This is a genomic window from Streptomyces sp. NPDC031274, from assembly GCF_055570235.1.
Genome location: NZ_JBVIHP010000027.1, coordinates 56630 through 110037, shown reverse-complemented (window position 1 = coordinate 110037; position 53408 = coordinate 56630). Strand labels below are relative to the sequence as shown.

The window sequence follows — 53408 nt, the reverse complement described above, 5'->3', positions numbered from 1 at the left end:
GCCTTCTACGAGCGCGCCACCGGGGTAGCCGCCAGCTGGTCCAACGAGGACTTCGCCGAGCTGCGGGTCGCCTCGGCCACCCTCGCGATCGGCAGCACCCGCACGGTCCCGCTGTTCTCGCCCGGCTCCGCCCGCCCGGCCGACAACCACAGCGTCATCCTTGAGTTCCTGGTCGACGACGTGGACAGCGTCCACAAGAACCTGACCGCCTTCGTGGAGGACTTCGTCAACGAGCCCACCACGCTGCCCTGGGGCAACCGCTCGCTCCTGTTCCGCGACCCTGACGGCAACCTCGTCAACTTCTTCACGCCCGTCACCCCGGCCGCCATCGAGAAGTTCGGCCGCTGAGGACGGAAGGCCACTACGGCAACGGCCTGTGGGCCTCGAAGCCCAGATGTTCGGCCAAGAAGCGTTCCGCCGCGGTGTAGAGGGCGATCACGTTCTCCGGGTTCTCGATGGCGTGCCCCTCGTCCTCCATGACGGTGTACTCGACGGGGACGCCTCGTGCGCGGAGAGCCTCGACGAGCTGGTCGGACTCGGCGAGGACCACGCGGGCGTCGTTGGCTCCGTGCACCACCATCAGCGGTGTACGGATCTGGTCGACGCGGCTGATCGGGGAGCGGGCCAGCATGTCGGCCTCCTGCTCCGGGTCGGCCGGGTCTCCGACGTACGTGAACCAGTTGTAGGCGAGCATCGGCTTGACGAAGTCGGGCTGGCTGCGCATGAAGTTGGCCAGGTCCGAGACGCCGACGACGTCGATGGCGGCGGCGAAGACGTCCGGGGTGAAGGTGACACCGACCAGCGACGCGTAACCGCCGTAGGAGCCGCCCATGATCGCCACGCGCTCCGGGTCGGCGTACCCCTGGTCGACCGCCCACCGCACGCCGTCGATGAGGTCGTCGTGCATCTTGCCCGCGAACTCCCCGATACCGGCCCTGGTGAAGGCCTTGCCGTAGCCGGTCGAGCCCCGGAAGTTGACCTGGAGGACCGCACATCCCCGGTTGGCGAAGAGCTGCGCCGCGGGGTGGTACCCCCAGCTGTCCCGGGTCCAGGGACCGCCGTGGACGAACAGCACGAGGGGCAGCCGGGACGGCTCGACGCCGACCGGCAGCGTGAGGTGCGAGGGCAGGGTCAGACCGTCGCGGGAGGGGATCGACACCGGTCGCATCGGTGCGAGGGAATCGGGGTCGAGATGCGGCTTCGCCCGGTGGAGCAGGCGGCTCTCGCCGGTGGTGTGGTCGTAGAAGAAGGTGACCCCGGGGTCGCGGTCGTGGGTGAAGCCGACCACCCACCGCTGTCCGCTCTCGTCGGAGGACACTCCGGCGAGATCACCGTCGGACAGCTTCTCCAGGTTCTCCAGTACGGCGGCGAAGTGCGGGTCCAGGGCGTGGATCACCTGCCGCTCCCCCAGGTAACGGACCCCGAGCAGCTCACCTGTGCGCCGGCTGCGGATCAGCGGCGACGGCAGGGTGGGAAAGACCCGTGCGCGGGTGTCCAGGTCGTACTGCGGGTGGGAGTCGACCTCGTGCTCCTCGCCGGTCGCCAGGTCCAGCCGGGCCAGGCGGAGGCGGTCGCTCCCCCGGTGCGAGCCCACCCACACTCCGGCGCCGTCCGGTGTGACCTCCATGGGGTAGATCCCCAGCGGGGAGTCGCCGCCATCGAACCGCGCCACGGGGTCCAGCGCATCCGTCGCCCCGTCCCACCGCGACAGCTGGATGTCGCCCTCGGCCGTCGTCGCCATCGCGAACGGCTCGCGCTCGCTGTACAGCCACCCTTCGACTTTGCCGCCGGGGCTCTGGGCGAGGGTCGTGAGGTCGCCGGTGGCGATGTCCAGCTCGACCAGGTCGAACTGGGCCCGGTCGCGCACGTTCAGCTGAGTGACCACCTTGCCGGGCCGCCCGGCGGGCAGGTCGACGCCGATGGCCCGCGCCCCGGGGTACGGCGTGAGGTCCACCGCGGCGGCGTCCGGGTCCTCCAGGTCGACGCGGTAGAGGTGCACGTTCTCGTCGCCGCCCTGGTCCCGGGTGTAGAGCAGCCAGCGCGGGTCACGGGTCCAGTGGTAGCTCACCACCCCGCGGTCCTCGGCCGTCACGCACCGCGCGTCACCCGGAGCGTCGACGCTCTCGACCCATACGTTCATGCGGTTCTTCCACAGCGCCAGGTACGCCAACTTCGTACCGTCCGGCGAGAGCGTGACCGTCGCGCGGGGCGGCGGCCCGAAGAACTCTTCTACGGAGATGGTCTCCCGCTGTGTCATGTCGATCCTTTCCCTTTCCTCAGCCGTGCTCGTGTGTCACTTAGTGACACTGCCACGTTGTCACTAAGTGACAGATGGCGCAAGCGCCCGACCCCTCCGAGCGTGAGGGGGTAGCCAGATGCGTCACTTAGTGACACGATGTCATCAAGTGATGCACCACCGCATCGCCTCGCCCTCAGACGAATCGGGAGACGTGACCACCATGGACAGCAACAGCTTCCTGGAGACGGAGACCAAGTCCGACGCGCAGACGGAGCGGGTGGGACAGGCAGGACAGGCAGGACAGGCAGGACTGGTAGAGCAGGCGGGAGGACACGCAGGGCAGGCGGGAGGATACGCGGGTCAGGCGGCGCCCCGGCAGCAGCGGCCTTCCGTCCTGGATCAGGCGGGTGGCACCAAGGGCATGGTCTACTCGACGGTGCCCGCGCTGGCCTTCGTCGTCGCCCACAACTTCCTCGGGCTCACGGCGTCGATCGTCGCCGCCTTCGCCGTCGCCGTCGCCATCGGCGTCGCCCGGCTGGTGAGCGGGGAGTCGTTGCAGCCCGCGATCGGCGGCGTGTTCGGTGTCGCGGTCGCCGCGGGCGTCGTCTGGTTCACCGGCTCCGCCAAGGACTACTTCCTCATCGGCATCTGGGCGAGCCTCGCCGGCGCCGTCCTGTTCCTGCTCTCCGTCCTGGTGCGCTGGCCGCTGGCCGGCCTGATCTGGAACACGGCCACCGGCAAGGGCAACGTCTGGCGCGCGGACAAGCGCTCGCGCCTCTACTACGACATCGCCACCCTGGTCCTGGCCGCCGTCTTCGGCGCCCGGTTCGCCGTCCAGCAGTACTTCTACGCCACCGACCAGGTCGGCTCGCTGGGCGCCGCCAAGATCGCCATGGGCTTCCCGCTGCTCGCCCTGGCCCTCCTCGTGGTCGCCTGGGCCGCCCGCTGCTCCAACAAGCGACTGACCGCCATCGGCCTGCTCCCCGCCAAGAGCGCCTGACCTCCTCCCACCTGACCCGCCTGACTTCCTCCCACCTGACCTCCCCCGGTACGCACCGGTTGCGGACGTCACTTAATGTCAGTACGACACTCACGAAGAAACCCACTGAGACACCCCCGAAGACACCCCGAAGACACCCACGGCAGGAACGCGAGCGGAGGCGGGACATGAAGGAGCAGCGGCGCGACAAGCTGCGCCTGGAGATCTCCCGGGAGGCGGCACGCCTGTTCTGGGAACAGGGCGTGGACGCCACCAGCGGTGATCAGATCGCCGAAGCGGTGGGCCTGTCCACCCGCACCATCTGGCGCCACTTCCGCAACAAGGAGAGCTGCGCCGAGCCCATCGTGACGCGAGGCGTCGAATGGGAGATGCGCACGCTGCGCGGCTGGCCCGCGAACCTCTCGCTCGAAGAGCACTTCAGGGCGGAGGCGGGCCGGTTCCGCCGTGAGGCCGACCCCGTCGAGCTCGCCGACAACGCGCTCGCGATGCGGATGATCTGCCTTGCCGACACCGAACCGCCCCTGCGCACCGCCTGGTTGATGGCTTGCGACCAGGTGGAGCGCGAGATGGCCGGGATTGTCGCGAAGCGTCTCGGACTCCCGGCCGACGACCTCCAGGTGCGCCTGCACGCGGCAGCGGCCTCAGCCGCCTTCCGGGTCCTCAACGAGCACATCGGCGCGGCTCTCCTCGACGGCGCCGACCCCGCACAGTTCGCCGACGCCCCGGAACGCGTGGCGGACGCCATCCGCAGGGCCACGGGGGGCGCCGTGGGGGACCCGGTCGACCCGGTCGACCCGGTCGCCCCGGTCACCGACTGAGCCAGCCACCTCAGAGGCGATCGACTGGCTCAGTCGGTGACCGGCTCAGAGACGACCGACTCAGAGGCGACCGGCTCAGAGGCGACCGGCTCAGGGGCAATACCAACCGACTCAGAGGCGGATCACGAGCTTCCCCCGTGTGTGCCCACGCTCGGCGTCGGCATGGGCCTGTGCGATCTCTTCGAAGGCGTAGGTCCGCTCGATGCGGGGTGTGTAGCGGCCTTGCCCACCGAGCTCTGCGGCCTCAGCCAGCAGAGCGGAGTCGTTCACGGCGTTCACCACGCGTACGCCCAGGCGCTCCGCGTTGACGTGGTCGGCGACCGTGGACACGCGGGCAGGGTCGCCCACGATCGCGACGAGGTCGGCCAGGGACCCGGAGGCCGCGGTGTCGAGAGCGAGGTCGACACCGTGCGGGGCGAGGGCGGCGAGGCGCTCCGCGAGACCGGTGCCGTAGGTGGTGGGGACGGCGCCGAGAGAGGCGAGGAACTCGTGGTTGCGCTCGCTGGCCGTCCCGATCACGGTGGCGCCCTGGGCCACGGCGATCTCGACTGCGGCACTGCCCACTCCTCCGGCGGCGCCCTCGACGAGAAGGGTGCGCCCGTCAAGGGGGCCGAGCGCCTTCAGCCCGCCCATCGCGGTCACGGACGCCAGACCGGCGGCGGCTGACTCCTCGTCGCTCCACGTGGCGGGCGAGTGGGCCCAGGCCGAGAGCACGGCCAGCTCGGCTGTCGCGCCGGTGACACCGCCAAGACCGAAAACACGGTCGCCGACGCCGACCTCCCGCACCCCGTCACCGATCTCGTCGACCACACCGGCGGCGTCGCGCCCGGGGATCGCGGGCAGCTCCAGGGGGAGCATCTCGCGCGCCGCGCCGGAACGCACTTTCCAGTCGACGGGGTTGACGCCGGCAGCCGCGACACGGATGCGGATCTCCCCGGGCCCGGGGTGCGGTTCGGGTACCTGCTCGATCACCAGGGTCTTTACGTCGCCGTACTCATGGAAGCGGGCTGCGCGCATGAAGTCCTGCCTTCTCCGAGGGCCTGGACGGGCCCGTCGTAAGGGTTCAGTGCGCTCGGAAATGATCGCGAGCGCCGATGTCCACTAAGGTAGAACCTGACGTTGACGTCAGGTGCAAGTCTGACACGCCACCCATACGAAGGAGGACCGGTGCGGATGCGGATCGGAGAGGTCGCCGAGAAGGCGGGGGTGAGCGTCCGCGCGCTGCGCTACTACGAGGAACAGGAGCTGCTGCACGCCCACCGCAGTTCCGGCGGTCAGCGGCACTATCCCGACACCGCCGTCGGCCGGGTCAAGCTGATCCAGCAGCTCTATGCCGCGGGCCTGCCGAGCAGAACGGTCCGCGCGGTGCTGCCGTGTGTGGACTCGGGCGGCGCACCCTCGGCGGAACTCCTGGACCAACTGGCGGCGCAACGCGTCGACGTCGACCAGCGGATCACCGACCTGCTCGACGTGCGTGACCGGCTCGACGACGTGATCGCGATAGCGCGGAACCCTGACCACGGTTGCTCTCTCCCGCAGTAAAGGCCGGTCGGTCAGGGGCTGGTGCCCACATTCGAGAGCCCCTGCGAGACCTGGCTCACGGCGTCCACGATTTCGTGCCCGAAGGCGGTCGGTGCGATCAGCACCCCGAAGACCAGCACGACGGCCATGGTCATTCCCGTGTTGAACCGACTCCGGGCCAGAGGGCGTCTCCGCCACAGCAGAAAGATGATGACGGCCAGCAGTACCGCGAGATCGATGGTCAGCACCACTTGGCAAGTCCCCCCCATCAAGCACGAACGGCCAGTCCTCCTATGTAGCTCGAAGCGCGTGGGGCAGTCACGCGGCTATCCACGATTGGCGACATACCGCGCATCTTGGGCTGGATTGGCTTGTGCCAGGCGGGTATGCCGGGAAGCAGGGCGCGAGGGTGGCCCCCCGGGGCGTGCGTTCCGGGCTCCGGGCTCCGGGCTCCGGGCTCCGGGCTCCGGGCTCCGGGCTCCGGGCTCCGGGCTCCGGGCTCCGGGCTCCGGGGGCCACCCTCCCGTACTTACCTACTCGTTCAGTCGCAGCCCGCGGCTCTCCGCGACGCGAAGGGCGTCGTGCAGGGCCTCGGTCAGGCGTTGCGCGAGGAAGCGGAGTTCGTGTTCGGGGGTCTCGGGGAGCGTTTCACGGGCGTACGTCAGCAGCTGACGGCTCATGCCGAGCTGGACGGACTCCATCGCGTCGGCGACGCGGGACACGGGTCCGGTGTCGTCGCCGATGAGGTAGCAGGGTTTGCCTTCGGGCCCGGCCCAGGGCAGCAGGCGGGCAGGGCGGATTGGCTCCGACTGCGACTGCGACTGCGACATCAGGCGACCTCCATGCCGTGGATCCAGTAGGGGCCGGGGGCGTCCAACCCCAGGGTGGCGAGCACCAGTTCGCGTCGGCGTCCGCGCTGTTCGTGGGCTGTGAGGTAGGGGCGCACGAGGGGGCTTGCCTCGCCTGCGAGGGTGCCGGGGTCCAGTCCGTAAGGGCTTCGGCGGTCGGGGAGGGCGGGAGTGGTGGGGGCAGCGGGGGTAGCGGGCACAGGCGCGACCCGCGTCACGCCGAGCGGCGTACCGCTACTGCTGCCGCCGCGACGGTGCGCGCCGTGGGGTTGCAGCAGTAAGCGTGCCCATGCCGCGATGCGGTCGATAAGGTCGGTCATGTCGTCAGCTCCTTGTACTAGCTGGTGGCCATGCCCCCGGACGGTTGCGCCCGTCGCGGGGGTGCCATTTAACCGTGGTCTACCGCAGTCTACTGCGGTCGCACGGTAGACCGCAGTGTTTTAGCGTCCACTGCATGAGTTCGGATCTCGATCGAACACGCCCCGTCTGGCGCCAGGTCGCGGCAGCCGTCACCTCCCGCATCGCCGACGGCACCTACCCCGTAGGCGCGAGGGTGCCGTCCGTCGTCGAGCTGTCCTCCGAGTTCGGTATCGCCGCCTCGACAGCCCAGAAGGCCCTGACCCACCTCAAGACGGAGGGGCTCATCCGGGCCGAGGTGGGCCTCGGCTCCTTCGTGGCCAGGCGCCCCGAGAAGTCCGGCCAGCAGGACGACGCGTAGGCGCGACCGGGCCACCCCTGCGTCAGCCCACCCTGCTCGCGCCCGGCGGCTGACCCGTGACGCGTTTGAAGGCTCGGCTGAACGCGGCCTGCGAGGTGTAGCCGAGGCGTTGCGCCACGGTCTGGATCGGCAACGTGTCCTGGGCCAGCCACTGCCCGGCGAGGATCATCCGCAGCTCCGTGGCGTAGCGGAGGGGCGGCATGCCGATCGTGGCCTGGAACCGGTCCGCGAAGACGGACCGGGAGACATTGCATTCCCCTGCCAGCTCCGCCACGGTCCAGTGATGACCGGGCTGCCGGTGCAGGGCCAGGATGGCGCAGGCCAGACGGGGGTCGCGCAACGCGGCCACGAGGCCGGAGGCGCTGTCGCATCCGCACTCGATCCAGCCCCGCACGATCATGGCCGCCGCCACTTCGGCAAGACGGGCGAGGATTCCGGCGAAACCCACGCGCGCGGAGCAGACTTCGCGCCTCATGGACGTGAGGATCGGCAGGAGCCCGGGGTAACGCTCCCCTTCGGCGTCGACCAGCATGACGTCGGGCATCAGCTGACTGATGCCCTGCATTCCGCCGAGGTCGAACTCCATATAGCCGTTGAAGAAGATCGCGCTGGGATTCGGGTCGGTGCTCGGGCAGGCGTCCACGTCACAGACCGCGTCGCCGAGGGGAATCCCGTGGAAACTGTCCATGCCCAGGACCCGCACGTCCGGTCCGGAGAGCAGCTGATGGGACGCGCCGTGGGGCATGAATACGGCATTGCCCGCTGAGAGCTCGTGGACGGTTCCGTCCTCGGTGCGCAGGACGGCGGAGCCCACGGCGAGGAAGTGGAAATAGGCACGTCCGGGCTTCGCATCGAAGTTGAGGCCGAACCGCGGGCCGACATGGACGCGCCGATACTGCACGCCGCGCAGCCGCATGCTGGTCAGCAGTTCACTGATGAGGTCGGACGACAGGGCGAACTGCCCTGCCGCTCCAGCTGCCCCACCCGGACTCTCGGTCAAAGATTGCAGACTTTCCGTCATAGCTCATCCTGAAATTCGCGTGCAGCCTTGACTTGAACGTCTCATGCGATTCAGGAGAAGTAAAAGGTGAGCAGCGATACACGAGGCATCGGCTCCGGCACCGGCTCCGCCACCGGCACCGTTCCCGACGCCCAGCCTGACGAAGCCCCCGACAGGGGATCGATACCGCCCGAACCGGCCTCATCGTCCTGGGCCGCGGTGTTCTCACTGGCGGTGGGTGTTTTCGGGTTGCTGACGGCGGAGTATCTGCCGACGAGCTTGTTGACCCCGATGGCCGACGACCTGGGGATATCGAAAGCCCTGGCAGGACAGGCGGTGACTGTCACGGCGGTGGCGGCGATGCTGTCCGGACTGTTGACGGCAACGCTGACCAGGAGGATCGACCGAAGGGTCGTACTGCTCGGCTTCACCGTCCTGATGATCGTGTCCAATCTGCTGGTGGCCGTATCCACCAACATGCTGATGCTGATGCTCATGCGGATCCTGCTGGGTATCGCACTCGGTGGCTTCTGGAGCATGGCGGCGGCGGTGGCGATGCGGCTGGTGCCCGCGGCTCTGGTTCCGCGTGCGATATCGATCATTTTCAGTGGCATCGCGGTGGCGACCATCGTGGCGGTGCCGCTCGGCAGCTATTTCGGTGAGCTGTCCGGTTGGCGCAGCACTTTCGTGGCGGCGGCCGTACTCGGAGTACTGACGTTGGTGTTCCAGCTGCTGACACTGCCCCGGATGGCGCCGCACGGCACGGCACGCCTCGGCACGCTGTGGGAGGTGCTGCGACGCCCGGGATTCGGCGTGGGCATCGTAGGAATGCTGCTGATTCACATCGGGCACTACGCGCTGTTCACCTATATCCGGCCCGCTCTGGAGAACGTGGTGAAAGTCGACGTCGATGAGCTGGCGCTGCTGTTGTTCGTCTTTGGAGTGGCGAACTTCGTGGGCACGCTGGCGGCCGGATGGCTTTTGCAGATCAGCCTGCGCCTGACATTGACACTGACGCCTGCACTGATGGGCATCGCGGCACTGGGCTTGGCGCTGCTTCCCGCTGGGAAAATCGGATACGTGGCTCTGGTGGTCCTCTGGGGCCTGGCCTTTGGCGGCGTATCGGTGGCGTGGTCGAACTGGGCGACTCGCATGGTGCCCGACCAGGCTGAGAGCGCGGGCGGGCTCGTGGTGGTCGGCGTGCAGTCCGCCATCGCCGGAGGGGCTGCCGCAGGCGGCGTGATGTTCGGTATCGGCGGCGCCGTCACCGTCTTCACCATCTCCGGCGTCGTGCTGCTCGCCTCCGCGTTGCTGATCGTGCTGCGGGTCAAAGCACCCCGCCACCTCACCACCTCGCAGGAAACTGACTGAAGCTCAACTCTCAGGCTCTGGCCGGAAGGGCTTCGCGGAGTTCCTCGAGTCGGCGCACCGGCAGTCCGCGCGACCTGCCCTCGGTGATCCATTCGTCCAGCATTTCCCGGGTCTGCGGGCCCACTTTGGTCCAGTGCGCGCGGAGGTAGCGCGGCAGGTCGAACGGGGCGAGTACGGGAAGGGCCCGCATGGCCAGGCCGATGACCCAGGCGGGGACAACCGTCGCGGGTGGTTCGCTGCCGGTGAGAGCGGCAGCGACCACCGCCGCTTCCCGGGCGGCGGCGGTCGGCGCGCTCAGCTTCCTGCGCAGGGCGGGCAGCGACCAGTCGGCGACCTCCAGCGCGGCCATGTAGGGAATCATCAGGGCTTCGTTCTGCTCGGCGGCGCCTTCACGGTCCGCCTTTCGCGTGCGGACACCGCCCGCGCGGAGCGCCGCCACGGTGTCCCCGGCGCGGTCCTCGGCGCCGCTGACCGTGATCGCCGCGCCGGGCGGCATCCAATACGCGATGCCGGGCGACGGCACTTCGTCCGTCAGCGGCGCCTGGTAGGCAAGGACGGACGGCACCACTTGGACGATCTGCTCGGCCAGCCATATCCGGGCGAGGTCCGACAGGGTGTGCGGGGCCGCGATGACGGGGACGACGGTCGCGGAGCCGACACGGTCACGGAGGTCCTGAACCCAGGGTCCATGGAGATCCGTAGAGGAAACGCAGAGCCAGACCGCGTCCCAACCGCCCTCGCCGTTCAAGTCCTCCAGGTCGGCGACGACCGCAGCGGGTCGCAGGCGCTCGGCGACCGGTCCGCCAAGACGCCGCAACCGGAACAGCGTCCGGCCCTCCCGCTCCCACCCCTCCCGCCCCGGTCTGACCAGATAGGTCACCGAAGCGCCTCCTCTGGCCAGCCAGAGACCGAAGACCTGCCCCAACGCACCGGCACCGATCACCAGAACCTTCATCGGCCTCTTCATCGCCTCGCCCGACCCGCCCCTCAAAGAAACTCAACGCCACTACTGATACTGAGTATCACGATAGTAGCCAGGTGTTAGTTCTGCGAGTGAGTGCGCTCGGGAGGGGTAGGGTGCACGGATGAACGCCTCCCGGATGAGCACCCGCGACATTGGCCGTAGCGCGATTCGCGAGGAGCTGGCCCGGGTGGCTCTCGACCTGTTCTGCCGCAGGAGCTTCGAAAGCGTCACTTTCGAAGACCTCGCCGCCTCCGCCGGGGTCTCGCGCGCCACGTTCTTGCGCTACTTCGGAAGCAAGGAGGAAGTGGTCCTCTTCGCCTTCGACCCGCTCGGCGACCGGATGGCCGAGGCTCTGCGTGTCCGCCCGGCCGATGAGGACGACTGGGCCGCTCTGAGGCGAGCCGTCGATCCAGTCGTCGCGTTCGTCGCCCGTGAACTCCCCGACGGGCTCACGTTGCTCGACCTGGTGCATCGGAGTCCGGCGCTGTGCACCCGATTTCGCGAGAAGCAGGCCAATTGGCGGCCGCACCTGGTGCGGAGCCTGACGGAGCGCTCACGGACCGGGCAGTCGTCTCCTTTGATCCTCCACGCGCGCGTGGCCGCCGCTATGGAGTGCCTCATGGCCGCTGTTGAGCACTGGGTCGCCATCGAGGCACGCCTGGATCTCGGCAGTGTGGTCGATGACGCGTTCGGCGCACTCATGCCGACGGATCGATGACGGCTTCGGTGACGGCCTCTTAAGCGCCTTCGCCTTCGACTTCTCTCTGCGCCTCGTACAGATTCCGTGGCCGCACCACGCCAGTGGTCCCGTACAGCTCGATGCATGAACGCAGGTCTCCGGAGAAGTCCGGTACGTCGATCTGGCCGAACTCCCGGACCTCGTTGATGCCGACCGTCGCGCTGTACGGTGCCAGGCCGTCGATCTTCATCAGGCCCGACCGCTCGTTGGTGACGCGGATGTTCCAGTGGGTGAAGCGGGCGCCGAAGAGAGGGCCCGCGCTGGCGTCTCCCCCGTGGGTGCCGTTGTTGTTGACCGTGATGTCCGTGCGGACGTTCGCGAACGGCATGCCTCTGTGGCTGTCGAAGGTGCCCATCTCCATCACGCCCCGGGACCAGACGTTGTAGGAGGACAGGCCCTCCACGTTGATGCCGTGGAGTTGGGTGCCGGAGGGCGCCGGGACCGTACGTTCGTCGATCCTGAAATCCTCTATGAGGTTGTCGTGCGAGCCCTCCCGGCAGAAGTACGGGTGGTGCGCTCCCCTGCCCGTCACCCGCGTGCGGCGCAGCGTGCAGGCCGACGCGCTCACCAGGCCGAACCCGTTGTCGACGTGGCGGACCACGATGTCGTCCGCCCAGCAGTCGTACGCACACTGGAACGTGACCCCGTTGTAGCCCTTGTCCAGGAGATGCGGGGACTGAGGAGTCTCCACCGCTTCCAGCGTCAGGGCCTCGACGCCCGCTCCCGTCAGCGCCTTCACGTGCGTCGTCAGGCGCGGGTCCCACTCCTCGCGTACGTCCAGGGGAAGCGGGCGTTCCAGGGTGACCGTGCTCTTCTTTACTGAAGTGATCCGTACCGGCCACTCGTAGGGGACGTATGACGTGAGTTTTGTCTTGTCGTCCCACACGTATCCCACTGGGCCCTCTCCCCCGCCCGCCATGTGCTCCAAGAGCGTGTGGTCCGCGTCGTCCGCCAGGCGCAGGAGCACCAGGTCGCCCTTGTGGAGGCGGGAGGTGTCCGTGACCCTCAGGGTGCGGTCGCCTCGTCTCGCGGGGGCGACGGCGCTCAGCGTCTCCCACTCGTCGCGCTTGTTGCCCGTCCAGCCCTCGAAGGGCCACGCCTTCGCCGTGATGGCCGTCGTAAGGGACTCCCAACGGGGCTGCGGGCAGAGCCAGATGAGGCCGCCCGCCCAGGACCAGCTCGACTTGTCCCCTCCGTAGCGGGAGCCGTACGGGCCGATCAGTTCCGTGAGGCTCTTCGTCGCGTGGAGGGTGGTGCGGGTGCTGCCCGCGCCCCTCAGGACCACGTTGTCGTGGGCGATGCGGATGATGCCGTCGATGCGGTACTCGCCGGGCGGGACGACGACCGTGCCGCCGCCTCTCCTTCCCGCGTCGGCCAGCGCCCGGTTGATCGCGGGGGCCGCGTCCGACGTGCCGTCCGGCCTCGCTCCGTAGTCCCTTACGTTCGCGACCACCTTGGGCCGGGGGAAGCGACGTACGCCGGAGTGGGCGCCCGCGCGGGCTATGTAAGGGATCTGGGGGTGCGTGTACGGAGTCGCCTCGAACTCCCGCCAGAGGGTGGGGATTTCGCCGGACTTCGCAGCCGCCGTCCCGCCGGTCGCGCCGGTCGCGGCCACCGCCGCCACGGCCATCGCCCCGCCGAGTACGCCACGTCTGCTGGGGTGCATCTTGCCCGTGCCCGCACTCATGCCCATGCCCATGCCCATGCCCGCCGCCACCTTATCCATGGATGTGAACACCATTCATGTCTGCGATGAGCGTGAGCATGCCATTAGCACCTCGTACGCGGAAGATGTCGTACGGGGTCTCTTAATTGATCTCTTACGGGGTCTCTTAGCCCTCTTAATGCAGCGAACCCAGCCAGTGCGGCGACCTCAGCCCTGCGGCCGAGTCAAGTGAGTGAACGCGTCCAGGTTCCGCGTGGACTCCCCGCGCGACACCCGCCACGCGTACTCCTTGCGGATCGCCGACGCGAAACCCAGCTCCAGGAGCGTGTTGAAGGAGCCGTCCGCGTTCTCCAGGACCGAGCCGAGCAGACGGTCGAGCTCGTCCGGGGTGACCGCCGCGAGCGGGAGCTTGGCGGTGAGGTAGATGTCACCGAGGGAGTCGATCGCGTAACTGACGCCGTACAGGCGCAGGTTGCGCTCCAGGAGCCAGCGGTGGACCGCGGCGTCGTTCTCGTCGGGGTGGCGGATCACGAACGCCGTCAGTGACAGGGCGTGCTTGCCGACCTTGAGCGAGAGCGTCGTCGACAGCTTGCGGGTGCCGGGGAGCGTCACCACGTAGGAGCCGCTCTCCGGGCTCTCCCACTCCAGTTCCGCCTCGTCCAGCGTCCGCTCGACGATCGTGGTCGGCGCGGTGTCAGCCTGATCAGCCATGATGCGAGCGTACGCGACGCCTGTGTTCGTGCACCGCCGCCGTGTACACGTCCGCGGTGGCGGACGCGGCCGTGTCCCAGCCGAAGGATTGAGCGTGCCGCGCCGCCGCCTCGCCCATGCGGTCCACAAGGTGTGGATTGTCGGCGAAATCGCGCAGCACGCGCGCGTAGTGGGCCGGTTCGTGGCCGTCGACCAAGAAGCCCGTCACCCCGTCGCGCACGGCGACCGGCAGACCGCCCACCGACGCCGCGAGGACCGGGGTGCCCGCCGCCTGCGCCTCTATGGCCACCAGACCGAACGACTCGCTGTACGAGGGCATCACCAGGACCGAGGCCGCCCTGAACCAGTCCGCGAGCTGTTCCTGGCCCACCGGCGGCTGGAAGCGGACGACGTCCGCGATGCCCAGCCTCGCGGCCAGCTTCTGCAGACCCTCCGGCTTCGCCAAGCCGCTACCGCTCGGGCCGCCCACCACGGGGACGACGATGTTCGAGCGGAGCTCGGGGCGCTGGTCCAGGAGGACCGCGACCGAGCGGAGCAGCACGTCCGGCGCCTTCAGGGGCTGGATGCGGCCCGCGAAGAGCGGGACGAGGGCGTTCTGCGGGAGGCCCAGGCGGTGTCGGGCCGCCGCGCGGCCGTCGGCGGGGCGGAAGCGGTCGAGGTTCACGCCGGGGTGGACGACGGCGACCTTGCCCGCGTCCGCTTCGTAGTGGCGTACGAGCTCGTCGGCCTCTTCGGAGGTGTTGGCGATAAGACGGTCGGCCGCCCGCACGATCTGCGTCTCGCCGATCACGCGCGCCGCGGGCTCCGGGGTGTCGCCCTCCGCGAGGGCGGCGTTCTTGACCTTCGCCATCGTGTGCATGGCGTGCACGAGCGGCACGCCCCAGCGTTCGGCGGCCAGCCAGCCGACGTGGCCGCTGAGCCAGTAGTGCGAGTGGACGAGGTCGTAGTAGCCGGGGCGGTGGCCCGCCCACGCCTGCATCACGCCGTGCGTGAAGGCACAGAGCTGCGCGGGCAGCTCCTCCTTCGCCAGGCCTTCGTACGGTCCCGCGTCCACATGGCGTACGAGGACACCAGGGGAGAGTTCGACGGCGGGCGGCAGCGCACCGGTCGTCGAGCGCGTGAAGATCTCGACCTCGATGTTGATCGCCGCAAGGCGCTTGGCAAGCTCCACGATGTAGACGTTCATGCCGCCCGCGTCGCCCGTGCCGGGCTGGTGCAGCGGGGAGGTGTGCACGCTGAGCATGGCCACCCTGCGCGGGCGCCGGTGTGCCCCGGGGAGCCGGAGCCCCCTGGGGGCCGCCGGCGAGCGACGGCCGAGCCTGGACACGTACTGGCTCACGTGGCGGTCCTCCTGGTGCGCGCGGGTATGACTGAGCGGGCTTGGCTCAAGCGGGCATGGCTTAAGGGAGGGCGTGCACGGTCCTCCAGAGGGTGAACATCGGAGGGGACAGCTCCATTTCCGCTTTACCAAACAATTACCGGTTGCGGCTCAACCGATGGCCTCACCGGTGATCACTCCATGACCCCGCCGGTGATCACTCCATGAGCTCACCGGGGGTCGCCCCATGGCCCCGCCGGGCTAGACGAGTGCCCTTGCCGGGCTCGACGAGTACCCCCGCCGAACTCGGCGAGTACCCCTGCCGGGCTAGACGAGTACCCCCGCCGGGCTCGGCGAGTACCCCCGCCGCCAGGGCGCATACCCTTTCCACCATGGCCTCCCGCACTCCTTCCCGCCCCGTGGGAACGGTGACGCGCGGGACCACCAACCCCAACCGCCTGCGCCGCATGGACCGCTGGATCGCCGCCACGCACGGCGCGGAATTGCGGCGCTCCGACGACCCCGTCGCCGTCGACCTCGGCTACGGAGCCGCCCCCTGGACGGCCCTGGAACTACTCGTCCGGCTGCGGACCGCCGCCCCCCGCGTGCGCGTGGTCGGCGTCGAGATCGATCCGGCGCGGGTCGCGGGCGCGAAGCCGTACGAGAGGGAAGGGCTCTCCTTCAGGCACGGCGGCTTCGAGGTCCCGCTGCCGGGCAGGCCCCTGCTGATCCGCGCGGCGAACGTGCTCCGGCAGTACGACGAGGAGCAGGTCGCCGCCGTATGGGAACGGCTGTGCGGGCGGCTCGCGCCGGGCGGGCTGCTCGTCGAGGGGACGTGCGACGAGATCGGGCGGCGGCACGTCTGGGTCGCGCTCGGACCTGAGGGGCCGCGCACGGTGACCTTCGCGACCCGCCTCGGATCGCTCGACCGGCCGTCCGACCTCGCCGAGCGCCTGCCCAAGGCGCTGATCCACCGGAACACGCCGGGCGAGCCGGTGTACGCGTTCCTGCGCGACTTCGACCGGGCCTGGGCCACCGCCGCGCCCTACGCCTCGTACGGCGCCCGGCAGCGGTGGATCAGGGCGGTGCGGGACCTGGCCGCGGACTGGCCCGTGGTCGACCGGGATTCGCGGTGGCGGCAGGGCGAAGTGACCGTGCGGTGGGAGGCCCTTGCCCCTCGTCAGGGGTGAACTCGCGGGGTGCCTAGGTGCCTAGGTGCCTACAGGTGAACCCGTGGGGTGCCTGCGGATGAGTTCGCGAGGTGGCGGCGGGTGAAATCCGCGTGCGACACGCCGCGAGGGGAACGATCTCCGCGTGCCGCTCGTCACATGGGTCGAGTAGCGGGTGGGGATCGGACTTGCTGCGGTCGGGCTTGCTGCGGTCGGGTTTACCGCGATCGGACTTGTCTCGATCGGACTTGCTGTCGCGCTCTGTCGTATTGCGCGTCGGCATGGCACCATCCGCGGGGCAACCGTAAGTTACTGACGGTAAATCAGCTTTGGGGGAGGCGGACGTGACCGGCAAGCGGAGTTCGACTATGGCTGGCCTGGCGCTGATCTGCGCCGCAGCGGTGCTGAGCACACCCGCCGCGGCCTACGCGAGCCCGGCGAAGCCAACGCCCGGCAACACCAAGTCCCTTGAGGACCTGCGCAAAGAGATCGAGAAGCTCTACCACGACGCGGGCGTCGCCACAGACGCGTACAACGCGGCGGAGGAGAAGAGCGAGAAGCAGTCCAAGCAGATCGTGAAGCTCGCCCGCTCCATCACCAAGGGTCAGCAGAAGCTGGACAAGCTCAAGTCCCGTGCGGGCGCCGCGGCCCGCGAGCAGTATCGAAGCGGCGGGGTGTCCTCCGAGGCCCGGCTGATGCTGAGCGACGACCCCCAGGAGTTCCTGGAGAGCGCCGGACGGATGCGCCAGGGTCACAAGGCCACCAAGGGCATGCTGACGGAGATGGAGCGGACGCAGGAAGACCTGCGGATCTACGCCAAGGACGCCACCGCCCAGTGGAAGAAGCTCGAAACCAACCGCAAGGCCAAGGCCGAGTCGAAGAAGAAGATCAAGAAGAAGATCGCGGCCGCCGAGGAGATGGAGTCGAAGCTCGAGAAGAAGGAGCTGGAGCGGCTCCGGAAGCTTGAGGAAGAGGCCCAGCTCAAGAAGCAGTCGGCGTGGGTGAGTTCGGGTGTCCTGAAGGGCATCAAGGGCAAGGCGACAGGGCCCGGCAAAAAGGCCGTCGAGTTCGCCACCGCACAGCTCGGCAAGCCGTACGTCTGGGGCGCGGAAGGCCCGTCCTCGTACGACTGCTCCGGACTCACGTCCAAGGCCTGGGCCGCCGCGGGCAAGGGAATTCCGCGTACGTCACAGGAGCAGTGGAAGCAGCTGCCGCACGTCGACATCAAGAACATGCGCCCCGGCGACCTGATCATTTATCACGCGGACGCCAGCCATGTCGGGATGTACGTGGGCGACGGCGCGATCGTGCACGCGCCGCGGCCCGGCCGCGATGTCACCGTCGCGGGCGCGGGATCGATGCAGATCCTCGGGGTCGTGCGGCCCGACAAGTAGGAAGCAGGAAGCAGGAAGCAGGAAGCAGGAAGTAGGGGCATCGGGGGCTCCACGAACAGCGTTACGGCACGCCTTCGGCAGAGGTGCGGCACGCGTACAGCAGAGGTGCGGCACGCGTACGGCAGAGGTGCGGCACAAGGCGGGTCGCCCTGTGCCGTACGTCATGTGACCCACCGCACCCTCACCCCGCCCCTCAACCCTTCAGGCGTGATGTTCGTCATTCCGGTCAGGACCTGTCGTGCCCAATTGCGGTCCTTGTTCCGGCATATGACGGTGGCTGTTTGCCGCGCGCCATTCCAATCGGGGCGCGGCTAACGCTATGGTCCCCGTCGGTGAATCGTTCGACCGTCGATCCACCGTGCCCTCGGGGGGAGGGAAGGAAACCGAAGCCATGCCCGTACCCATACCGCGGCAGAGGGCGATCCCGGCCGCGGAAGGCGGTCAGGCTCACGCTCTGCCGACGCCGACGCCCGCACCCGAGCCGGCGCCCGAATCCGTACCCACGCCCGTGGAGCCCGCACCCACGTCCCTTGAGCCCGTACCCGCGCCCAGGGACATGGACCAGCAGGCCAGCGGACCGGGACTCAGCCTCCTGGTGATCGAGGACGACCCGGCGGGCTCCCTGAGCCTGCCCCGGATGCTCGACGCCATGGGCAAGCCCATCCGTATCCGCACCGCCCGCAACCTCACCGAGGCCGAGCGGCTGCTCACCGACGACGTGCACTGCATCCTGCTCGACCTCGCCATGACGGCCCCCGCGACTCCCGCCTCCTCTGCCGCGTCCGCCGCAGCCGCGCTCTCCGCGGCCCCCGAGGAGCACGAGGACGAGCTGGCCACGCTCAAGCACGTCCTGCGCCTCGCGCCTCGGCACGCCGTCCTCGCGCTCACCGCGAACGGCGACTCCGAGCGCGGCGCGGAGGCCGTGCGGGTCGGCGCCCAGGACTATCTCTTCCGTGACGAGCTGGACGGGCGTCTCCTCAGCCGCGCCATCCGGTACGCCGTGGAGCGCAAGCGCGCGGACGCCGCCCAGCGCCAGCTGACGGAGTCGCGGCTGCGCGCCCAGGAGAACGCCCGCCTGGAGCGCGGCCTGCTGCCGACGCCGCTCCTCGACGGCTCACCGCTGCGGTTCGCCGCGCGCTACCGCCCCGGACGTTCACGGGCGCTGCTCGGCGGCGACTTCTACGACACGGTGCGCACCCCCGACGGCTCCGTGCACGTCATGATCGGCGACGTCTGCGGCCACGGTCCGGACGAGGCCGCGCTCGGCGTGGAGCTGCGCATCGCCTGGCGGACGCTGACCTTCGCGGGCCTGTGCGGCGACGAGCTGCTCAGCACGTTGCAGAAGGTCCTGGAGCACGAGCGCGCCGACGACGAGATCTTCGCGACGCTCTGCACGGTCGACATCGCCCCGGACGGACGCAGGGCCGGGCTCTGCCTCGCGGGCCACCCGGCACCGCTGATCGCCCGCGACGGGCACCTCGCCGAGCTGCTTCCGTACGAGAACAACGGCCCCGCGCTTGGACTCCTGCCGAACGCCCGCTGGCCGCGCAGCCAGGTGGAGCTGGGCGGCAAGTGGAGCCTGATGCTCTACACGGACGGCCTGATAGAGGGCCGCATCGGCCAGGGCAACCAGCGTCTGGGACAGGACGGCATGGTGGAGATGCTCCGCCGCCAGATCGCCGCGGGCCTGCGGGGCGACGAGCTCCTCGAGGCCGCGGTCAACGAGGCACGGGAGCTGAACGGGGGCGACCTGACGGACGATGTCGCCGTGCTGCTCCTTGACCGCGACCGCTGACCCGAGACCCTCTCGGGTAACCGGTCACCGGTCACCGTCACGGAGCTTCTAGCGGCCGCCGTTGTACGGCCCGTACGGACCGTCGCTGCTGGAGCCGCGGCGTCCGCCGCCGCCTCCGCCACCGGTGATCTGCCGCAGCGCGGGCCGTACGTCGACCATGTAGACGATGGTCGCGACGAGCCCGATGATCGGCAGGAACGACAGGATGTTGAAGATCAGGTTCACGATGAAGGCGAGCCCGAGGATGATCAGCCAGAACGGCTTGGTCTTCTTGTCCGCCGCGCGATAGGCGTCCTCACGCCGCACCGCCGCGTCGACGAGCGCGAAGCCGCTGAAGACGATCAGCGCCAACGACAGCAGCCACATGAAGTTTGCGAACCCCTGCATCAGCACAACGTCCACCACCAGTCCCGGCTCTTTAAGCCTCTTGAAGCCATACAAATCATCGAATCGTCGAGTACGCGGACACCGTACCCGCTACCGGGTGAACGGGCCGGGCACTCCGTGAGTGCCCGGCCCGTTCACCCGGTGAATGCCGTACGCGGGCCTACTTGGCGGGCGGCGTGGTCTTCTTCGCCGCGGGCTTGCGGGCGGCCGGGGCCTTCTTGGCGGCGGGCTTCTTCGCCGAGGCCGCGGCAGCGGTCTTCGACTCGGCGGACTCCGACGTGCCCGGCTGCGACTCGGCGGAGCCCGACTTCTCGTCGGCGTCCGGCTCGACGGCCACGGCCAGCTCGTTGATCTCCTCGGCGGCCTCGCCGCGCCAGGTCTTCACGGCCTGCTCGCCGTGCTCGGCGACCTCTTCGTACTTCTCGCGCGCCTTGACGGCGTACTCGGCGGCCACGCCGACCGAGCTGAGGGCGAAGCCCTGAGCGCTCTCGCTCAGCTTCTTCAGGTCGGTGTCGAGCGTGCCGAGCAGCTCGGAGACCCTGGTCTGGATGGTCTCCTGCGCCTCCTTGGCACGGGCGACGGCCTTGTCCTGGACGGCCTTGGTGTCGGTGTTGCGCACGGCGTCGATACGGGCCGGCGCCTCGGCGATCAGCTGCTCGATGGCGCTCGGCACCCGCTTCGCCTGCTGGAACGCCAGGTCGGCGGTGCCGACGACGAAGTAAGCGGGGGTGGTGTCGGTGAGGGTGTTGCGCAGGTCGTCCTTGATGGCCATGGTGATGGTCCTCCCGGATTCGCGTTCAGCTTGAGGGGTGGTCCTTGGGGCTGGCATCACTGCCGTCGGCCGTGCGGGGGCCGTCAGCGGTGGCGTCCACGTCGTCCGTGTCGTCCGCGTCGTCCGCGTACGACGACGCTTCATCCGCGTACCCCGAGACCTCGAAGCCGTTCTCTTTCCTGAACGACTCGTAGATCTGCAACAGGACCTGCTTCTGCCGCTCGTTGATGGAGGGGTCGGCGAGGATGACGGCGCGCGTCTCCAGCTCGTCCCGCTCCTTCTCGTCGAGGATCCCGGCCCGGACATACAGCGTCTCGGCGGAGATCCGCAGCGCCTTGGCCACCTGTTGCAGCACGTCGGCACTGGGCTTGCGCAGGCCGCGCTCGATCTGGCTCAGATACGGATTGGACACCCCGGCGGCGTCGGCGAGCTGCCTGAGCGAGAGCTGCGCGTTGCGCCGCTGCTCACGCAGATACTCACCGAGATTGCCGACGTTGAGTGATGCCATACGTCGATAGTGCCTGCCGCTTGCTAACTATTGCAAGCACCTGCTTGCAAAAGTGCGCTACGCCACTACTGGGCCGCTGTGACTCGCAGCGGTAACTGTCACTTCGCAGCGATATCTGTCACTAGTTGCACTGACCGGGGACGTTGATCAATCGCGTGAAGGGACCGGTAGGCCAGGAAACCTGGAGCCGAGCGACAACCTCGCTGATAGGCCACCCATCCTCGACGACGAGTCGTACGACCTTCAGGCGGTGGCGCGGAGTCAGTGCGGCGTTGCGGTGCGACATGGCAAGGCCCCTCCTCGGCCGTTCGGCCAGGAGGGGCACTGGGATGTGTTCAGGGTTCGAGCAGGAGCCCGAGGACGTGGGCGAACTCTGCCGGCTCGGCGCTTGCGCCGAGGTGGTTGCCGGGCGTGTCGATCAGAGGTAGCTCCAGAAGTTCAGCGAGTGCTTGGGTCGCCCGGCGCGCCATCTGGTGATGGCTCAGCGAGCCGGCGCACAGCGTCACCGAAACGCGACGGATGGCCTCGATGTCGGGAACGTAGAAGACCGTGGGGCCGGCCATCCGCCCCAGGAAGTAGCGGTTCTTGTCGAGTTCCTCGACCGGTAGCTCGGGTAGCGCCATATGGGCGGGAGGCGTCTGATCTGGTCCTGTGTGGTGGGCAGCGCCGCTGAGGTCAAAGAACTCTTGCACTGCCCACTGAGGATCAGCCTCTGCAGCTTTGAACGCTGCTGCGGCTCGGCCAGCCAGGTCTGCGTCCCCCAGGAGGGATACAAGGGGCGGCTCGTGCAAGACGGCCCGGCCGACCACGTCAGGATGCTGCTTGCCCAGCTCCAGCAGCGTCACGGCACCACCACTGGTACCGACGAACAGGGCGGGCCCTCCGGTGAACCTGTCGACAAGTGCAGCAAGGTCCTCGGCAAGGACCTCAGGCGTGGGCGCGGCCATCCCTGGGACCGCACGGCTGGCACCAATACCACGCGGATCGTGGGTGACGACGGTAAACCGGCCTGCAAGCTCATGCGCCAGCGCTGCGAAACCGGCCCGCCCAGCCGGCGCCCCGACGAGGAACAGCAGTGGCCCCTCACCCTGGACACCGAAGGCAATCGTGCAGTCTGGTCGGTCGAGAAGGTCCACCGAACTCGTGATCCGATCACTGAAGTCCGCGATCTTCCGAGTGATCACGTCGAGCGCACGGTCCAGCTCCTCGCGCCTATCGCGGACGCGACGGCGATGAGCCGTCAGCAACTCCACTCGGAGCCTGGCCGGATCAGCCACCTTGTCGTCAGCGCCTGTGAACTGCGCGATATCGGCCAGTGGCATCCCCGTCTCACGGAGATGAACCAGCATGCGGATCAGCTCGACGTCGGCCGTCGTGTATTGGCGGCGCCCCGCACTGTCGCGCCGTGGAGACGGTACGACCCCCTGACGTTCGAAGTACCGCAACGTGTCGGGCTCCAGACCGATCCACGCCGAGACTTCCGCGATACCAAACAGCTCATCTGCCTCACTCATGCCTCAAGCCTCACCCCTGGACCTCGGTTCAGGTCAAGCGATCATCAGCCGACCGCGGCTTCGACAAACTCAATCAACCTGTCCGGTCAGCACAACTAGTCGCCAAGCGGCGCAGGTCGCCACTCGCGGTCGCGTGCTGTCGCGTACTGGTGGATTTCCTCGATCGTGATGGGAGTCCTGTGGGTGAGGAGGAACCTCAGCATTGGTGACAACCCGACTGCGAACACAAACCTTGTGACAACTAGCCCGAGCATTTGGTGACAACCATCGCTGCGAACGTGACCGAGAAGGCCAGGTCAGATCTCTCGCTCGGTGACAGTTATCGCTGCGAGTCACACCGCTGTGACCGACTTCCCTGTCTCAGAAGCTGTCAGCTCTCGTACGATCCCACTTCAGGTGGGGGCCAAGAGGGGGGTGCGGCCAGTGCGCCGCTTTGTGATTGCTGTGCTCAGCGCGGTCCTGGCGATGACGGTCGGTGGGTGTGCGACGGACAAGGGCACGCGTCCGACGGCGCATCAGAGCGGGACGACCAGCTCCGGGCCGTGGCGGCCGGTGGGCCACACCGGCAACCCCGGAACCCTGTACGGCGTGGTGGCTACCGGCGCGCAAGAGGCATGGGCGGTGGGAGACGAGAACAACGAGCCGGTCGTCATGCGGTGGCGCAGCGGGACGTGGGCGGGTGTCCAGGTACCCGGGAAGCTCGGCCTGAATAGCCTGCGCGTCGTCGCAGCCTCGGGTCCGGGTGACGTGTGGGTCTTCGGTACCGGGGGGCTGACCGGCGGCCAGGAGTCCCGAGCGGCGCGGTGGAACGGCAGCCAGTGGACACCCGCCTGGCGTGAGCCCAACTCCTTGGTGGATGCGGCAACCGTCGCGGGGCCCGGCAACGTGTGGGTGGCGGCTCGGCGGCGGGGCGGTGACGGCACCTGTCGCTCGTTCCTCCGGCACCATACGGCTGCGGGCTGGTCGGCCGTCGCCCTGCCGTCGGTGATGTGCGTGCATGCCCTGCATGCCCTGTCGCCTCGGGATGTCTGGGCCGTGGGCGAGAGCCGGGGCCGACCGGTAACTGTGCACTGGGACGGGCGGCGGTGGCGCACGGTGCCGCTGCCGCCCGCGGTCGCGGGGTCAACCGGAGAGCTGCGCAGTCTCGCCGCACAGTCGCCGACGCAGCTCTGGGCGGTCGGCCGCACGGGTCGAACGGGGGGCGTCGTCGAGCCTGTCGCGGTGCGCTGGGACGGGCACAAGTGGGTGAGTGTGATCGGCTCCGGCATCGCCGGGAAGCTCGTCAATGCCGCCGCCGACGGGCATGGCGGGGTCTTTGCCTCCGCATTCTCCGCGAGCGGAGACGATCTGGTCTTCCACTACGACGGCCGGAACTGGTCGAGCGAACATGTCGCCTCCGACCACTCCATCACCGGGCTTGCTGTCATCCCCGGCACGTCCCGGGTCGTAGCCGTGGGCGTCTGCTGCGCAGGCTACGACGAGGACACCAGTGGCAAGATCTGGATGCGCCGCTGACGATCCACGGCTGGTCACCGCCCGAATCGGATGCATCAAGAGGTCACCAAAGGTCCGCGTCGTGGCAGCCCGCCACACTCGTCGCCCGCCCCTGGCTTCCCCGCCGCACACGCCCCGGAGCGGACCATGCCGCCACTGACTCCGGGCAACGATCTCCATCTCTCCATCAGAAAGGGCAGTGGTGTCTCAGGCCCAGGCCCCAGGCCCGGAAGCCATCCTTCCGCTACCAGCGATGAGAAGGAAACGACCGGGGCGGCGCACCGACTTGCCCGGCGCCGACCACATCACGGACAGCGGACCGTCCCGCAGTTGGCGCTGCGAGTCACCCGTCCCGCGCAGGGCGATGCGGTCGCGGTGCAGGACATCAAGAATGTCGAGGATGTCGAGGATGTCGAGGATGCGGACGCCGCGGCGCCATGCCGGTCAGGCGGTCAGGCGGTCAGGCGGTCAGGCGGTCAGGCGGTCAGGCGGTCAGGCGGTCAGGCATGGTGCCGGACTCAGGGGCGGCCAGGTTCGTCGCAGGCGGTCCAGATAAGGCGATGGGCGAGCTCATGGGTGCGCCGGGCGGGACCCTGGGGTCCGAGGACGGTGGCGGTGACGTAGACACCGTTGAGGACGAGGAGTAGTTCGTCGGCGAGCTGCTCGGGGTCGGGAGCGCAGGCCTCGGCCGCCAAGTCACGCATCCAGTCGCGGACCCGCTGCTCGTGGGTGACCGCCACTCGGTTCGCTGGGTGCTCCGGGTCGGGGAACTCGGTATGGGTGTTGAGCATGGGGCAGCCGCGGAAGGTGGGCAGCCCGGTCTCCTCGATGACGGCCGTGAAGATCGCGAGGAGCTTCTCGCGCGGGTCGTCGACCTGGTCGGTGACCCGGCACATGCGCGCGAACCAGGCGTCGGCGCGGTCCTGTGTGAAGGCGCTGGCAAGAGCGTCTTTGGTGGGGAACTGCCGATAGACAGTGGCGTTGCCGACCCCGCTCTCTTTGACCACCAGGTCCATACCGACAGCGCGGATGCCGCGCTGGTAGTACAGGCGGCTCGCCACGGCCAGGACGTGGCGCCGGTTCTCCTCCGCTGTCTTGCGGGCCATGGCGCGCTCCTTCTGCTTGTCATGCGTCGCGTCGAGCCGACGCGGCGCGCGGTGGGCGGCAGGCGGTGAGCCCTTCGGCCGCGCGCTGGGCACGTCTCAGTTTGACAGACGGATCGATCCGTCACAAACTCCGTAACGGATCGATCCGTCACAAAAGATCGAGGCACGAGACACCTGCTCCTCATACCCCTCACGCTCCTCAAGTGAGTCACCTGAGTCACCTGAGTCACCTGAGTCACCCATGTAACCCGCGTCACCGGCAGACGTGATCGACGTCCACGGTGGCGTACGGATCAGCTGCTCCGACCCTCCCGTAAGCCGACCACAGTCAAGGACCAACCGCGATGAACCATCCCAGCCCCCTCTCCGCAACCTCTACCGGCCCGGCCTCCTCGCGCACCCTGGTTGTCGTCGCCCACCCCGACCTCGCCTCCTCCCGGATCACCGCCCGCCTGACCGAGGCCGTGAGCGACCTCGCACACGTCACCGTCCATGAGATCGGTCCCGCCTATCCCGATGGCCGCTTCGACATCGCCCGTGAGCAGCAACTACTGCGCGACCACGACCGGATCGTGTGGCAGTTCCCCTGGTACTGGTACTCCGTCCCGGCAGTGCTCAAGGCATGGATCGACCAGGTCCTCACCCACGGCTTCGCCTACGGCAGCAGCGGCTCCGCACTGCGCGGCAAGACCCTCCAGTTGGTCACCTCCACAGGCGGGCCGGAAGAGTCGTACGCTCCTGTCGATCCCACCTCCCGTTTCACGCTGACCCAGCTGCTGGCACCCCTCGACGCCACCGCCCGCCTGATCGGCATGCGTCTTGCCGAGCCGCTGGTCCTGCACGGCGCCCGCACCGTCTCCGACGAGAACCTCGCCGTGCACGCCAAGCGCTACCGCGAGCTTCTCGACTCCACCCGACGGGCCGACTGAGCCTCGCGCACAAGGCGGTCCGGGCCGGAGCCGCCTCCTCTCTCGTGGGACCTCAGCCGGGACCTCAGCTCACTTCGCCGGAACCTGACGACGCTGACGACAGGCCGGAGACGTCGACGGCGTCAGGTTCGCGAACGAGGTCGGCCACGCGACGTCGTCGATGGCCAGCCACGGCGCAGCGGCCACGGCGGTGGGTGTCGCCCCGGTGAACGCCTTGACCTCGCGGTGGAGGTGGGCCTGGTCGGCGTAGCCGCTCGCGGCCGCCACCTGGGCGGTGGCGTTGCCCGCCGCGAGGAGATGGGCGGCGTGGTCGAAGCGCACCAGCCGGGCGGCGCGCTTGGGGGTGAGGCCGATCTGGGACCGGAAGCGGGACCACAGGCGCTTACGGCTCCATCCGACCTCGTTCGCCAGGCTGTCGACGCGTACCCGTCCCCGGCTGGTGCGCATCAGCCACCAGGCAGCAGTCACCTCTGGATCGAGCGACGGGCGGGCGCTCAGCCGTCGGCCAAGGGCATCCGCCGCGATCGTGAACCGCTCGTCCCACGACGCGGCGGCCCGCAGCCCGTCCTCGGTACGCCCGGCGTCGCGGCCCCAGACATCCTCCAGGGAGACCACCGTCCCGCTGAGGTCGGTCGACGCGCCGAGCACCGCGACCGCCAGGACCGGCGACAACCGGATCTGGAGGCACTCGATCCCCCCGGCCGCCCGGCCTCCGAGCCGAAGGTCGGGCGGTCCGAGTCCAACGACCGTGCTGCCGCATTCGCGCCGGCCGTGGGCGTCGTAGACAAGGCTGTCTCCCTCGCTCAGGTCCACGAACAGAGTGACCGAGGGGTGCGCGACCATGGCGATATCCACGCGCGCCGGGGCACGTTGGCGGAACCCGGCCATGCTGACCCCCGGTAGTCGGCCCCGCTGCCGGGGCACGGCGATCTCCACCGACGCCCAGTCATGTGGTGATTCGGTGGTCCTCACCACATCAGGCTAGGCGATGGGCTTCAGCGGCCCTCGCCGCGAAGCCCAGCAGCAACTCCCCTGTCTCCTGCGGTGCTTCGAGCATGGGGAAGTGTCCGACGTCGGGCAGCTGCTCGACTCGCGCGTTCGGCACCGTGTCGTATTGGTGTGCCGAAGACGGATCCCAACGACGGTCGGCAGCACCGAAGATGACCCGAACCGGGACGTCGAGTGCGATCAGGCGCGCGGGTACGCTCCTTTCGGCGATGTACGCGCTGTTCTGGCGCAGCACCGTCCTGAACCTGCGGTAGCCAATGGCCCGTGCCGCGGCGACCAGGTCGTCCGGGACGTCCACCGGGCGATTGCACACCGCGGTCACCCCCCGGCGGAGCATCGCGTCGGAACGGACCCTCCACAGAAGCGGGCCGAGCGGCGGGGCGAGCAGAACCCGAAGGAGGGCGGGCTGCGGAAGGAGCGCGTCGGGACTCGGGCCACTGCTGATCAGCGCGAGCGAACCCACCAGGTCCGGGCGCTGTTCGGCGAGGGCGGTGGCGATGTAACCACCGCTGGAGTGCCCGGCCACGGTGACCGGACGAAGGCCGAGCTCATCGAGCGCCGCGGCCAGGCGGGCTGCCTGCCCAGGCACGTCGTACGACGGCGCGGGCGGGGACTGGCCGTGGCCCGGGAGGTCGACCCGGATGACGTGATACCGGCTGGCCAGTGCCGGTACCACCGGGTCCCAGGAGCTGCCCGAGGCCCCCGATCCGTGGACGAGCACCAGCGGCGGTGCCTCTCGCGGGCCGTCGTGGACCAGATGCATCCCGTGCAAGTGCTCGCCGTCGTAGATACCCATGCACGGGAGGATGCCTGGGCTGCTGGCCTCGGTCTTGTACAAATGTCGTCAGTCAGCTGCGTCGCTCCCCGCCACTTCTACCGGGAACCGGACAGCCACTTCCAGCGCCGCCGCTCCGTGACGAGGGTGGTGACCGCCGCCAGGGACACGAGGACCGCCGCCCACGTCGGCCAGACCAGCCACGACGAAGTCACCGCCGCGGCGATCTGGAGAAGCACGAGAAGGATGGTGACCCAGCCCGGTACGGCGATGATCACGCTCGCCTTGTCACCCGGAGTGGAGAAACACGTGGGAAGGCCGATCAGAAGCACCACGGACAGGACGGCGAGCAGCCACGAATGACCGGCCAGCGCCCAGGGGGTCGCCACCCAGGCGACGAGTTCCACCGCGAAGCGCAGAGCGGATGCGACGCGGTCGTCGGGTCGATCATCGAGGCGGCCGTCGGAGCGGCCGTCGAGTCGATCATCGGAGCGGCCGTCCGACCGGCCATCGAGTTGGGCATCAGGTCGGTCGTCGGGCCGGTCATCAGGTCGGTCGTCGGGTCGCGCCGAAACCGATTCCCCCGCAGCGTCTGACATCCCAGGACGATCTCACGGTCCGCACTCAACTGCCAGACCGTGTACGGCCGTTCGCGCGGGGGCGAGATCGGGCCAATCCACACCGTTTCGGCCGCCGCTCGCGGAGAGTTGTCCGCGAACTCCCCCGGAATTGTCCTTGATCGGTAACGGGCGCATCCTTCCGTCACCGTGCCTCGTCCCCCCTGGTGGGTCGTAGTGACCAGGGGATCGGCGAGCACAGTACGCAAAGGGGCGGACATGGCACGGCACAGCAACACACGGGGCTGGTACGGCAAGGTGATCGGTGCGGCGCTCGGCGTGACACTGCTCGCCACCGGTGCCTCGGTGTGGACCGCGCAGGCCGGTACCGACTCGCCCAAGGCGGACGCCCCCGCCACGTCGAAGGTGAAGCCGGTCGCGGCGACCATCGCGCACGCCTCGGACAAGGGCGAGCGCGGCGTCAACATCACCATCGACGACGGCCCCGACCCCAAGTGGACTCCTGAAGTACTCGAACTGCTGCGGGAGTACAAGGTGAAGGCCACGTTCTGCATGGTGGGGACGCAGGCGCAGGCCTACCCCGACCTCGTGAAGAAGGTCGTCGCGGACGGGCACCGTCTCTGCGACCACACGGTGTCGCACAACACCGCCATGGACAAGGAATCCGAGGCCTACCAGTCGAAGCAGATAGTCGACGCCGAACGCATGATCACCAAGGCGTCCGGGGGCGTACGGCCCATGTACTACCGCGCGCCCGGCGGGGCCTTCACCCCCTACAGCCGCAAGCTCGCCGCATCCCACGGCATGCGCCCGCTCGGCTGGAACGTGGACACCAAGGACTTCGAGCACCCGGGTACGGACGCCATAGTGGCCACCGTCCGGCGCGAGCTGCCCAACGGCCCGACGCTCCTCTTCCACGACGCGGGCGGCGACCGCACCCAGACCGTCGAGGCCCTGCGCCAGGTCCTGCCCCAACTCAAGCAGGACGGCTACTCCTTCGGCTTCCCGGTGCGCTGAGCCCCGCCACGCCCTGGAGAAGGAGGGGCGGACCCGTGTCGCTACGGAGCCAGCGCGCCAGGCCGCTCCCCCAGGGCCTGACGCACGCGCCGCATTCCCGCGCAGTCGGTAACGTTCCCCGTGTGGCTGTGTCTCTCCCCGACCTCGTTCTCCTGCGCAAGGCCCGTGACCGGATGGACCGCGACTACGCGGAACCCCTGGACGTCCCGGCCCTGGCGCGGGCCGCCCTCATGTCGCCCGGGCACTTCTCGCGCAGCTTCCGCGCCGCCTACGGCGAGACGCCGTACAGCTATCTCATGACCCGCCGCATCGAGCGCGCCAAGGCGCTGCTGCGGCGCGGGGACCTGTCGGTGACGGAGGTCTGCATGGCCGTGGGCTGTACCTCGCTCGGCTCCTTCAGCACACGGTTCACCGAGCTGGTCGGCGAGAGCCCGAGCGCGTACCGGGCCCGCGACCACGACCACGGCGCCGCCATCCCTGCCTGCGTCGCCAAGACCCGCACCCGGCCGGTCAGAAACGGAGAAGCGAAACCCGACGCCGGTACGTAGCGTCGTACCCATGGAAATCAGCCTCTCCCAGTGTTTCATCGCCGTCGACGACCACGACAAGGCGCTCGCCTTCTACCGCGACGTACTCGGCCTCGAAGTACGCAACGACGTCGGTTTCGAGGGCATGCGCTGGGTGACCGTCGCCTCGCCTTCGCAGCCGGACGTGGAGATCGTCCTCGAACCGCCGCTCGCCGACCCGAACGCCTCCGCCGCCGACCGCCAGGCCGCGGCCGAACTGCTCGCCAAGGGCATGCTGCGGGGCGTCATCTTCCGGAGCAGCGACGTCGACGCCACCTTCGAGCGGATCCGTGCCGCGGGCGGCGAGGTGTTGCAGGAGCCGATGGACCAGCCGTACGGCGTCCGCGACTGCGCCTTCCGCGACCCGTCCGGGAACATGCTGCGGTTCAACCAGCCGCGCGAGAAGCGCGAGAAGTAGGAGCACCGCGGGCGCGGCTGCACCACCCACGCCCGCTGCCACCACCCCACCGCCCCGGCTGAGTGCCCGCCGGGGTGGTGGGTCAGGCCATGGCGAGCCGGTCCACAAGGAGTTCCACCCTCGGCTCGATGTACTCCGGCGGCAGCCGTCCCGCTCGGGTGAGGGTGGCCAGGCCGTGCAGGGCCGCCCAGAACGTCTCGGTGAACAGTCCCGGGTCGATGCCGTCCCCGGCGACCTCACCGAGGCTCTCAAGCAGCGAGGCGAAGGCGTCCTTGAGAGGTTCCGGCGTGTCCTCCTCCGCGAACGCCAGGCCGCCGTCGAGCTGGAACAGGGCGTCATAGACCGCCGGGTTGCGTGCGGCGAAGTCGAGGTAGGCACGGGCGAGGGCGTACACCCGGGCGCGCGGACCGTCCGCTGCGGCGGTCGCGGCCCGCACCGCCACGGCCATCTCGGCGGCGCCTTCGATGGCGACGGCGCCGATGATCTCGCGCTTGCCACGGAAGTGGCTGTAGAGGACGGGCTGGCTGTATTCGATGCGCTCGGCGAGCCGGCGGGTGGTGACCGCGTCCCAGCCCTGCTGCTCGGCGAGTTCGCGGGCCGTCGCCACGATGAGGCGCTCCCGCTCCGCCCGTTCGCGCTGCTTGCGTTCCTGTACCGACATGACTCGATCCTAGCACCGCTAGACAATCGAGCGGCAGTAGCACTAGCGTTGCCTCATCAGCTAGCAACGCTAGATGTCAGGACGGGAGAGGTCGTCATGCTCAACGCACTTGAGGTGTTCGCCACCGTGGTCTTCGGCGTGATGGTGGGGGTGGAGTTCTCCGTCGCCTTTGTCATGAACCCGATCCTCAACGCACTCCCCGAGGACAGCGGCCAACTCGGCCACGCCCACGGGGGCCGGATGCTCGGCGCCGTGATGCCGTTCTGGTACATCGGCTCGCTCATCCTCCTCGCGATCTGGGCCGTCGCCGGATGGCACCACCAAGGAACCGGCCTCGTCGTCACCGCCGGTGGGCTGCTGCTCGTCAGCGTGATCATGTCGCTTCTGCTGCTCGTCCCGATCAACAACCGGAACAAGACGTGGACCCCTGACAACCGGCCCGCCGACTGGAAGGAGCAGATGAACCGCTGGAACCGCTTCCACTACGTCCGTGTCGCGCTCCTCATCGCCGCCTTCGCCCTACTGGTCGCCGCCCTCGTCTGACCAAGCTGACCAAGCCGACCAAGCTGACCAAGACTCGCGAGGAGACGAACAATGCCGCTGAAGAAGATCAACACCGTCCTGGCCGCCGCCTTCATCCTCTTCATCCTCTGGTTCGGGACGGAGTTCATCGTGAGCCCGGAGACGACGGCGCCGGGCTTCGGGCTGCCGAGCTGGCCGTCCGGCGACGGCGGCGGCTTTCTGGTCATCAAGGGAATCCGCGACGTCGTCATGGCCCTGGTCCTGGCCATCCTGCTGGTGACGGGCCACCGCCGGGCGCTGGGCTGGGCGCTGCTCGTGGAGGCCTTCGCCGCGTACGGAGACATGACCACCGTGCTGGCCCACCACGGCTCCGTGGCCACCGCGCTCGGCGTCCACTGCCTGACCGCGACGCTGATGGTGGTCAACGGCCTGCTCCTCATGCGCGAGACCCGCAAGGTCGTACCCACTCCGGCAGCGCCCGCCCCGCAGCCCGCCTGACGCGCCACCTGACGGGGCGCGGAGGGGACCTCAGCCCTCCAACAGCCGTCCCGCCAACCGCTCGATGCGGGCGTGCCAGGCGGCGAGCGCCTCGTCCGTGGCCGCCGCGGTGTCGAAGGGGCAGGTCTGCGTCAGGACGAGCCGGGTGCCGTAGCCCGTGCCCTCGCCGAGTTCCCAGCGCACCTCACCCTTGGGATGCACGGCGTACGTGAGCGACACCGGGGCCCGCAGCGCGGTGACCGGGCCCGCGGAGACGCCGTCCGCCAAGAAGCCGTCGGGGGCCGTGTCGCCCTCCAACGGCTCCTCGCCGGAGCAGAGTTCGGCCCACACCGCGTCCGCCGACCGCACCAGCTGCCGCTCGAAGCGGATGCCGTTGCCGCCTCCACCTCCTTCGCCGTCGCCGTCGCCGTCGCCGTCGCCGTCGCCGGTCACCGTCCCGTGGCCCAGGTCGAACTGCTCCAGATACGCCTCGTGCAGCTCGCCCGCGTCCCGGCTCACCTCGGCCTTTCCACCGTCCAGGAACTGGCCGAGCGCCGAGATGCACAGCTGCCAGCCGGCGGCGAAGCTCGGGGCGCCGAAGCGGTCGCCGAAGGTGTGGACGAGGGTGAGCAGCGAGCCCCGGCCGTCGGGCCCTTCCGGGGTGATCTCCCAGCGCAGGTGGTCGTCGCCCCAGCTGAAGGCGAAGAGGCGCGGCTCGTCGGCGTCGGTGACCTCGCCGGTCATGCCGGGGCCCTCGTCGCCGGGAAAGTGGAAGCCCAACGCGCCGCCGGGCCGCAGCTCCAGGGTCACCTCGGAGGGGAACCACTGCGCGAGGTGCTCCGGCCGGGTGATCGCGGCCCAGACCTTGGCGGGCGGGTGCGCGAGGCGGCGCTCCATCCGCAGGACGCTGCGGCCGCCTTCCTCGTCGTGGCCGAGGGTGTCGGAGTGCGGGTTCATGAGGAGTCACCGTCCATGACGTCGAGGTGCCGTTCGAGGGCGTCGAGCCGACCCGCCCAGAGGTGCCGGTAGTGCGCGAGCCACGCGTCGAGCTCGGCGAGGGGCTCGGGCCGCAGCTCGTACCAGCGGCGCTGCCCGTCCCGCCGCACCTTCACGAGACCCGCGTCGCGCAGGACCCGCAGATGCTTGGACGTGCCGGGCTGGCTCAGACCGAGCCGGTCGGTGAGCTCACCGACCGGACGAGGGCGCTCGAGCAGCAGATCGAGGATCTTCCGGCGGCTGGGGTCGGCGAGTACGTCGAACGGTATGGGCACTCTCCGAACATAACGCCGCGGCTATATAACCGCAACGGCATGCACGCGTGCCTGTCGGCAACTCACCCCTCCCACGGAAGCGGCCTGCTGTGCAGCACGTCGAGCCGGGAGACCGCCCTGGTCAGGACCACGTACAGGCGGCTGGGCCCGCGTCGTTCCGCCTCCGCGATGGCGGCGGGCTCGACGGCCGCCACATGGTCGTACTCCAGACCCTTCGCGACGGACGCGGGCAGCACCGTCACACGCGCGCCCAGATCGTCCGGGCCCGCACTCTCGATGCCCGCCGCGGTGAGTGCCTCGCGCAGGCGGTCCGTGTCGGCGTCGGCGGCGATGACACCGACGGAGCCCTCGCGGGACAGCGCGTCGCGCACCACGTCGACGGTGGCGGCACCCAGATCCCGTACCTCCTTGATCCTCAACTCACCGTCCGCACGCAGCGATCGCGCGGGCGGTACGTCGACGTCGAGCGAGGCCAGTACGCGATTGGCGAGCCCCACGACCGCCTTCGGTACGCGAAATCCGGTGGTCAGCGGGGTGACGGAGGCGTCGGGCTTGCCGAGGTGGGCGAGGAGTTCGGGCCAGCCGCGGGCGGCCCACGGGGTGGTGCCCTGGGCGAGGTCGCCGAGGACGGTGAGCGAGCCGAAGTCCGCGCGGCGGGCGATCACGCGGGCCTCCATCGGGGAGAGGTCCTGGGCCTCGTCGACGACGATGTGGCCGTAGCCGTCGGGCCGTTCGAGCAGACCCGCGATCTCGTCGAGCAGGACGAGATCGGCGGCGGACCACTTCGCCGACTTGTACGAGCGCGGGGGCCTGGCCCAGCGGATCGCCCGCTGCTCGTCGGCGTCGAGGATGCCGTCGGCCGCGGCGGCGAGGGCTTCCGGGTCCGCGAGCAGGGCGGCGAGCACCTCCTCCGGCCTGACCCTGGGCCAGGCGGTTTCGACGAAGCCGGAGACGGAACGGGCTCGGGAGATCTTCTGCAGCCAGGCGTTGTTCACGGGACCCGCGCGGCGCTCGGCCTGCTCCTGGATGTACCGGACGGCACGGGTGCGCACGCGCTCGCGGCCGACGGCGTACGGGGGTTCCTCGGCGCGTACGTCCGCGATGATCCGCTCCAGATCGTCGAGCGCGATCCGCCAGGTGTACGAACCGTCCGGCACCGCGATGGAGTTGGCGGGCGGCGCGACGCGCGAGTAGAGCGCGCGGCGCAGGACGGCCGCCATCCGGGCGTCGTGCTTGACGCTCGCCGCGCTCTCGCCGTCCTGGGCCCGGACGGGGGCCTCGGGCCTGGCGATCTCGTCCGCGACGGTGGACTGGCGCACGCCGGTCTCGCCGAGCGAGGGGAGCACCTCGGCGATGTAGCGGAGGAAGGTGCGGTTGGGGCCGAGGATGAGGAGTCCGGCGCGCTGCACTCGCTGGGGATGGGTGTAGAGGAGGTACGCGGCGCGGTGCAGGCCGACGGCCGTCTTGCCGGTGCCGGGGGCGCCCTGGACGCAGACGGACGCGGTGAGTTCGCCGCGGACGAGGTCGTCCTGCTCGGGCTGGATGGTGGCGGCGATGTCACGCATGGGGCCGACGCGGGGGCGTTCGATCTCTCCGGCGAGGATGCGGCTGCTCTGCGCGGGCGCGGTGCTCGGGGCGGGGTGCGCGGGCGCGGTGCTCGGGGCGGGGTGCGCGGGCGCGGTGCTCGGGGCGGGGTGCGCGGCCAGGGGCTCGTCCTCCAGGCCCGTGAGGTCGGCGGAGTCGCCCTTGCTGCCGGGCGCCCAGCCGAAGCGGCGGCGGACGGAGACGCCCTGGGGGGCGCGGACCCCGGCCTGGTAGAAGGCGCGGGACACGGGGGCGCGCCAGTCCACCACGAGGGGCGGGGCCGAGGGGTGTTCGGTGATGCGGAGGCGGCCGATGTGGTAGCTCTGCCCGCGATGATCACCGGCTTCGGCGGCTTCCGGCCCTTCGGCGGCGAAGTCGAGGCGGCCGAAGAAGAGCGGAGCCTCGGGGAGTTCGCGCATCGCTTTGGCGTGGCTGCGGAACTGGTAGCCGAGGACTTCGGCGTCGGCGCCGGACGCGGAGACGTCCGCTCCGCTGACGACCTGCTCCTCGGCGCCGTCGACCATGCCGGTGAGGGCGGTGCGGCAGGTGTCGTGGTAGCGGCGTTCCTGGGTCAGGACTTCGTCGAGTCGCGTCATACCGTCGAGAATAATGTAACTCAGTTAAATTTGTTACCGAGAATCAGGAGTGAGGTAAGCTCCCGCCATGACGGACGAAGAGATGGGCAACGGCGGCGGCACGGACTCCGCCACCGGCGGCACCGGCGGCCCCGGCGGCACCGGCGGCACCGGCCTCCGCGAGCGCAAGAAGCAGCGGATGTACCAGGCGGTGTCCGACGCGGCGATCGCGCTCTTCCTGGAGAAGGGCTTCGATCAGGTGCCGGTCGCGGAGGTGGCGGCAGCCGCCGACATCTCCAAGCCGACCCTGTTCCGGTACTTCCCGGCCAAGGAGGACCTCGTACTCCACCGGTTCGCCGACCATCTGGACGAGGCGGCACGGGTCGTCACCGCGCGCTCCGCGAAGCGCTCCCCCCTGGACGCCCTGCACCGCCACTTCCTCGACGGCCTGGAGCGCCAGGACCCGGTGACGGGCCTGTGCGACAACGCCCACGTACTGGCTTTCCACCGGCTGCTGTACGGGACGCCGTCGCTGGTGGCGCGGCTGTACGGGTACCAGGAGCGGTCGGAGAAGGCGCTGGGGGACGCACTGAACGAGGCGTCGGGCGGCGGGACGCCGGGTGGAGCGCCGGGCGGAGCACCGGACGGAGCACCGGACGGAGCACCGGGTGGAGCACCGAACGGAGCACCGAACGGAGGTGACGGCGACAAGCTCGCCGCGCGCCTGGCCGCCGGCCAGATCATCGCCGTACAACGCATCCTCGCCCTGGACATCTGGCGCCGGGTCGACGCGGGCGAGAAGGCGGAAGCGGTCTGGCCGGACGCGGTGGTGGCGACGAACCGGGCGTTCGGGCAGCTGCGTTCGGGGTTGACGCGGTACGCGTGAGGGCGCGAGGCCGCACGCGTACATAAGAGAGCGCGAGGGCGCGAGGCCGCACGCCATGCACGTGAGAGCGCGAGGGCGCACCCCGTGCACGTGAGAGCGCGAGGCGCACGCGTACACGTGAGAGCGCGAGACCGCCTCGCCGCTACGCGCTCCCCGGCCCCTCCACCATCACGGCCACCCCGTCGAGCACCCGCCCGATCCCGAACTCGAACTCCGTGTCCTCGGCGTCGGCGATATCAAGGGCCCCCGACGCGAGGGTCCGTCGCAGCGCCGGAAAGCGCCCTGGGTCGATCGAGGTCAGCGCGTCGATGGTGCGCGCGTACCGTCGCATCACCTCATCGGGCTCCTGACCCCCCGCCCTCATGACGCCGTCGAGATCGGCCATGAGCATGACCTCATTCCGCACGAAGCCGCCCACCAGCATGAGCACGGAAAGCTTCCAGCCCTCCTGCAGAGCGCTGCCGTCGAACGCCGCGAGCCCCTGCTCCATCCACTCCAACTGGTGCGGCGACACGGGCGGCGAGGTGATGGGGAGCCGTACGAGCCACAGGTTGCCCCGGAAGACCTCGCGCTGCGCCCGCGCCCACCACTCCAGGCGCGCCCGCCATCCCGTGATCTCCGCGGGCATCTCGGGCGGGGCTCCCGTCGCCACGTCCTGCATCAAGATGTACAGCTCGTCCCTGGCGGAGACGTACCGGTAGAGGGACATCGTCGAGACGCCGAGCGACTTGGCGACCCGCCCCATGGAGACCGCACCGATCCCCTCCGCGGCGGCGATGGCGATGCCCGCGTCGACGATGCGATCGAGACTCAGGCCGGGCTTGGGCCCCTTCGACGGGCGCTCGCGCAGCCCCCATGCCATTTCGAGGGTCGCGGAAAGCTGCGTGCCACCCGCGCTCCCGCTCCCGCTCCCGCTCCCGCTCCCGCTCCCCCTCGCACCCTCACTCGCACTTCCACCGTCCGCCGCCATGATCCGTCGCTACCTCCTCCTGAGCTGCCGCGCTTGACGCACATCGTAGTTCTGCGTAACCCTTACACGGTATCGCGTAAGCCTTACGCAGTAGATCGAGGCGCGCCCAGAGCGCCACCCGACCGGGGGAGACACCCATGCCACCCGCCCCACCCACTCCAGCCCCAGCCATCGAGGCGAAAGCCCTCACCAAGTCCTACGGAACCGGGTCCGGGTCCGGGTCCGGGTCCGGACCCGGCGGCCGAGCCGTACCCGTCCTGCGCGGCATCGACCTCCACGTCCCCCCAGGCACCGTCTTCGCCCTCCTCGGCCCGAACGGCGCCGGCAAGACGACAGCCGTCCGCATCCTCACCACGCTCACCACGCCCGACGCGGGCACGGCACGGGTGGCGGGCCACGACATCCGCACCGGGCGGCGCGAGGTCCGCCGCGCGATCAGCCTCACCGGCCAGTTCGCGGCGGTCGACGAGACGCAGACCGGCGCGGAGAACCTCCGCATGATGGCGAGGCTCGCGGGCCTGCCCCGGCCCGACGCCCGCGCCAGAGCGGCCGAACTCCTGGACCGTTTCGGCCTCACGGAAGCGGGAGACCGCCTGGTTCGCACGTACTCCGGAGGCATGCGCCGCCGCGTCGACCTGGCGGCGGGCCTGGTGGGCGACCCGGAGGTCATCTTCCTCGACGAGCCGACGACGGGCCTGGATCCGCGCAGCCGCCAGGAGATGTGGCAGGTGGTACGCGACCTGACGGCACAAGGCACGACGGTCTTCCTGACCACCCAATACCTGGAGGAGGCAGACCAACTGGCGGACCACATCGCCGTGTTGCACGAGGGGAAGATCGCGGCAGAGGGATCGCCGTCGGCCCTCAAGTCCCTGGTGGCGGGCCACCGCCTGGACGCGACGGTCACCACCCAGGCCGCCTACCTCCGCCTCTCCCCCAAGGCCACGCACCACTCCCCCGAGACCCTGACGCTCGGCTTCCCGACGGACGGCACGGCAAGCGACGTACGACATCTGCTGGACGAACTGGACCCGGACCGCACCGAGCTGGCGAGCTTCACCACCCGCACAGCGACGCTGGACGACGTCTTCCTGACGCTCACCAACCCGCGTCCGACCGACCCGTCGCGACCGAAGGGCCTGACCCATGTCTGAAGCCCTGGTCATGACCGGCCGCGCGATCCGCATCAGCCGCCGCAACGTGGACGCCCTGATCACCTCCATGGCGCTCCCCGTGATGCTCCTCCTGATCTTCGTCTACTTCTTCGGCGGCGCGATCAAGACGGACACCAGGTCGTACGTCATGTACGTGGTCCCCGGCGTCCTCCTCCTCTGTGCCGGATTCGGCTCGTCGAACACGGCGATCGCGGTCACGGAGGATCTCAAGGGCGGCATCATCGACCGCTTCCGCTCGCTCGACATCGGCGGCACCCAGATCCTGACGGGCCACGTCATCGCCTCGGTGGCCCGCAACCTCATCGCCACGACCCTGGTCCTCGCCCTGGCCTTCGCGATCGGCTTCCGCCCGTCGGCGACCCCGGCGGCCTGGCTCGCGGCGACGGCCATCCTCCTGGCGTTCATCCTGGCCCTGTCCTGGCTCTCGGCGACGGTCGGCCTCCTGGCCAAGTCCCCGGAGGCGGCGGGCGGCTTCACGTTCTTCGTGAGCTTCCTCCCCTACCCGAGCAGCGCCTTCGTCCCGACATCCACCATGCCCGCCTGGCTCAGGCCCTTCGCGGACAACCAACCGGTGACCCAGGTCATCGAATCCCTCCGCGGCCTGCTCCTCGGCCAGCCGGTGGGCTCGACGCCCTGGGTGGCCCTGGCCTGGTGCGCGGGCATCCTGGCCGCCTCGGTGGGGGCATCGGGGGTGCTGTTCAGGAGGCGGACGGCGTGAGGGGCGTAAGGGTCATGGGAGACGCGGGAGACGCGGGAGCCGTGGGAGACGTGAGGGGTTCAGCGCTCCCGGCGCAGCCCCAGTGAGGCCTTCGCCGCGTCCAAGGTCATCGCGTACGAATCGACGGCGCGCCGCACGTTCGGGCTGTCCACGGCGTCGCCCTCCAGCCGGTCCAGATCCACGTAGGCGGACCGGACGAGCTCGATCCAGCGGTACACCCGCCAGTCCTGCTCCCACCCCTTGGTGTACTCGGGCGGGAGCACGCGGGCCCACCGCGCGAACAGACGCTGTCTGATCTCGACCCGCGTCGGGGTGAGATGCAGATGGCGCACCAGGTCGTAGAGCGGATCACCGATCATGGCCAACTCCCAGTCGATCATGGTGAGTCGGCCGCCGGACCCGGATCGCACGAGGTTCCACGGGTTGAGGTCGCCGTGGAGCAGTACCGAGGGGCGTGACGTGGTGTCGTACCTGCCGAGGATTTCCTGCAACCGCCACCCGTTCGGCAGTCCGCGGGAGCGGGCCTGGCGCTGGGTCTCCTTGGACAGCGAGTGCACGAACCGGACCAGTTCCGCGCTCAGCCTGCCGTAGAAGCCGGTCTGCGGTGCGGCCGGATCGAGCCCGCGGTGGTCGACCCGGGTCAGTGCGTGGAGCTGGTCCACGAGGTTGTCCGCCTCGTTGGGCAGCAGGCCGTGGACAGGGTGGTTCGGCGGCTGCTCGCCGACCAGCGGGCCTTCGTAGGAGTGGACGGCGAACAGGTCGCCCCGGCCGCTGCTCCCGAGGGCCAGGATCTTCGGCGCGCTGACCCCGGCCTGCGACTTCTCGATGGCGGCGAGCACGGCGTGTTCGCTGAGGAAGCCGCCCTCCTGACGCGGCGCGGCCCCTGCCTTGCGCCTCACCACGACGGGCCGCTCGACCCCGTCCACCCGCACCACCGTGTTGAGATGGGCCGTGCCCTTGAACACCCGGTGCTGCTGTGCGGCGCCCTCCGCGGCAAGGGCCTTCAGAACGGCGGTCCTGGGGAAGTCGGGGCGCTCCGGGACGCGTTCGTCGGGCTGCCAGGAGAGGGTGGACACGGGCGACGGGTCCTCGGCCGCCGCTGCCGCGTGCCGGCTCTCGATCCGGGCCGCCTGCCACCGGAAGAGCGCGCGCTCGACCACGCTCACCTCGGGCAGCCGTGCGAGACCGAGCGGCTTCTCCGCCGCGTGCAGGCACTGGCGTACGGATTCGGCGGCCGCGCCCAGACGTGTGCTGTCGAGCGTCTCCCCCAGGGAACCCGCCGCCCTCATCACGTCGAGATGGACGGCACGGACCTGTTCGAGGGCGATGTAGCTCCAGACGTCCGCCCTGACCCTCTTCACGGCCGCGGGTCTGCGCCCGCTCATGGCGCGGACCCAGGCGTCGATCACCTCCGGCCACTGGAACTCGGGATACCGCATGCGCACCAGATGGGACGCCAGGTCGTAGGCGGGGTCGCCGTAGAGCGCCCGGGACCAGTCGAGGCTCACCAGAAGATCCCGGTCGCTCGGCTTCTGGTCGCTCGGATTCCGGTCGTACGGCTTCCGGTCGCTTGGTTTCCGGTCGTACGGCTTCCGGTCGTACGGGCGAAGGACCGTGGACCGGCACAGGTCCGTGTTCAGGAGGCTGTACGGGCGCCGCACCATCGAGGGCGACCGCCCTGCGCACTGGATCAGGGCGTCAGGCCCGATGCCGAACGCGTCGAAGAGGCCGCCGAATTCGGCCCGCATCGGCTGCACGTCACGCTCGTGGGTGTGCCGGGCGAGGTCCCGCAGGAACCCTCCGCTGTCCCTCTCGTCGTGCGGCCAGCCGCCGACGGGGCTCAGGAGTGACTCCTTGCGCACTAGAGCCAGCTGGGCGAGCAGCTCGGCGATGGCCTTGATCAGCTGCGAGGCGACCGGCTTCCCGTCCTCGGGGGTGACCAGGTGCTCCGGCAGATCGGGGAGTTCGGGGAGCACGGGGCGGTGGACGTCACGGAAGACCAGGGATCCGTTCGCCCAGGCGCTGATCGACACGTGCTGCTCCTGATGCTCGCGCGCTTACACGAAATTGCCGCACAGCCTTGATTACGCACACTCTTCCACGCGGCATGAGGGCAGCACACGGGCGAGAGTAGCCAAGGATGTGACGCGCTATGTAACGCGCTCATCCACCGGGCGTTACTCGGCGAGCAGGACGAGAAGCATCCGCACAGGCGGTGTCGGACCCGCGTCGGACCACCGTGTCGGACCCATGTCGGATCACTGTGTCGGCCCCGCGTCGGACCCGCGTCAGCACCGCGTCAGCTCGGTGCGCGAAGGATCTTGAGAACGGGTTCGAGGGATCTGACGATGTGCTCGGGCCTGACCCCCGCTGCCCGCAACAGCTCTTCCTTGTGATCGGTACGCGCGTAGCCCAGGAAGCTCACTCCGGCCCGCCCCGCGGCTTCGTGGTCGGTGGGCGCGTCGCCGATCATCAGCGCCGTGGAGGGGGCGGCACCCATGGCGCTCAGGGCGCGGGTGATGCAGTGCGGGTGGGGTTTGAGCAGATCGAGGTTCTGGGTGCGGCCGTAGACGTGCGGGGCGAAGCAGTGCATGAGGTTGCGCGATTCGAGGTACCTCGTCACCGCACGCGCGGAATTGTTGGTGGTGACCGCGAGCCGGGCGTCGGCATTGACCCAGGTCTGGATCACGGGGTCGGCGTACGGAGTCGGATACGCGGTCGCTGTCGCCGTCAGCTCCTCCTGAGTGAGCTGCTCCTCGATCTCGGTGATCAGATCGCTGCCGGGGTGCCGGGCGGCGACGGCGCGCATGACGACCTGTGGGTCCGCCTCCGCCCGCATCTTCTCGGACAGCAGACCGTGCAGACCTCGCTCCTCCAACCCGCGCAACATGCCCGCCGCGATCCGCTCGGCCTTGTGCTGGGCGAACAGCTGGCAGATGGGCCCGTCGAAGTCGAAGAGGACGAAGCGGGCCCGAACGACCAGCTCTCGCAGATTCTTGATCTCTTCTGTCATCTGTTCGTCGGTCTGCGTCGTATCAGGAGTCACTAAGAGAGTGTCAGGTCCGTCGCGATGGTTGCCCAGAGTGCGTCGAACCATTTCTGGGACTCCTCCACGAAGGCGGCGTCCCGGGGGGCCGCACTCTTGTCGAAGGAGAACAGGGGCGACTTCAGCCCCGCGACGTCGAACGCCTCCAACTCCGCACTGCCGAAGTCCAGCATGCTGCGCTCGATCGTGTAGTAGGCGAGGAGCGCCTCCTTCTGATTGAGCAGATAGAGCTTGACCGGCGGTGTGAACGGCAGCGCGCGGAACGACACGTCGACGTCGATGCCGTGCGAGGCGCGCAGCACCCGCAGGTTGTGGCGCAGGACCTGCCCCTGGGTGTTGCGCAGTGCGAGCCAGCGCCGGTGGACCTTGCCGTCCTCGTCTCCCTGGCCGTCGACCGGCCTGGGGAACGCCAGGTCGATGTCGCTGCTGGGCAGCAGGATGCGGACGCTGATCGATTCCGGGTGGATGAGTCCCTCGTGGATGCGGCGCAGGGGGTCACCGAGCGCCAGGATCAGCGTCTCCGCCGTGTAGGACACCACGTCGATCCGCACCTGGGGCTCCGAGAACGCCGCCGCGAGCCGTGGCGCGAGGCCGACCATCGAGGCCTGCGGCTCCTCGGCCGCCGATGTCGAAACCGGCGGCTCCGCCGCGATCCGTGGCGGGCTGCCCTTGCTCACGTTGGCCAGGAGGCCGTCGCCCTGCAGCGTCTTCAGCGCCTGGCGCACCGTCCCCCGCTCCACGCCGAACTCTTTCGCGAGCACCGCCTGCGTGGGGAGCCGGTCGCCCGGCTTGAGGTCGCCGGAGCGGATGCGGTCGCGAAGGATGTCGGCGATGTCCTGGGGAGTGAGCTTTCTGCTGCCGTTCACTGCAACGTTCTCCTGGGTCACAACCAGACGATACAACTCCTCGCCATCTCAGGGCAGTTGTCCTGAAGTTGTTTATGTTGCGGGACCAATAGCGGAAAGATTGAGTGAAGTTGGTTGCCAACTCATTTGAGATGGCAGGGCGCGGTCGTGATCGCGCTGGTGATGACCGGGCCCGCGATCTAGTCACGAGCAGCCAGGATTCGGCCAGGAGTCCGTCAGGAGTCGGCCACGAGTCAGCCGCGCGCCAGGTCCGGCTCCAGGTCCAGGTCCTGACTGATCGTGCCCCAGAGCGCGTCGAACCAGAGGCGGGACTGCTCCACCAACATCGTGTCCCGCAGCCCGTCGCCCTGGTGGAAGGGGAAGAGCATCGACTGCGCGCCCTGGGCGTCGTACATCTCCAGGTACTCGTGGCCGATCTCCTCGCTCTGCTTGGCGAGGGTGTAGTACGCGAAGAGCGCTTCGGAACCGTTGAGGAGATACAGCTTCACCGGCGGCGTGAACGGCAGCGCACGGAACGAGACCTGCACGTCGACGTCGTGCGAGGCCCGCAGCGCGAGGAGGTTGTGGCGCAGGACCTGCCCCTGCGCGTTCCGCTGGTCGAGCCAGTGTCTGTGCACATGGCCGCCCTCGTCGTCCCCGCTGTCCACCGGCGTGGGAAAGGCGAGGTCGATGCTGCGGCTCGGCAGCAGTACGCGGACGGTGACCTTGGCCGGTTTCCGCTGTCCGGCGTGAATCTGGCGGAGCGGTTCACCGATCGCCATCGTGAGTGAGACGGAGGTCAGGCAGAGCGCGTCGATCTCCACATGCGGGGACTCGAACGCGGCGGCGATGCGCGGGGCGAGGCCGACCATGGTCGACTGCGGCTTGACGCCACAGGGCCCGGACAGCCCGCGCCCCGCGGGCTCGGCGACCGTGGCCGGGCTGCCCTTGGACACGTTCGCCAGCAGGTTCTCGCCCTGCAGGGTGCGCAGCGCCTCACGTATCGCGCCACGCTCTACGCCGAACTCGTCGGCCAACTCGGCCTGAGTGGGCATGCGTTGGCCGGGCCGCAGCGACCCGGACCTGATCCGGTCGCGAAGCTCGTCGGCCACCTCGTGGTGAGACCTGTGCGGCCTCTTCATCCCCTTGACAGGGGCAGGTTCCCCGCTCACAACCAAACGGTACAACTTCGGGCCAACTTTGGGGAGTTGCTGTGAAGTTGCTCAGAAGGTGGTTATTAATCGAGCCATCGCGGAGATAACTCAGGTGAAGTTGGCGGCCAACTTAGGCAGCCTGGCAGGAACCCTGAGGGGTTGGCTGCCGGGGGTTCGTCCTGCTGACGGTGGGCGTCGAGGCCAAGAACACCAAGATCAGCGGCGTGGGGGCTGCGCTCCTCGTCCTGCTGCTCGCCCAGTCGGGCTGACAAGTGCCGACTGACCGGGTTCTCCCATCCGGAGGGGAGCCGGGAGCCCGGTCAGTCACTGATCCGAGGGAGGGGGGAGGGGGAGCGGGGGGAGGTCTCGGGCGGCGGCTAGAACGCCGCCCGGATCTCCCCCACCTCGGTGGGGCCGCCGAGCAGGGGCGCATGGCCGACGCGGGTGAGTACGTCCGCCTCCACGCCCGCCAGACGCAGCGCACGGGCCAGGATGGGGCCCAGGGCCCGTATCCCGCCGTCATCCACCTTGAAGGCCAGTGCACGGCCGTCCGGCAGCGCGAACGCCTGGACCGCCTCGGCGCCCATCTTGGAGAGCGCACCGGGGATCTCCCGCATGAGCCACGTGTCGGGCCTGCGCGTCCCTGCCACGTACTCGGGGTGGGCCCGCATCGCGTCCGCGACCCGGCGCTCCGCCGTCCCCTCGGGGGCGAGGACGAAGTGGCGGAAGGCGCGGGCGAGGCCGGTCAGGGAGATCGCCATCAGCGGGGCGCCGCAGCCGTCCGTGCCGACGGCCGCCACCTTCTCCCCCGCCGCTTCCTCGACCACCTGGAGGATCAGCTGCTGGAGGGGGTGGCGCGGGTCCAGGTAGGAATCCGTGGGCCAGCCGTTCAGCTCGCACACCGCCAGCATCGACGCGTGCTTGCCGGAGCAGTTCATCGTGACCCGGTCACGAATGGCGCCCGCTGCCAGATATGTCTCGGCCTCGACCGCGTCGAGCGGGAGGTCGGGCGGGCACTGGAGGTCCGCCGCCGTCAGGCCGTGCTCGGCCAGCATCTTCTGTACGAGGTCCCGGTGGAACCCCTCCCCGGAGTGGCTCGCCGCCGTCAGCGCGAGCCGCTCGCCCGACAGGTCGAGCCCCGCCCGCAGCACACCGGCCGCCTGCATCGGCTTGTTGGCCGACCTCGGGAAGACGGGGGCGCTCACGTCCCCCATGGCCAGCTCCACGCTGCCGTCCGCCGCGAGCAGCACCAGGCTTCCCCTGTGACGGCCCTCGACGAAGCCGGAACGCACGACCTCGGCGAGGACCGGGGATATGACCGGGGGTATGGCGGGGGTGGCTGCGGACTCGGCGGACGTCGAGGTCATCTTCGGCCTTCCGGGGCGGGGGGTGGCGTGACGGCGCCGCCCGCGAAAGCCGGGGTCACCGGGTCAGGCGAGCAGGTCGTCCACTTGTGCTTCGCCTTCACGGTACCTGCGGGCGATCTCCGCGCTGCAATCGTCCGCCGTGCGCTGGAGCTGCTGGCGGCGCCGGGAAACCTGCTGTTCGTAGCGGGTGAGCCGCCCCATGGCCGTGTGCAGCTCGTCGTCCGTACGGGCGTCCAGGTCGGAGAGCTCGACCTCGGCCAGCATCTCCGTGGCCAGGAGGCCGTACTCCGCGCTGTGCGGCGTGCCGAGGGTCACATGCCGGGCCGACGAGCGGTGCCGGGCCGGGCCGTCCGTGAGGATCTCGGAGAGCCGCAGCACGAGCGGCCCCTCCGGACCCGGCGCCTTCGGGTCCCTGCGGCGCGCGACCTCGGCCCGCAGGATGTCGATCCGCCCCTGGAGGAGGCGCCGGACATAGCTCAGGTCCGCCTCGTTCTGCTGCGCGTCCCTGCGCAGCTCACGCAGCTCGCGCAGGAGCAGCGCGGCCAGGTCGTGCTCGGGCTGCCCGGAAAGGACCGCACCGCCCGTGCGCTGCATGGGCGGCCGCGGCACGTTCGCACGCCGTGCGGCGCTCATGCGGGTCAGCGACACGGATCCGGGCGGCTGCCCCGTACTTGGTGTGCTCATGTGGCTCTACCGTCCCCTCGACCGGCGCGGTACACCGCGTGTGAGCATGGTGCCACCCCGAGTGGCCGCTATGTGAGCGAGTGCCCCAATCAACCCCAGATGGGGGGTTCAGGGTACCCCCGCGGGCGGCGCATCCGGCGGCCACCTCGGCCGTACGGAGCAGGCATGATGGGCCATATGCGTGCTGTGGTGCAGAGGGTGGACGGAGCGAGCGTCGTCGTCGAGGGCGAGAACGGCCCCGAGACGGTCGGCGAGATCAGCGGCGAGGGCCTGTGCGTCCTGGTGGGGGTGACCCACGAGGACACCAAGGAGAAGGCGGCCCAACTGGCCCGCAAACTCTGGTCCGTTCGGATGCTGGCCGACGAGAGGTCCTGCTCGGACATCGACGCGCCGCTGCTGGTCATCAGCCAGTTCACACTGTACGGCGACGCGAGGAAGGGCCGTAGGCCCACGTGGAACGCCGCCGCCCCCGGCGATGTCGCCGAGCCCCTGGTGGACGAGGTCGTCGCCCAACTTCGTTCGCTGGGCGCGACGGTGGCGACGGGGCGCTTCGGAGCGCAGATGCGGGTGTCACTGACCAACGACGGGCCGTTCACCGTGCTGATCGAGATGTGACAGGCCCGAACTGATCCGCCGCTTGGGCGAGCGGGCTCCTTCCCGCCCGCCCACCTGATCACCCCGCATCCCCGACGCCCGGCCCCCGCCCCCTACGGTTCGACCACGACCTCCTGCGAGGCCGCCACCGTCCCCGCGAGCAGCCCCGCGTCGAGCGGCACGTTCCGCTTCACGAGCGCGAGCGCGATCGGGCCCAGCTCGTGGTGGCGTACCGCCGTCGTGATGAAGCCCAGCTTCCGGCCCTCCTCGCCCTCCGAGGCGAGACGCAGCTCGGTCCCGGCCACCGGCAGATGGACCTCGCTGCCGTCCAGGTGGAGGAAGACCAGGCGGCGCGGGGGCTTGCCCAGGTTCTGGACGCGGGCGACCGTCTCCTGGCCGCGGTAGCAGCCCTTCTGCAGATGCACCGCCGTGCCGATCCAGCCGAGCTCGTGCGGGATCGTGCGGTGGTCCGTCTCGAAGCCGAGCCGCGGCCGGTGCGTCTCCACGCGCAGCGCCTCGTAGGCCAGGAGGCCGATCGCGGGGCCGCTCTCGTCGGCGTACGACTCAAGAGACGTACGCGGCAGGAACAGATCGCGGCCGTGCGGCGTCTCGCGCACGACGACGCCTTCCGGGACCGGGGCGATCGAACCTGCGGGCAGGTACACGACCGCGAACTCGTCCGTGCGGTCGGCGACTTCGACCCGGTTGAAGAACTTCATGCTCTCCAGGTACGCGACAAGGGCGTCCTGGGTGCCGGGCTCGACGTGCGCCCACACCGTCTCGCCGTCGTCGACGAGATAGAGGGCGTGCTCGATGTGGCCGTTCGCGGAGAGGATCAGCGCCTCGGTGGCCTGCCCGACGGGCAGCTCGGTCACGTGCTGCGTGAGCAGCAGGTGCAGCCAGCTCAGCCGGTCGGGTCCTGAGACGGTGACGACGCCGCGGTGCGAGAGGTCGACGAAACCGGTGCCGTCGGCGAGGGCGCGCTGCTCACGGAACAGATCGCCGTAGTGGGCGGCGACGCCTTCGTCCACGCCCTCGGCGGGGACGGCGCCGGGCAGGGACAGGAGGGGGCTCTTCATGTTCACCCACACTACGACCTGGTAGCGGGCGTTCTTATTCCTTGCCGGGGCCGTTCTCCTCGGTGGAGCGGTTCTCCTCGCCGGGGCCGTTCTCCCCGGCGGAGCAGTTCTCGCAGCGGCCGAAGATCGCGAAGTGCTTCAGGTCCGTGTCGAAGCCGAACTCGTCCCGCAGCTTCGCGGTGAACTCGGCCGCCACGGAGACATCGGCCTCGATGACGTTCGTACAGTCCCGGCAGACCAGATGGATGTGGTGGTGTCGGTCCGCCAGGTGGTACGTCGGCGCACCGTGCCCCAGGTGCGCGTGGCTGACAAGACCCAGCTCCTCCAGGAGCTCAAGGGTCCGGTACACCGTGGAGATGTTGATCCCCGACGCCGTCTTCCGCACTTCGCAGAGGATGTCGTCGGGGGTCGCGTGCTCAAGGGCGTCGACGGCTTCGAGGACGAGCTGACGCTGCGGCGTCAGCCGGTAGCCGCGCTGTCGCAGGTCGCTCTTCCAGTCGAAGTCGGTGCTTGCCACACAGGCAGTCTAGGCCAGAGGGGCCCGCGGCCCGCTGGAAGAACCGGCCGCCCGCTGGAAGAACCAGGCCGCCTACTTGAAGAAGGCGATGCCGTCGTCCGGCAGATCGCCCAGGCCCCTGGCCATCTCGGCGACGTCCTCGGGCGAGACGACCTTCTTCAGCTGCGCCGACATGTACGGCCGCAGCGGCACCTCGGGGGTCTGCTTCTCGCCGACCCACATCAGGTCGCCCTTCACATACCCGTAAAGACGCTTGCCGCCGGTGTACGGGCCGGAGGCCGCCGTGCGGGCCACCGCGTCCGTGACGATGTCGATCTGCGGCTTCTGGTCGGCGAGCTCGCCGTACCAGACCTCGACGACGCCGTCGTCGCGGACCATCACGGTCTCGACCTTGCGGTCCTTGTCGATGCGCCAGAAGCCCGACTCGGACTCCAGCGGCTTGACCTTGTTGCCCTCGGCGTCGAGCACCCACGTGTGCGAGTGGTACTCGATGAAGTCCCGCCCGTCATGGGAGAAGGACACTTCCTGACCGAAGTTCGCCTTCTCGGCGCCGGGGAAGTCGGTGACACCCGCGCCGGCCCAGTTGCCGAGGAGCCAGACGAGGGGCACGAGGTCGGGGTGCAGGTCGGACGGAATCTCGATCATGGGAAGCTCAGGCGATCTCTAGGTGGCGTACGGGGTGTACGGGGCTCAGCGCTGACCCTGGTACAGCTTCTTCACGGACAGTCCGGCGAAGGCGAGAACGCCGACGCAGACCAGAACCAGCAGGGCGGAGAAGAAGGCCTCAAGCACGGGGTGCTCCTCGGTGAGCTATGGGGTGAGCTGGTGGGGCAGGCATCAGAGCCGCTCCCACTCTAGTCGTGCGCGCCCCGCACCTCTCTGCGAGGTGGGCCTTACGGGCACCCTTGCGGGTGGCCTTACGGGTGGTCCCCCCGTCGGCCTTACGATGCGGCCATGGCGAAGAAGCTCGTGATCAAGGTGACCGCCGGGGCCGACGCCCCCGAGCGCTGCTCGCAGGCGTTCACGGTGGCGGCCGTTGCCGTGGCCAGCGGAGTGGAGGTCTCGCTCTGGCTGACGGGCGAGTCGGCGTGGTTCGCGCTGCCGGGGCGCGCGGCGGAGTTCGAGCTGCCGCACGCGGCGCCGCTGCCCGATCTGATCGACTCGATCGTGGCCGCGGGACAGATCACGCTCTGCACACAGTGCGCGGCGCGCCGCGAGATCACCGAGAAGGACGTGATCGACGGGGTACGGATCGCGGGCGCACAGGTGTTCGTACAGGAAGCCATGACGGACGGCACGCAGGCACTCGTCTACTGACGGCACGCAGGCACTCGTCCGCTGACAGCACGCAAACGCTCGTCCACTGACGCTCGTCTCCTGGCCGACCCAGTCGTACGCTGGACTTATGTTCGCGCGACGTCGCCATGCGTACTTCGCCATGATGGGCACGTGCATCGCCCTCTTCGTCCTGGCGTGGGGCGTCGTGCGGCTCTGGTCCATTCCCGTCGCCGTCGGGATGTGCGTGGTGGCGATGGTGATCCCGCCCCTGGCCGCCATCGTGGCCAACCGGCGCGGCCCTGAGGACCGCTGGTGGGACGACCCCTCGGGGGACTCGAAGTCCGACGAGTGGTGGGACGAACTGGACGGCAAGCACCGGCGGTAGCCACAGACACGGCAGACAGCTGCCAGCTGACACCTGCCAGCTGAAGGACCGCATCCGGTGGCCCACCGCATTCTGGTGCTGCTGAACGGCGCGAAGGGCCGCGTCCCGGATACGGAAGCGTCCAACCCCCAGGGACACGGCCCTCGGCCGTTCATACGCGTCGGACCCCGCCCGCACAGAGTCGGCGGACGGAGTCCGACGCGGCGCCTCGAAGCCCGCGGAGCAGTGCGAGAGGCGCGTGAAGAGCTAGACCGCGATCGCGACCTCCGCGAGGCCGCCCGTCTGCGCCACGACCGTACGGTCGGCCGTGCCGCCCGGGATCAGGGCGCGCAGCGTCCACGTGCCCTCGGCCGCGTAGAAGCGGAACTGGCCGGTCGCCGAGGTCGGGACCTCGGCGGTGAACTCGCCGGTCGAGTCGAGCAGGCGCACGTAGCCGCTGACGGGTTCGCCGTCGCGGGTCACCTGGCCCTGGATGGTGGTCTCGCCGGGCTTGATCGTCGAGGCGTCGGGTCCGCCGGCCTTCGCTCCACACATATGCGTTCTTCCTTAGCTGGTCAGCTGGTCACTGCCGGGGGGGGCGGGAGGGTTACTTGTTGGCGCCGAGCTCGATCGGCACGCCGACGAGGGAGCCGTACTCGGTCCAGGAGCCGTCGTAGTTCTTGACGTTGGTCTGGCCGAGCAGCTCGTGCAGGACGAACCAGGTCAGGGCCGAACGCTCACCGATGCGGCAGTACGCGATGGTGTCCTTGGCCAGGTCGACCTGCTCGTCCTCGTAGAGGGCCTTGAGCTCGTCGTCCGACTTGAAGGTGCCGTCGTCGTTGGCGTTCTTCGACCACGGGATGTTGCGCGCGGACGGGACGTGGCCCGGACGCTGCGACTGCTCCTGCGGAAGGTGCGCCGGGGCGAGCAGCTTGCCGCTGAACTCGTCGGGCGAACGGACGTCGACCAGGTTCTGCGAACCGATGGCCGCCACGACGTCGTCGCGGAAGGCACGGATCGAGCTGTCCTGGGGCTTGGCCTTGTACGAGGTCGCGGCGCGCTGCGGCACCTGGTCGCCGTCGACGAGGTCGCGGGAGTCGAGCTCCCACTTCTTGCGGCCGCCGTCGAGGAGCTTCACGTCCTGGTGGCCGTAGAGCTTGAAGTACCAGAAGGCGTAGGACGCGAACCAGTTGTTGTTGCCGCCGTAGAGGACGACGGTGGTGTCGTTCGCGATGCCCTTGGCCGAGAGGAGCTTCTCGAAGCCCTCCTGGTCCACGAAGTCGCGGCGGACCGGGTCCTGGAGGTCGTCGGTCCAGTCGATGCGGACCGCGTTCTTGATGTGGTTCTTGTCGTACGCGGAGGTGTCTTCGTCGACCTCGACGATGACGACCTTCGGGTCGTCGATGTGGGCCTCGACCCAGTCGGCGTCTACCAGGACGTCGCTGCGGCTCATACTTTGTCTCCTCCGGGGCAGTTACGGCGGGGCTTTGATGCTGTGCGAGGGGGCGCCGGGTACGTGCTGTGACTGCGCGATGGCGCGGCGTACGCGGCACGGGGTGGCCCTGACGAGGTCAATGGGCCGGGGGATACGGGAGTCGGGGCTCCCGCTCAGAAGGTGCGACAGAGCATGGCGGCGACGCGGCACAGGTCCACTGCCCGCCGCTTCGTGAGGTCCGCCTGTCGGTGCATGCGTCCGATCGTAAGGACGCGAGGGCGGCCGTGTCACCGGCATGTCGAATGATGAGACGCGATCATCCACGATGTGGGATCGATCGACGAACAGAGCCGCCCGCGCGGGGGCGGGGGGAGGGCTTCACCCCTGCCGCATCCATGGCGCGGACGGCTCTGTCTCGTACTGCGGAACGCACTGCTGAACGTATTGCGGAACCTACTGCTGAACGTACGGCGGAACCTACTGCTGAACGGCCGCCTGAAAGGGCCTCAGCCCGCGAGCTTCACGTTCGTCCCCTTGACCGTGATGTCCACGCCGTCCTGCGCAGGCTCCACCTCGTCGATCTTGATGCCGCCCGGCAGCCCGCTGACCTTCTCCTCGAAGTCCGTCACATCGCGGACCATGCCCTCGGGGAGGGGAATCGATACGCCCATGACGTCGATCTTCTTGGGGATCTGGTCGGCGTCCACCTTGATCGTGTCGCCCTCGACCCGCACCGAGCTCATGACGTGCACCGGCTTGGGCAGCTTGGCGCCGCCCTTGCTCACCTCGACCTCGACCTTGACCTTGCCGTTGCCGCCGTCCGAGAGCCCGACGACCTTGCCGGTGGCACCGAGCGGCAGCTCGACCGGCTCGCCCTGTGCCTCCTTGAGCAGCTCGTCGTACGAGATCCGGGCCGTGCCGGTGGCCTTCTCGGCGGTGGCCGAGCTGTAGTCCCCCGAGAATTCGACGCCCTGCATCCGGGCGTTCAGATCGGCGATGCGGATCTTGTCGGAGCCGGAGGTGGCCTCGTAGTTCTGCATGCCGATCTCGACGTCGTCGAGCGTGCCGCCCGCGACCTGCGTCAGGAAGGGAAAGCCCTTGATGGAGACGTCGGGCGTCTCGCTGAGGCCCTCGCTCGAACGCAGCTTCTTCGCCACCTCGTCCTCGGCGAAACCCACCGCCAGGCGGTCGGCGCCCACGAACAGACCCCCCAGGATCACGACGACGGTCAGAAGTATTCGTACGGCGCGCTTGCTCATGTCCGGTGTTCCCCCACCTTGATCCCCCGACTCAACTGACGTTTGCCGCGAGCCTAAAGGACAGGCCCCCGGCGGGAGAGCCCGGCCGGGGACCTGTCGATCAGCTGTGACGATCAGCCTCTGTCCATCTCCGCCGGTCAGCCGATGGCCCTGCCGAGGAGATAGACGGCCGGGGCCGCCGCGGCGAGCGGCAGGGCGACGCCCGCCGTCATGTGCACGAAGCGGGACGGATAGTCGTAGCTGGCGACCCGGTGGCCGATCAGCGCGCAGACACCGGCGCCGAGGCCGAGCAGCGCGCCCTTGCTGCCGAAGTCCGTCGTACCGCCGACGGCGATGCCCGCTCCGGCCGCCGCGAGCAGCGCGACGACCACGGAGGCGGGCGTCGGCAGGGGCAGCGCGCGGGCGATCACGGCGACCGCGACGGCGATGCCGCCCACCGTCATCGCGTCGTCCGACGCCGCGAGGTGCCCCGTCGCGATGATCGCGAGGGCGGAGGAGGCGACGGTCGCCATCAGACCGGCCATCCGCTCGTCGGCGGACGCGCGGCTGCGCAGCTGAAGGACCAGCACGAGCAGCACCCACACGCCCAGGGTGCCGAGGATCG

At 69.4% G+C, this 53408-nt stretch carries 60 protein-coding genes and 1 pseudogene (2 of these 61 running past the window's edge); 23 read left to right on the top strand and 38 right to left on the bottom strand.

The annotated features are described in order from the left end of the window. A protein-coding gene (locus tag ACZ5CR_RS34525; RefSeq protein WP_468864906.1) for a VOC family protein crosses the window boundary here: on the top strand, nt 1–348 show its 3' portion. The gene continues 51 nt to the left of window position 1, outside the view; the window shows 348 of its 399 coding nt (coding positions 52–399); the start codon falls outside the window, past its left edge; its stop codon occupies nt 346–348. Between the two features lie 13 nt (nt 349–361). Here the strand turns inward: ACZ5CR_RS34525 and ACZ5CR_RS34520 are convergent, their stop codons facing one another. Continuing rightward, nucleotides 362–2257 carry a S9 family peptidase gene (locus ACZ5CR_RS34520; RefSeq protein WP_468864904.1) on the bottom strand — a complete coding sequence of 632 codons (1896 nt, stop codon included), beginning with the start codon at nt 2255–2257 and terminating at the stop codon, nt 362–364. A 202-nt stretch (nt 2258–2459) separates the two neighbouring features. On the opposite strand from ACZ5CR_RS34520, the gene ACZ5CR_RS34515 reads away from it, so the two are divergent. Together ACZ5CR_RS34515 and ACZ5CR_RS34510 are read left to right on the top strand one after the other, a co-directional pair. Continuing rightward, nucleotides 2460–3239, top strand: coding sequence for a DUF3159 domain-containing protein (locus ACZ5CR_RS34515; RefSeq protein ID WP_468864901.1), 780 nt, complete (start codon nt 2460–2462; stop codon nt 3237–3239). A gap of 167 nt (nt 3240–3406) precedes the next feature. After that, nucleotides 3407–4057 carry a TetR/AcrR family transcriptional regulator gene (locus ACZ5CR_RS34510; RefSeq protein ID WP_468864899.1) on the top strand — a complete coding sequence of 217 codons (651 nt, stop codon included), beginning with the start codon at nt 3407–3409 and terminating at the stop codon, nt 4055–4057. Nucleotides 4058–4168: 111 nt separating this feature from the next. Here the strand turns inward: ACZ5CR_RS34510 and ACZ5CR_RS34505 are convergent, their stop codons facing one another. Continuing rightward, nucleotides 4169–5074 carry an NADP-dependent oxidoreductase gene (locus ACZ5CR_RS34505; protein ID WP_468864897.1) on the bottom strand — a complete coding sequence of 302 codons (906 nt, stop codon included), beginning with the start codon at nt 5072–5074 and terminating at the stop codon, nt 4169–4171. A 156-nt stretch (nt 5075–5230) separates the two neighbouring features. Between ACZ5CR_RS34505 and ACZ5CR_RS34500 the strand changes: the two genes are divergently transcribed. Then, entirely contained in the window at nt 5231–5599 is a 369-nt protein-coding gene (locus ACZ5CR_RS34500) for a MerR family transcriptional regulator (protein ID WP_468864894.1), read from the top strand. Between the two features lie 11 nt (nt 5600–5610). Here ACZ5CR_RS34500 and ACZ5CR_RS34495 read toward each other — a convergent pair whose 3' ends face one another. From ACZ5CR_RS34495 to ACZ5CR_RS34485, 3 genes are all read right to left on the bottom strand, one after another. After that, nucleotides 5611–5829 (bottom strand): hypothetical protein, encoded by a 219-nt coding sequence (locus ACZ5CR_RS34495; RefSeq protein WP_468864892.1) that lies wholly within the window; start codon nt 5827–5829, stop codon nt 5611–5613. 282 nt (nt 5830–6111) lie between these two features. Then, nucleotides 6112–6408, bottom strand: coding sequence for a hypothetical protein (locus ACZ5CR_RS34490; protein ID WP_468864890.1), 297 nt, complete (start codon nt 6406–6408; stop codon nt 6112–6114). Beyond that, nucleotides 6408–6746 (bottom strand): hypothetical protein, encoded by a 339-nt coding sequence (locus tag ACZ5CR_RS34485; RefSeq protein ID WP_468864887.1) that lies wholly within the window; start codon nt 6744–6746, stop codon nt 6408–6410. Before ACZ5CR_RS34485 ends, ACZ5CR_RS34490 begins: the two co-directional genes overlap by 1 nt. A 134-nt stretch (nt 6747–6880) precedes the next feature. Here ACZ5CR_RS34485 and ACZ5CR_RS34480 point away from each other — a divergent pair, with 134 nt between their 5' ends. Then, a complete protein-coding gene (locus ACZ5CR_RS34480; protein ID WP_468864885.1) occupies nt 6881–7144 on the top strand; it encodes a GntR family transcriptional regulator in 264 nt (87 codons plus the stop codon). A 22-nt stretch (nt 7145–7166) separates the two neighbouring features. Here the strand turns inward: ACZ5CR_RS34480 and ACZ5CR_RS34475 are convergent, their stop codons facing one another. Next, on the bottom strand, nt 7167–8144 hold the full coding sequence (locus ACZ5CR_RS34475; protein WP_468864882.1) for an AraC family transcriptional regulator: 978 nt from the start codon (nt 8142–8144) through the stop codon (nt 7167–7169). Between the two features lie 87 nt (nt 8145–8231). Between ACZ5CR_RS34475 and ACZ5CR_RS34470 the strand changes: the two genes are divergently transcribed. Next, nucleotides 8232–9515 (top strand): MFS transporter, encoded by a 1284-nt coding sequence (locus tag ACZ5CR_RS34470; RefSeq protein WP_468864879.1) that lies wholly within the window; start codon nt 8232–8234, stop codon nt 9513–9515. A 10-nt stretch (nt 9516–9525) separates the two neighbouring features. On the opposite strand, the gene ACZ5CR_RS34465 is transcribed toward ACZ5CR_RS34470, so the two are convergent. Next, on the bottom strand, nt 9526–10470 hold the full coding sequence (locus tag ACZ5CR_RS34465) for a ketopantoate reductase family protein (protein WP_468864876.1): 945 nt from the start codon (nt 10468–10470) through the stop codon (nt 9526–9528). Between the two features lie 130 nt (nt 10471–10600). Here ACZ5CR_RS34465 and ACZ5CR_RS34460 point away from each other — a divergent pair, with 130 nt between their 5' ends. After that, entirely contained in the window at nt 10601–11197 is a 597-nt protein-coding gene (locus ACZ5CR_RS34460) for a TetR/AcrR family transcriptional regulator (RefSeq protein WP_468864873.1), read from the top strand. Between the two features lie 19 nt (nt 11198–11216). On the opposite strand, the gene ACZ5CR_RS34455 is transcribed toward ACZ5CR_RS34460, so the two are convergent. The 3 genes from ACZ5CR_RS34455 to mshA all read right to left on the bottom strand — a co-directional run bounded on the left by ACZ5CR_RS34455 (nt 11217) and on the right by mshA (nt 14934). Continuing rightward, nucleotides 11217–12884 (bottom strand): glycoside hydrolase family 55 protein, encoded by a 1668-nt coding sequence (locus ACZ5CR_RS34455; RefSeq protein ID WP_468864979.1) that lies wholly within the window; start codon nt 12882–12884, stop codon nt 11217–11219. 207 nt (nt 12885–13091) lie between these two features. Continuing rightward, nucleotides 13092–13595: a type III secretion system chaperone family protein gene (locus ACZ5CR_RS34450; protein WP_468864870.1), complete on the bottom strand. Its 504-nt coding sequence runs from the start codon at nt 13593–13595 to the stop codon at nt 13092–13094. After that, the gene (gene mshA / locus ACZ5CR_RS34445) at nt 13588–14934 is read right to left on the bottom strand and encodes a D-inositol-3-phosphate glycosyltransferase (protein ID WP_468864868.1); all 1347 of its coding nucleotides are present in this window, start codon (nt 14932–14934) and stop codon (nt 13588–13590) included. Before mshA ends, ACZ5CR_RS34450 begins: the two co-directional genes overlap by 8 nt. A gap of 371 nt (nt 14935–15305) precedes the next feature. Here mshA and ACZ5CR_RS34440 point away from each other — a divergent pair, with 371 nt between their 5' ends. The 3 genes from ACZ5CR_RS34440 to ACZ5CR_RS34430 all read left to right on the top strand — a co-directional run bounded on the left by ACZ5CR_RS34440 (nt 15306) and on the right by ACZ5CR_RS34430 (nt 19271). Further along, the gene (locus tag ACZ5CR_RS34440) at nt 15306–16103 is read left to right on the top strand and encodes a class I SAM-dependent methyltransferase (protein WP_468864866.1); all 798 of its coding nucleotides are present in this window, start codon (nt 15306–15308) and stop codon (nt 16101–16103) included. A gap of 347 nt (nt 16104–16450) precedes the next feature. Beyond that, complete coding sequence (locus ACZ5CR_RS34435) at nt 16451–17476, top strand: C40 family peptidase (protein ID WP_468864865.1); 1026 nt, start codon at nt 16451–16453, stop codon at nt 17474–17476. A 319-nt stretch (nt 17477–17795) separates the two neighbouring features. Then, nucleotides 17796–19271, top strand: a complete 1476-nt coding sequence (locus ACZ5CR_RS34430; RefSeq protein ID WP_468864864.1) for a PP2C family protein-serine/threonine phosphatase — start codon at nt 17796–17798, stop codon at nt 19269–19271. Nucleotides 19272–19319: 48 nt separating this feature from the next. Here the strand turns inward: ACZ5CR_RS34430 and ACZ5CR_RS34425 are convergent, their stop codons facing one another. The 5 genes and pseudogenes from ACZ5CR_RS34425 to ACZ5CR_RS34405 form a co-directional block, all read right to left on the bottom strand. Further along, nucleotides 19320–19658 carry a DUF2516 family protein gene (locus ACZ5CR_RS34425; protein ID WP_389915919.1) on the bottom strand — a complete coding sequence of 113 codons (339 nt, stop codon included), beginning with the start codon at nt 19656–19658 and terminating at the stop codon, nt 19320–19322. A 160-nt stretch (nt 19659–19818) separates the two neighbouring features. Next, complete coding sequence (locus ACZ5CR_RS34420) at nt 19819–20430, bottom strand: hypothetical protein (protein ID WP_468864861.1); 612 nt, start codon at nt 20428–20430, stop codon at nt 19819–19821. A gap of 25 nt (nt 20431–20455) precedes the next feature. After that, nucleotides 20456–20938, bottom strand: a complete 483-nt coding sequence (locus ACZ5CR_RS34415; protein WP_468864859.1) for a helix-turn-helix domain-containing protein — start codon at nt 20936–20938, stop codon at nt 20456–20458. Nucleotides 20939–21104: 166 nt separating this feature from the next. After that, nucleotides 21105–21224: pseudogene (locus tag ACZ5CR_RS34410) on the bottom strand (IS481 family transposase); the annotation flags it as partial. Nucleotides 21225–21273: 49 nt separating this feature from the next. Beyond that, nucleotides 21274–22452: an alpha/beta fold hydrolase gene (locus ACZ5CR_RS34405; protein ID WP_468864857.1), complete on the bottom strand. Its 1179-nt coding sequence runs from the start codon at nt 22450–22452 to the stop codon at nt 21274–21276. Nucleotides 22453–22875: 423 nt separating this feature from the next. Between ACZ5CR_RS34405 and ACZ5CR_RS34400 the strand changes: the two genes are divergently transcribed. Then, nucleotides 22876–23967, top strand: coding sequence for a hypothetical protein (locus tag ACZ5CR_RS34400; RefSeq protein WP_468864855.1), 1092 nt, complete (start codon nt 22876–22878; stop codon nt 23965–23967). Between the two features lie 497 nt (nt 23968–24464). Here ACZ5CR_RS34400 and ACZ5CR_RS34395 read toward each other — a convergent pair whose 3' ends face one another. Then, the gene (locus ACZ5CR_RS34395) at nt 24465–25052 is read right to left on the bottom strand and encodes a TetR/AcrR family transcriptional regulator (protein ID WP_468864852.1); all 588 of its coding nucleotides are present in this window, start codon (nt 25050–25052) and stop codon (nt 24465–24467) included. Nucleotides 25053–25396: 344 nt separating this feature from the next. On the opposite strand from ACZ5CR_RS34395, the gene ACZ5CR_RS34390 reads away from it, so the two are divergent. Then, nucleotides 25397–25981, top strand: coding sequence for an NAD(P)H-dependent oxidoreductase (locus tag ACZ5CR_RS34390; protein WP_468864850.1), 585 nt, complete (start codon nt 25397–25399; stop codon nt 25979–25981). 69 nt (nt 25982–26050) lie between these two features. On the opposite strand, the gene ACZ5CR_RS34385 is transcribed toward ACZ5CR_RS34390, so the two are convergent. The 3 genes from ACZ5CR_RS34385 to ACZ5CR_RS34375 all read right to left on the bottom strand — a co-directional run bounded on the left by ACZ5CR_RS34385 (nt 26051) and on the right by ACZ5CR_RS34375 (nt 28363). Then, nucleotides 26051–26953: a helix-turn-helix domain-containing protein gene (locus tag ACZ5CR_RS34385; protein ID WP_468864847.1), complete on the bottom strand. Its 903-nt coding sequence runs from the start codon at nt 26951–26953 to the stop codon at nt 26051–26053. Between the two features lie 4 nt (nt 26954–26957). Then, nucleotides 26958–27785 (bottom strand): alpha/beta fold hydrolase, encoded by an 828-nt coding sequence (locus ACZ5CR_RS34380; protein WP_468864845.1) that lies wholly within the window; start codon nt 27783–27785, stop codon nt 26958–26960. Between the two features lie 77 nt (nt 27786–27862). Beyond that, nucleotides 27863–28363 carry a hypothetical protein gene (locus ACZ5CR_RS34375; protein WP_468864842.1) on the bottom strand — a complete coding sequence of 167 codons (501 nt, stop codon included), beginning with the start codon at nt 28361–28363 and terminating at the stop codon, nt 27863–27865. Nucleotides 28364–28600: 237 nt separating this feature from the next. Between ACZ5CR_RS34375 and ACZ5CR_RS34370 the strand changes: the two genes are divergently transcribed. The 3 genes from ACZ5CR_RS34370 to ACZ5CR_RS34360 all read left to right on the top strand — a co-directional run bounded on the left by ACZ5CR_RS34370 (nt 28601) and on the right by ACZ5CR_RS34360 (nt 30343). Further along, on the top strand, nt 28601–29359 hold the full coding sequence (locus ACZ5CR_RS34370; protein WP_468864840.1) for a polysaccharide deacetylase family protein: 759 nt from the start codon (nt 28601–28603) through the stop codon (nt 29357–29359). A 128-nt stretch (nt 29360–29487) separates the two neighbouring features. Next, nucleotides 29488–29907, top strand: a complete 420-nt coding sequence (locus tag ACZ5CR_RS34365) for a helix-turn-helix transcriptional regulator (protein ID WP_468864977.1) — start codon at nt 29488–29490, stop codon at nt 29905–29907. 10 nt (nt 29908–29917) lie between these two features. Continuing rightward, on the top strand, nt 29918–30343 hold the full coding sequence (locus ACZ5CR_RS34360; RefSeq protein WP_468864838.1) for a VOC family protein: 426 nt from the start codon (nt 29918–29920) through the stop codon (nt 30341–30343). Between the two features lie 82 nt (nt 30344–30425). On the opposite strand, the gene ACZ5CR_RS34355 is transcribed toward ACZ5CR_RS34360, so the two are convergent. Beyond that, on the bottom strand, nt 30426–31004 hold the full coding sequence (locus ACZ5CR_RS34355) for a TetR/AcrR family transcriptional regulator (RefSeq protein ID WP_468864836.1): 579 nt from the start codon (nt 31002–31004) through the stop codon (nt 30426–30428). 96 nt (nt 31005–31100) lie between these two features. On the opposite strand from ACZ5CR_RS34355, the gene ACZ5CR_RS34350 reads away from it, so the two are divergent. Together ACZ5CR_RS34350 and ACZ5CR_RS34345 are read left to right on the top strand one after the other, a co-directional pair. Then, complete coding sequence (locus tag ACZ5CR_RS34350) at nt 31101–31547, top strand: anthrone oxygenase family protein (protein WP_468864834.1); 447 nt, start codon at nt 31101–31103, stop codon at nt 31545–31547. A gap of 51 nt (nt 31548–31598) precedes the next feature. Beyond that, a complete protein-coding gene (locus tag ACZ5CR_RS34345; protein WP_468864832.1) occupies nt 31599–32024 on the top strand; it encodes a DUF4267 domain-containing protein in 426 nt (141 codons plus the stop codon). A 30-nt stretch (nt 32025–32054) separates the two neighbouring features. On the opposite strand, the gene ACZ5CR_RS34340 is transcribed toward ACZ5CR_RS34345, so the two are convergent. The 3 genes from ACZ5CR_RS34340 to ACZ5CR_RS34330 form a co-directional block, all read right to left on the bottom strand. Further along, the gene (locus ACZ5CR_RS34340; RefSeq protein WP_468864830.1) at nt 32055–32960 is read right to left on the bottom strand and encodes an SRPBCC family protein; all 906 of its coding nucleotides are present in this window, start codon (nt 32958–32960) and stop codon (nt 32055–32057) included. After that, complete coding sequence (locus ACZ5CR_RS34335; protein WP_468864829.1) at nt 32957–33274, bottom strand: ArsR/SmtB family transcription factor; 318 nt, start codon at nt 33272–33274, stop codon at nt 32957–32959. Before ACZ5CR_RS34335 ends, ACZ5CR_RS34340 begins: the two co-directional genes overlap by 4 nt. A 62-nt stretch (nt 33275–33336) precedes the next feature. Continuing rightward, a complete protein-coding gene (locus tag ACZ5CR_RS34330; RefSeq protein ID WP_468864827.1) occupies nt 33337–35454 on the bottom strand; it encodes a HelD family protein in 2118 nt (705 codons plus the stop codon). Nucleotides 35455–35521: 67 nt separating this feature from the next. Between ACZ5CR_RS34330 and ACZ5CR_RS34325 the strand changes: the two genes are divergently transcribed. Further along, nucleotides 35522–36319, top strand: coding sequence for a TetR/AcrR family transcriptional regulator (locus ACZ5CR_RS34325; protein ID WP_468864825.1), 798 nt, complete (start codon nt 35522–35524; stop codon nt 36317–36319). Between the two features lie 142 nt (nt 36320–36461). Here ACZ5CR_RS34325 and ACZ5CR_RS34320 read toward each other — a convergent pair whose 3' ends face one another. Next, a complete protein-coding gene (locus ACZ5CR_RS34320; RefSeq protein WP_468864823.1) occupies nt 36462–37181 on the bottom strand; it encodes a TetR/AcrR family transcriptional regulator C-terminal domain-containing protein in 720 nt (239 codons plus the stop codon). Between the two features lie 245 nt (nt 37182–37426). Between ACZ5CR_RS34320 and ACZ5CR_RS34315 the strand changes: the two genes are divergently transcribed. Together ACZ5CR_RS34315 and ACZ5CR_RS34310 are read left to right on the top strand one after the other, a co-directional pair. After that, nucleotides 37427–38443: an ATP-binding cassette domain-containing protein gene (locus ACZ5CR_RS34315; RefSeq protein ID WP_468864821.1), complete on the top strand. Its 1017-nt coding sequence runs from the start codon at nt 37427–37429 to the stop codon at nt 38441–38443. Beyond that, entirely contained in the window at nt 38436–39182 is a 747-nt protein-coding gene (locus tag ACZ5CR_RS34310; protein WP_468864819.1) for an ABC transporter permease, read from the top strand. The genes ACZ5CR_RS34315 and ACZ5CR_RS34310 overlap by 8 nt, the downstream gene beginning before the upstream one ends. A 59-nt stretch (nt 39183–39241) precedes the next feature. Here the strand turns inward: ACZ5CR_RS34310 and ACZ5CR_RS34305 are convergent, their stop codons facing one another. From ACZ5CR_RS34305 to ACZ5CR_RS34280, 6 genes are all read right to left on the bottom strand, one after another. After that, the gene (locus ACZ5CR_RS34305) at nt 39242–41215 is read right to left on the bottom strand and encodes a phosphotransferase (protein ID WP_468864817.1); all 1974 of its coding nucleotides are present in this window, start codon (nt 41213–41215) and stop codon (nt 39242–39244) included. Nucleotides 41216–41481: 266 nt separating this feature from the next. Continuing rightward, nucleotides 41482–42195, bottom strand: a complete 714-nt coding sequence (locus tag ACZ5CR_RS34300) for an HAD family hydrolase (RefSeq protein ID WP_468864814.1) — start codon at nt 42193–42195, stop codon at nt 41482–41484. A gap of 32 nt (nt 42196–42227) precedes the next feature. Beyond that, a complete protein-coding gene (locus tag ACZ5CR_RS34295; protein ID WP_468864974.1) occupies nt 42228–43121 on the bottom strand; it encodes a GntR family transcriptional regulator in 894 nt (297 codons plus the stop codon). A 206-nt stretch (nt 43122–43327) separates the two neighbouring features. After that, nucleotides 43328–44251: a FadR/GntR family transcriptional regulator gene (locus tag ACZ5CR_RS34290; RefSeq protein WP_468864813.1), complete on the bottom strand. Its 924-nt coding sequence runs from the start codon at nt 44249–44251 to the stop codon at nt 43328–43330. A 353-nt stretch (nt 44252–44604) separates the two neighbouring features. Beyond that, nucleotides 44605–45594: an asparaginase gene (locus tag ACZ5CR_RS34285; protein WP_468864811.1), complete on the bottom strand. Its 990-nt coding sequence runs from the start codon at nt 45592–45594 to the stop codon at nt 44605–44607. 63 nt (nt 45595–45657) lie between these two features. Next, nucleotides 45658–46278 (bottom strand): RsiG family protein, encoded by a 621-nt coding sequence (locus ACZ5CR_RS34280; protein WP_468864808.1) that lies wholly within the window; start codon nt 46276–46278, stop codon nt 45658–45660. Nucleotides 46279–46455: 177 nt separating this feature from the next. Here ACZ5CR_RS34280 and dtd point away from each other — a divergent pair, with 177 nt between their 5' ends. Further along, entirely contained in the window at nt 46456–46893 is a 438-nt protein-coding gene (dtd, locus tag ACZ5CR_RS34275; protein WP_468864805.1) for a D-aminoacyl-tRNA deacylase, read from the top strand. Nucleotides 46894–46985: 92 nt separating this feature from the next. Here dtd and ygfZ read toward each other — a convergent pair whose 3' ends face one another. The 3 genes from ygfZ to ACZ5CR_RS34260 form a co-directional block, all read right to left on the bottom strand. Continuing rightward, complete coding sequence (ygfZ, locus tag ACZ5CR_RS34270; protein WP_468864803.1) at nt 46986–47951, bottom strand: CAF17-like 4Fe-4S cluster assembly/insertion protein YgfZ; 966 nt, start codon at nt 47949–47951, stop codon at nt 46986–46988. Nucleotides 47952–47985: 34 nt separating this feature from the next. Then, complete coding sequence (locus ACZ5CR_RS34265; RefSeq protein ID WP_468864801.1) at nt 47986–48468, bottom strand: Fur family transcriptional regulator; 483 nt, start codon at nt 48466–48468, stop codon at nt 47986–47988. 72 nt (nt 48469–48540) lie between these two features. Beyond that, nucleotides 48541–49113: a heme-binding beta-barrel domain-containing protein gene (locus ACZ5CR_RS34260; protein WP_468864798.1), complete on the bottom strand. Its 573-nt coding sequence runs from the start codon at nt 49111–49113 to the stop codon at nt 48541–48543. A gap of 309 nt (nt 49114–49422) precedes the next feature. Between ACZ5CR_RS34260 and ACZ5CR_RS34255 the strand changes: the two genes are divergently transcribed. Together ACZ5CR_RS34255 and ACZ5CR_RS34250 are read left to right on the top strand one after the other, a co-directional pair. Further along, entirely contained in the window at nt 49423–49785 is a 363-nt protein-coding gene (locus ACZ5CR_RS34255; RefSeq protein WP_389915838.1) for a DsrE family protein, read from the top strand. A gap of 88 nt (nt 49786–49873) precedes the next feature. After that, a complete protein-coding gene (locus tag ACZ5CR_RS34250; RefSeq protein WP_453544272.1) occupies nt 49874–50131 on the top strand; it encodes a DUF3099 domain-containing protein in 258 nt (85 codons plus the stop codon). 246 nt (nt 50132–50377) lie between these two features. Here the strand turns inward: ACZ5CR_RS34250 and ACZ5CR_RS34245 are convergent, their stop codons facing one another. The 5 genes from ACZ5CR_RS34245 to ACZ5CR_RS34225 all read right to left on the bottom strand — a co-directional run. Continuing rightward, nucleotides 50378–50665, bottom strand: a complete 288-nt coding sequence (locus ACZ5CR_RS34245) for a DUF1416 domain-containing protein (protein WP_160505842.1) — start codon at nt 50663–50665, stop codon at nt 50378–50380. A 52-nt stretch (nt 50666–50717) separates the two neighbouring features. Then, complete coding sequence (locus ACZ5CR_RS34240; RefSeq protein WP_468864795.1) at nt 50718–51563, bottom strand: sulfurtransferase; 846 nt, start codon at nt 51561–51563, stop codon at nt 50718–50720. Nucleotides 51564–51718: 155 nt separating this feature from the next. Beyond that, entirely contained in the window at nt 51719–51799 is an 81-nt protein-coding gene (locus tag ACZ5CR_RS34235) for a putative leader peptide (protein ID WP_350893136.1), read from the bottom strand. Between the two features lie 252 nt (nt 51800–52051). Continuing rightward, a complete protein-coding gene (locus ACZ5CR_RS34230) occupies nt 52052–52804 on the bottom strand; it encodes an LmeA family phospholipid-binding protein (protein ID WP_468864794.1) in 753 nt (250 codons plus the stop codon). Between the two features lie 137 nt (nt 52805–52941). Beyond that, on the bottom strand, nt 52942–53408 hold the 3' end of the coding sequence (locus ACZ5CR_RS34225; RefSeq protein WP_468864792.1) for a hypothetical protein. 784 nt of this gene lie beyond the right edge of the window; 467 of the gene's 1251 nt are visible here — the last part of the coding sequence; its start codon lies beyond the right edge, outside the window; its stop codon occupies nt 52942–52944.

Bases quoted from the DNA above. Each gene is read 5' to 3' on its own strand.
- ACZ5CR_RS34520 (WP_468864904.1), bottom strand. From the start codon at position 2,257: ATGACACAGCGGGAGACCATCTCCGTAGAAGAGTTCTTCGGGCCGCCG.
- ACZ5CR_RS34515 (WP_468864901.1), top strand. From the start codon at position 2,460: ATGGACAGCAACAGCTTCCTGGAGACGGAGACCAAGTCCGACGCGCAG.
- ACZ5CR_RS34510 (WP_468864899.1), top strand. From the start codon at position 3,407: ATGAAGGAGCAGCGGCGCGACAAGCTGCGCCTGGAGATCTCCCGGGAG.
- ACZ5CR_RS34505 (WP_468864897.1), bottom strand. From the start codon at position 5,074: ATGCGCGCAGCCCGCTTCCATGAGTACGGCGACGTAAAGACCCTGGTG.
- ACZ5CR_RS34500 (WP_468864894.1), top strand. From the start codon at position 5,231: ATGCGGATCGGAGAGGTCGCCGAGAAGGCGGGGGTGAGCGTCCGCGCG.
- ACZ5CR_RS34490 (WP_468864890.1), bottom strand. From the start codon at position 6,408: ATGTCGCAGTCGCAGTCGCAGTCGGAGCCAATCCGCCCTGCCCGCCTG.
- ACZ5CR_RS34485 (WP_468864887.1), bottom strand. From the start codon at position 6,746: ATGACCGACCTTATCGACCGCATCGCGGCATGGGCACGCTTACTGCTG.
- ACZ5CR_RS34480 (WP_468864885.1), top strand. From the start codon at position 6,881: ATGAGTTCGGATCTCGATCGAACACGCCCCGTCTGGCGCCAGGTCGCG.
- ACZ5CR_RS34465 (WP_468864876.1), bottom strand. From the start codon at position 10,470: ATGAAGGTTCTGGTGATCGGTGCCGGTGCGTTGGGGCAGGTCTTCGGT.
- ACZ5CR_RS34460 (WP_468864873.1), top strand. From the start codon at position 10,601: ATGAACGCCTCCCGGATGAGCACCCGCGACATTGGCCGTAGCGCGATT.
- ACZ5CR_RS34455 (WP_468864979.1), bottom strand. From the start codon at position 12,884: ATGCACCCCAGCAGACGTGGCGTACTCGGCGGGGCGATGGCCGTGGCG.
- ACZ5CR_RS34450 (WP_468864870.1), bottom strand. From the start codon at position 13,595: ATGGCTGATCAGGCTGACACCGCGCCGACCACGATCGTCGAGCGGACG.
- ACZ5CR_RS34440 (WP_468864866.1), top strand. From the start codon at position 15,306: ATGGCCTCCCGCACTCCTTCCCGCCCCGTGGGAACGGTGACGCGCGGG.
- ACZ5CR_RS34435 (WP_468864865.1), top strand. From the start codon at position 16,451: ATGGCTGGCCTGGCGCTGATCTGCGCCGCAGCGGTGCTGAGCACACCC.
- ACZ5CR_RS34430 (WP_468864864.1), top strand. From the start codon at position 17,796: ATGGTCCCCGTCGGTGAATCGTTCGACCGTCGATCCACCGTGCCCTCG.
- ACZ5CR_RS34425 (WP_389915919.1), bottom strand. From the start codon at position 19,658: ATGCAGGGGTTCGCAAACTTCATGTGGCTGCTGTCGTTGGCGCTGATC.
- ACZ5CR_RS34420 (WP_468864861.1), bottom strand. From the start codon at position 20,430: ATGGCCATCAAGGACGACCTGCGCAACACCCTCACCGACACCACCCCC.
- ACZ5CR_RS34415 (WP_468864859.1), bottom strand. From the start codon at position 20,938: ATGGCATCACTCAACGTCGGCAATCTCGGTGAGTATCTGCGTGAGCAG.
- ACZ5CR_RS34405 (WP_468864857.1), bottom strand. From the start codon at position 22,452: ATGAGTGAGGCAGATGAGCTGTTTGGTATCGCGGAAGTCTCGGCGTGG.
- ACZ5CR_RS34395 (WP_468864852.1), bottom strand. From the start codon at position 25,052: ATGGCCCGCAAGACAGCGGAGGAGAACCGGCGCCACGTCCTGGCCGTG.
- ACZ5CR_RS34390 (WP_468864850.1), top strand. From the start codon at position 25,397: ATGAACCATCCCAGCCCCCTCTCCGCAACCTCTACCGGCCCGGCCTCC.
- ACZ5CR_RS34380 (WP_468864845.1), bottom strand. From the start codon at position 27,785: ATGGGTATCTACGACGGCGAGCACTTGCACGGGATGCATCTGGTCCAC.
- ACZ5CR_RS34375 (WP_468864842.1), bottom strand. From the start codon at position 28,363: ATGTCAGACGCTGCGGGGGAATCGGTTTCGGCGCGACCCGACGACCGA.
- ACZ5CR_RS34370 (WP_468864840.1), top strand. From the start codon at position 28,601: ATGGCACGGCACAGCAACACACGGGGCTGGTACGGCAAGGTGATCGGT.
- ACZ5CR_RS34360 (WP_468864838.1), top strand. From the start codon at position 29,918: ATGGAAATCAGCCTCTCCCAGTGTTTCATCGCCGTCGACGACCACGAC.
- ACZ5CR_RS34355 (WP_468864836.1), bottom strand. From the start codon at position 31,004: ATGTCGGTACAGGAACGCAAGCAGCGCGAACGGGCGGAGCGGGAGCGC.
- ACZ5CR_RS34350 (WP_468864834.1), top strand. From the start codon at position 31,101: ATGCTCAACGCACTTGAGGTGTTCGCCACCGTGGTCTTCGGCGTGATG.
- ACZ5CR_RS34345 (WP_468864832.1), top strand. From the start codon at position 31,599: ATGCCGCTGAAGAAGATCAACACCGTCCTGGCCGCCGCCTTCATCCTC.
- ACZ5CR_RS34340 (WP_468864830.1), bottom strand. From the start codon at position 32,960: ATGAACCCGCACTCCGACACCCTCGGCCACGACGAGGAAGGCGGCCGC.
- ACZ5CR_RS34330 (WP_468864827.1), bottom strand. From the start codon at position 35,454: ATGACGCGACTCGACGAAGTCCTGACCCAGGAACGCCGCTACCACGAC.
- ACZ5CR_RS34325 (WP_468864825.1), top strand. From the start codon at position 35,522: ATGACGGACGAAGAGATGGGCAACGGCGGCGGCACGGACTCCGCCACC.
- ACZ5CR_RS34320 (WP_468864823.1), bottom strand. From the start codon at position 37,181: ATGGCATGGGGGCTGCGCGAGCGCCCGTCGAAGGGGCCCAAGCCCGGC.
- ACZ5CR_RS34315 (WP_468864821.1), top strand. From the start codon at position 37,427: ATGCCACCCGCCCCACCCACTCCAGCCCCAGCCATCGAGGCGAAAGCC.
- ACZ5CR_RS34310 (WP_468864819.1), top strand. From the start codon at position 38,436: ATGTCTGAAGCCCTGGTCATGACCGGCCGCGCGATCCGCATCAGCCGC.
- ACZ5CR_RS34300 (WP_468864814.1), bottom strand. From the start codon at position 42,195: ATGACAGAAGAGATCAAGAATCTGCGAGAGCTGGTCGTTCGGGCCCGC.
- ACZ5CR_RS34285 (WP_468864811.1), bottom strand. From the start codon at position 45,594: ATGACCTCGACGTCCGCCGAGTCCGCAGCCACCCCCGCCATACCCCCG.
- ACZ5CR_RS34280 (WP_468864808.1), bottom strand. From the start codon at position 46,278: ATGAGCACACCAAGTACGGGGCAGCCGCCCGGATCCGTGTCGCTGACC.
- dtd (WP_468864805.1), top strand. From the start codon at position 46,456: ATGCGTGCTGTGGTGCAGAGGGTGGACGGAGCGAGCGTCGTCGTCGAG.
- ygfZ (WP_468864803.1), bottom strand. From the start codon at position 47,951: ATGAAGAGCCCCCTCCTGTCCCTGCCCGGCGCCGTCCCCGCCGAGGGC.
- ACZ5CR_RS34260 (WP_468864798.1), bottom strand. From the start codon at position 49,113: ATGATCGAGATTCCGTCCGACCTGCACCCCGACCTCGTGCCCCTCGTC.
- ACZ5CR_RS34255 (WP_389915838.1), top strand. From the start codon at position 49,423: ATGGCGAAGAAGCTCGTGATCAAGGTGACCGCCGGGGCCGACGCCCCC.
- ACZ5CR_RS34250 (WP_453544272.1), top strand. From the start codon at position 49,874: ATGTTCGCGCGACGTCGCCATGCGTACTTCGCCATGATGGGCACGTGC.
- ACZ5CR_RS34245 (WP_160505842.1), bottom strand. From the start codon at position 50,665: ATGTGTGGAGCGAAGGCCGGCGGACCCGACGCCTCGACGATCAAGCCC.
- ACZ5CR_RS34240 (WP_468864795.1), bottom strand. From the start codon at position 51,563: ATGAGCCGCAGCGACGTCCTGGTAGACGCCGACTGGGTCGAGGCCCAC.
- ACZ5CR_RS34235 (WP_350893136.1), bottom strand. From the start codon at position 51,799: ATGCACCGACAGGCGGACCTCACGAAGCGGCGGGCAGTGGACCTGTGC.
- ACZ5CR_RS34230 (WP_468864794.1), bottom strand. From the start codon at position 52,804: ATGAGCAAGCGCGCCGTACGAATACTTCTGACCGTCGTCGTGATCCTG.